Below are 40548 nucleotides of genomic sequence, written 5' to 3'. Positions count from 1 at the left end.
TCGTCCGCGTCGCTCGCGTCATCCACGTCGCTCCCGGCGTCCTCGGCGTCCTCGACGAGCGTCTCCGACTCCGCGACGATGATGTCGTCGTCCGCGTCGTCGTCGCCATCGGTGTCTTCATCGATCCCCCGTTCGACCTCCGCATCCGATCTCCCACCCGAATCCGCTTCCGACTCCGTTTTCGCGTCCGCTTCCGATTCCGCTTCGGTTTCGGGTGCTGCTTCGGTTTCGGTGTCCGCTTCGGTTTCGGGTGCTGCTTCGGTTTCGGTGTCCGCTTCGGTTTCGGGTGCTGCTTCGGTTTCGGAGTCCGCTTCGGTTTCCGATTCCGCTCGCCCCTCCGGCTCCGCGACGTCGACGCCGGCCAGCGTCCGGACCAGTTCGCGGTACGCGCAGCTCGCCGGTGCGTTCGGATCGAACGTCGTCAGCGGCTCTCCGGCCGTGCTCGCTCGGGCGACCGCCGGGTCCTCGGGGATCCGTGCGAGCACCTCCGTCGCGAGGATCTCGTCGACGATGTCGACGGCCGGGTCGTCCTGGTCGGCCATCCCGCTCGCGTCGTCGAGGTCCTCCGCTTCGCCCTCGTCGGCGAGCCCCTCCGACTCGTCCTCGTCGCCGCCGACGCGGGTGATCGCCGCGCCGGCGACGTGGCCGCCGATCCGCTCCGCGAGCTGTCGGGTCTTCTCCGTGTCGCCGAGCGCGCTCCGGTCGGGCGTGGAGACGAGAAGCGTCTCGTCGGCCAACCCGATGGGGAGCGTCGAGTCGTGGGAGAGCCCCGCGCCCCCGTCGAGGAACACGTAGTCGGCGTCCGCGAACGCCTCGACGACGCCGGCGAGCTCGGCGGGATCGGCGGCCGCGTACGCGTCGAGGTCGGGGTCGCCCGGCACGACCCGCAGCCCGGCGGGCCCGTCGTGGACGGCCTCGCTCGGGTCCGCACGCCCGGCGAGCACGTCGTGGACCGTCGTCTCGCCGGGGACCATCCCCAGCGCGTCGGCGAGGTTCGCCATTCCCACGTCGGCGTCGATCGCGACGACGTCCGCGCCCGACTCCGCGAGGACCGTCGCTATCGCCGCGGTCGTGGTGGTCTTCCCGACGCCACCCTTCGCCGACGCGACCGCATACACCGTTGCCATACCGTCAGGGTCCGGCGACTCCTACTTAAATGTAGGCGGCGAGCCGGCGGGTCAGCCGTTCCACCGCGCTCGCCGTTCTCCGCCGGCTCGCCGAGCGGTTCCGCAAACACCTTATACGTCGCTCGTGGACGTTCACGCGATCAGTAGAATGGCGAGACCAGAGGTGCTCGACCGGATCAAGGAGGCTGAAACGGAGGCGGACGAGATCATCGCGGAGGCGGAATCGGACGCCGACGAGCGCCTCGCCGAGGCCAGATCGCGCGCGGACGAGATCCGCGCCGAGGCCGAGGAGGAGGCGGCGGCCGAGGCCGAGGCTCGGCTGGATTCCGCCCGCGAGGAGCTCGAGGAACGCCGCGAGGAGATCCTCGCCGAGGGGCGCGAGGACCGCGAAGCGCTCGAATCGACCGCCCGCGATCGGGTCGACGACGCCGTCGACTACGCGGTCGAGCGGTTCGAGGAGGCGGTCAAGGGCCAGCAGACGGAGGAATGAATGGCGCTTAGACCGGAGCAAATGAGCAAGGTGTCGGTGACGGGCTCGAAGCGCGTCATCGACGACGTCATCGAGGCGGCCTACGACCACCACTCCCTCCACGTCACCGACTACGACGACCGCTACGAGGGCTTCGAACCCGGCACCTCGCTCGAGGGGGCCGAGGAGGTCAACGAGCGGCTCGTCACCGTCCGCTCGCTCGAGAGCATCCTCGACGTCACTGCGGACGACGCCGACGGCCCGGGGAAACTCGGAGACGACGCGCTCACGGCCGAACTCGAGGAGGTCCGCGAGCGCGTCAACGAACTCAACGACCGGCGCGACGACCTCAGAGCGGAGATACGCGACCGACAGGAGGAGATCGACCGGATGGAGCCGTTCGCCGACCTCGGCATCGAGCTCGACCTCCTGGGCGGATACGACTCGCTCGAGGTCGTCGTCGGCGAGGCGAAGCCCGGGGCGATCGAGGAGGCGCTCGGCGCGGCCGACGGCGTCGACGCCTTCGAGGTCTTCTCGGGCGGAAACGTCGTGGCCGCGTTCGCCGCGCCCGCCGACGGGGCCGAGGAGGGCGTCCTCCAGGACGCGCTCGTCGGGGTCGACGTCGCGTTCCTCGAGGTGCCCGACGCGGACGCGAGCCCGGCCGACTACGTCGCCGAGCTCGAGGGCGAGAAGGCGGACCTCGAGGAGGAGCTCGAGGCGGTCGACGCCGAGCTCTCGGAGGTGAGATCCGAGGCCGCGGGATTCCTCCTGCGCGCCGAAGAGCAGCTCACCATCGAGGCACAGAAGAAGCAGGCGCCGCTCTCCTTTGCGACCACCGAGAACGCGTTCATCGCGGAGGGATGGATCCCGACCGCGACGGTCGCCGACTTCGAGGCGGCCGTCGCCGCCGCCGTCGACGACCACGCCGAGGTCGAGGAGCTCGAGCGTGCCTCGTTCACGCCGGACGGCGACCACCACACCGAGGCGGTCGCCGACGGCGGGATGACGGGCGGCGCCTCCGCGGCCGCGACCACCGACTCCGCGACGAGTGCCGGCTCCGCAGACGATGACGCCGAGCGCGAGGCGGCCACCGACGGCGGCCACGCGACCCACGGGAGCGACGACCCGCCGGTCGTCCAGGAGAACGGGAACGCGGCCGGGCCGTTCGAGCTGCTCGTTCAGGGCTTCGGGCGACCGAAGTACACGGAGTTCGACCCGACGATCCTCGTCTTCCTCACGTTCCCGCTCATGTTCGGCTTCATGATCGGCGACGTGGGGTACGGCGTCCTCTACGCCGCGATCGGCTACTTCCTATACAGCAACTACGAGGGGACGTTCCGCGAGCTCGGCGCGGTCGCGCTGTGGGCCGGCGGCTTCACGATCCTGTTCGGTATCTACTTCGGCATCGACGTGTTCGGCTACCACGCCTATCAGCTGCTGCCGGGTGACGTCCACTGGCCCGTCGACGGGAAGGGACTCTCGCCCGCCGACATCGACTGGGCGCTGTCGTTCCTCGTCGCCAGCGTGCTGTTCGGGCTCGCTCACCTGAACGTGGGACACGTCCTCTCGTTCGTGAGCAACTACCAGCAACACGACCTGAAGCACGCGCTGTACGAGGGCGGCTCGTGGCTCCTGATCCTCAACGGCGCGTGGATCTGGATCTTCAGCCAGCACCTCCCCGGTCCGAAGCCGGACTTCCTCTTCGAGTCGTTCTCGATACTCACCTTCGGCGCGGTGTCGTTCGGCGGCTTCCCCGTCGCGGTCGGGTACGCCGCCATCGTGGCCATCGCGCTCGGAGTCGTCCTGCTCGCGATCGGCGAGCCGCCGGAGCTCGCCGAGGTGCTCTCGCCGATCGTCAACGTCATCTCGTACGCCCGGATCATGGCGGTGCTGCTCGCGAAGGGCGGGATGGCGCTCGCCGTGAACCTGCTCGCGTTCGGGGCGTACATCGACGAGAGCGGCGAGGGGAGCTTCCACTTCATCTTCAGCGCCGACTACCTCGAGTACGTGCGGAGCAACCCCGAGGACTACGAGTTGGTCTTCGCGGGAATGACGACCGCGTTCGATCCGGCGTCGATCGGCGCCGTCGGCGTCCTCGCGCTCGTCGGCGGGATCGTCGTGGCGATCGTCGGTCACGTCGTCGTCCTCGCGCTCGGGGTCACGTCCGCCGGCATCCAGGCGGTGCGTCTCGAGTACGTGGAGTTCTTCGGGAACTTCTACGAGGGCGGCGGCGACGCGTACACGCCGTTCGGGTACGACCGGCAGTACACCTCCGAGGAGTAGCCGGAGCACGCGCCGTTTCGGGGTCGAACGGCCCCGTTCGCTCGGTTCCCCAGAGCGCACTCTATCGCCCTTCTGAGTCCCCTCGCGGGGGTTCTCGTCGGTCGTTTTGGGAAGCTTTATGTCCACTGTGGCGGCAACTAGCTACTGTTCGGAGACGAGCAACCGCAACTACTACCAATGCTTGAAGCTACCAACGAACTCGGGAACGCCGTACTGTCCACCGGAGGAACGCTCACTGACCCCAGCGCCGCGGCCGCGCTCGCCGTCGGGCTCGCCGCCCTCGGTGCGGGATACGCGGAGCGAGGTATCGGTTCGGCTGCCGTCGGCGCGATGGCCGAGGACGACGACCTCTTCGTCAACGGGCTCATCCTGACGGTCCTTCCCGAGACGATCGTCATTCTCGCGCTCGTCGTCGTCTTCATCGTCTAAGCGGCACCCCCTTTCACACCAATGAGTTTGGAAACCGTCGTTGAGGACGTTCGAGACGAAGCCCGCGCGCGTGCGGAGGAGATCCGCGAGGACGCCGAGGCCGAGGCGGAGGAGATCGTCGCCGAGGCGGAGGCCGACGCCGAGCGCATCCGCGAGGAGCGGCTCGCCGAGGTCGACCGACAGATCGACCAGGAGCGCGAGCAGACGCTCTCCTCGGCCAAGCTCGAGGCCAAACAGGAGCGGCTCGGCGCGCGTCGTGACGTCCTCCAGGACGTGTACGACGGCGTCGAGGCGGCGATCGCCGGCCTCGAGGACGACCGCCGGCGCGAACTGACGGAGGCGGCCCTCGACGCCAGCCTCGCGGAGTTCGACGACGACGCGGACGTCGCCGTCTACACCCGCGCGGAGGACGTCGAACTCCTCGAGGAGCTCGTCGCGGATAGGAACGCGCAGGTCGACGGCGAGGTCGACTGTCTCGGCGGCGTGGTCGCCGAGAGCGACACCTCCCGCGTCCGCGTGAACAACACGTTCGACTCGGTCCTGGAGACGGTCTGGGACGACGAGTTGAAACACGTCTCGGAGCGACTGTTCGACCAATGAGCGCCGCCGGCAGCTCGAACCCGGAGTTCGTCGTCGCGCGGGTTCGCGCCCGCCGCGGCCAGCTCTACGGGGACGAGGAGTACCGCAAGTTGGTCCGGATGACGCCAGCCGAGATCGCCCGGTTCATGGAGGAATCGAGCTACGAGACGGAGGTCAACGCGCTGGGGAGCCGCCACGGCGGCGTCGACCTCATCGAGTACGCGCTGAACGCGAACCTCGCGAAGCAGTTCGAGGGGATCTTAGACTGGAGCGAGGGTTCCCTGTACGACCTCATCGCCCGGTACCTCCGGAAGTTCGACGCGTGGAACGTGAAGACCGTGATCCGCGGCGTCTACACCGGCGCGAGCCAGGAGGCTATCGAGGTCGACCTCATCCGCGCCGGCGAGTTCGACGACCGTCGGATCCGGCGGCTGCTCGAGGCCGACTCGATCGAGGCCGTCGTCGAGGCGCTCGAGGACACTATCTACGGCGAGCCCTTACGGGCGGCGTACGCGGAGTTCGAGGAGTCGGACGTCCTCGTCCCCCTCGAGAACGCGGTCGACCGCGCGTTCTACGAGCGTCTCCTCGAGAACCTGCCCGGCGGCGAGCCGATCCGGCAGTACGAGGCGTTCCTCAAAGCGGAGGTCGACTTCCGGAACGCGACGAACGCGCTCCGGCTCGCGCGTTCGGGCGCGGAGATCGACCCCGCGGAGTACTTCATCGAGGGGGGCGAGCTGTTCACCCGTGACACGCTCGCCCGGCTCGCGCGGAACGTCGACGAGCTCGTCGAGTACATCGCGGAGAGCCAGTACGCCGACGAGCTCGGTCCGGCGCTGCGCGAACTCGAGGAGGTCGACAGCCTGATCGCGTTCGAGCACGCGACGGACGCCGCGTTGTTGGCGTACGGCGACCGGCTCGGGACGATCCACCCGGTGTCGGTGACGCCGGTGATCTCCTACATCCTCGCGAAGGAGCGGGAGACGGAGAACATCCGCGCCATCGCCCGCGGGAAGGAGGCCGGCCTGTCGGCCGACGAGATCGAATCCGAACTGGTGATAACATGAGCCAGGAGATCGCCGTCGTCGGGAGCCCGGAGTTCACCACCGGATTCCGGCTCGCCGGCGTCCGCAAGTTCGAGAACGTGCCGGACGACGAGAAGGACGAGCGGCTCGACGACGCCGTCGAACGGACGCTCGAGGACGAGACGACCGGTATCATCGTGATGCACGACGCGGACCTCGATCACCTCTCGCGGGGGACTCGCGAGCGGGTCGAGGGGAGCATCGAGCCCGTACTCGTGACGCTCGGCGCAGGCGGCGCCGGCAGCGGCGGGCTCCGCGACCAGATCAAACGAGCCATCGGAATCGACCTGATGGAGGAGGACGACTAACATGAGTAAAGCAGAATCCACGGAGACCACCGGAGACGGTGTCATCCAAAGCGTGAGCGGTCCGGTCGTGAGCGCCCGCGACCTCGACGCCCGCATGAACGACGTCGTCTACGTCGGCGACGAAGGCCTCATGGGGGAAGTGATCGAGATCGAAGGGAACGTCACGACCATTCAGGTGTACGAGGAGACCTCCGGGGTCGGCCCCGGCGAACCCGTCGAGAACACGGGCGAGCCGCTGTCGGTCGACCTTGGTCCGGGGATGTTGGACGCCATCTACGACGGCGTCCAGCGCCCCCTGGACGTGCTGGAGGGCAAGATGGGCAGCCCCTACCTCGACCGCGGGGTCGACGCGCCCGGCATCGACCTCGAGAAGGAGTGGGAGTTCGAACCCACGGTCGAAGTCGGCGACGAGGTCGGTCGCGGCGACGTCGTCGGGATCGTCGAGGAGACGGTCACCATCGACCACAAGGTCATGGTGCCGCCGGACGCCCTCGAGGAGGGCGAGACGACCGAGATCGCTTCGATCGAGTCCGGGTCCTTCGACGTGACCGAGACGGTGGCCGAACTCGACAACGGCGAGTCGGTCTCGATGCACCAGGAGTGGCCGGTGCGCGAGCCCCGACCCTCCGCGAACAAGAAGACGCCCCGGACGCCGCTGGTGTCCGGACAGCGGATCCTCGACGGCCTGTTCCCCATCGCGAAGGGCGGGACGGCCGCGATCCCGGGACCGTTCGGGTCCGGGAAGACGGTCACCCAACACCAGCTCGCGAAGTACGCCGACGCGGACATCATCGTCTACGTCGGCTGCGGCGAGCGCGGAAACGAGATGACCGAGGTCATCGAGGACTTCCCCGAGCTCGAGGACCCGGCCAACGGCAACCCGCTCATGGCCCGGACCTCGCTCATCGCGAACACCTCGAACATGCCCGTCGCGGCGCGTGAATCCTGTATCTACACGGGGATCACGATCGCGGAGTACTACCGTGACATGGGCTACGACGTGGCGCTCATGGCCGACTCCACCTCGCGGTGGGCGGAGGCGATGCGCGAGATCTCCTCGCGGCTCGAGGAGATGCCCGGCGAGGAGGGGTACCCCGCGTACCTCGCCGCCCGCCTGGCGCAGTTCTACGAGCGGGCCGGCTACTTCGAGAACGTCAACGGGACGGAGGGCTCCGTCTCCGCGATCGGCGCGGTGAGCCCGCCCGGCGGCGACTTCTCCGAGCCGGTCACCCAGAACACGCTGCGTATCGTGAAGACGTTCTGGGCGCTCGACGCGGACCTGGCGGAGCGCCGCCACTTCCCGTCGATCAACTGGAACGAGTCGTACTCGCTGTACAAGAACCAGCTCGACCCCTGGTTCCAGGAGAACGTCGAGGAGGACTGGCCGGAGAAGCGCCAGTGGGCCGTCGACGTGCTCGACGAGGAGACCGAGCTCCAGGAGATCGTCCAGCTGGTCGGCAAGGACGCGCTGCCGGACGACCAGCAGCTCACCCTCGAGATCGCCCGCTACCTGCGTGAGGCGTACCTCCAGCAGAACGCCTTCCACCCGGTGGACACCTACTGTCCGCCCGAGAAGACGTACCTCATGTTGACGACGATCGAGACGTTCAACGACGAGGCGTTCGACGCGCTGGAGGCCGGCGTGCCCGTCGAGGAGATCATCGACATCGAGTCGGTCCCGCGGATCAACCGGATCGGCGTCCAGGAGGACTACGAGGAGTACGTCGAGGAGCTGAAAGCGGACATCACCGAGGAGCTTCGGAGCCTCTACTGACCATGAAAGAGTATCAAACCATCACCGAGATCAGCGGCCCCCTCGTGTACGCCGAGGTCGACGAGGCCATCGGCTACGACGAGATCGTCGAGATCGAGACGGCACAGGGGGAGACGCTGCGCGGCCAGGTGCTCGAATCCTCGGAGGGCGTCGTCGCCATCCAGGTGTTCGAGGGCACCTCCGGCATCGACCAGAACGCGTCCGTCCGATTCCTGGGCGAGACGATGAAGATGCCCGTCACCGAGGACCTCCTCGGGCGGGTGCTCGACGGCTCCGGCCGGCCGATCGACGACGGCCCGGAGATCGTCCCGGAGGAGCGACAGGACATCGTCGGCGCGGCGATCAACCCGTACTCCCGGGAATACCCCGAGGAGTTCATCGAGACGGGCGTCTCCGCCATCGACGGCATGAACACCCTCGTTCGCGGGCAGAAGCTCCCGATCTTCTCGAGTTCGGGCCAACCGCACAGCCAGCTCGCGATGCAGATCGCCCGGCAGGCGAGCGTGCCCGAGGAGGAGGGAGACGACGAGGACGGCTCCGAGTTCGCCGTCATCTTCGGCGCGATGGGGATCACGGCCGAGGAGGCCAACGAGTTCATGGAGGACTTCGAGCGCACCGGCGCGTTGGAGCGCTCCGTCGTCTTCATGAACCTCGCGGACGACCCCGCCGTCGAGCGGACGGTCACCCCGCGGATGGTCCTGACGACCGCCGAGTACCTCGCCTTCGAGAAGGACTACCACGTGCTCGTCATCCTCACGGACATGACCAACTACTGCGAGGCGCTCCGTGAGATCGGCGCGGCCCGCGAGGAGGTTCCGGGTCGGCGTGGCTACCCCGGATACATGTACACCGACCTGGCGCAGCTGTACGAGCGCGCCGGCCGGATCCAGGGTCGTGACGGCTCGGTGACGCAGATCCCGATCCTCACGATGCCCGGCGACGACGACACCCACCCGATCCCGGACCTGACCGGGTACATCACGGAGGGGCAGATCTACGTCGACCCCGACCTCAACAGTCAGGGGCTCGAGCCGCCGGTGAACGTGCTTCCCAGCCTCTCACGGCTGATGGACGACGGCATCGGCGAGGGGCTCACCCGCGCGGACCACGGCGGCGTCTCCGACCAGATGTACGCGGCGTACGCGGAGGGCGAGGACCTCCGTGACCTCGTGAACATCGTCGGCCGCGAGGCGCTCTCCGAGCGCGACAACAAGTACCTCGACTTCGCGGACGCCTTCGAGACGGAGTTCGTCGACCAGGGCTTCGACACGAACCGCGAACTCGAGGAGACGCTGGAGATCGGCTGGGACCTCCTTTCGATGCTGCCGAAGGAGGAACTCAACCGCGTCGACGAGGAGTTCATCGAGGAGTACTACCGCGAGGACGACTCCGAGCGCGAAGTCGTCGAAGCCGCGGACTGAGCCGCGAGCGGGTTTTTTCCGGACCAGATCGGCTCGCATCCACACAGTCGCCGTAGTCCGTCCCCCATCCCGTCGAGTCGGCTTCAACTCGGCTTAATCGGGCTGAAATCGCCGTGACGGTCTCGGAGGTATATACACATACCGCTCGTCCCCTTCGGTGAGAGACATTCGGGAACGTTCCCGGCGATCCGACGCGTTCCGTGCGTCACCGCCGGCGTCTTCCCGGTGACCTCTCATCGGGGGCCAGCGGCCCCGACCGACGACCCGCGAGCGATCGGCCGTCAGAGGCACACGCGTCCGACCGTCGGACGCGCGCGATCCCCCGTTTCCCGACGATCCGTCCCTCAACGATCCGGAGCCGCGGGGATCCGCGTCTGAAAAGAATTAACCCCATCGGCACGGAACGTCCGCCCAAGCGATGGCCAAGGACGTCAAACCGACCCGGAAGAACCTGATGGCGATCGAGGACCGGATCGAGCTCTCCGAGCGGGGTCACGACACGCTCGAACAGAAGCGTGACGGCCTCATCATGGAGTTCATGGACATCCTCGACCAGGCACAGGACGTCCGGTCGGACATGGCTGACGACTACGAGACCGCCCAGCGCAAGATCGACATGGCCCGGGCGATGGAGGGCGACGTCGCCGTCCGCGGCGCGGCCGCGGCGCTGAAAGAGCACCCCGAGATCACCACCCAGTCGAAGAACATCATGGGCGTCGTCGTCCCCCAGATCGAGTCCTCGAAGGTCAAAAAGAGCCTCGACGAGCGCGGGTACGGCCTGCTCGGCTCCTCCGCGCGCATCGACGAGGCCGCCGACGCCTACGAGGAGCTGCTCGAGTCGGTCATCCTCGCGGCCGAGGTCGAGACGGCGATGAAGAAGATGTTGGAGGAGATCGAGACGACGAAACGCCGCGTCAACGCTCTCGAGTTCACCCTGCTTCCACAGCTCTACGAGAACCAGGAGTACATCGAACAGAAGCTGGAGGAACAGGAGCGCGAAGAGATCTTCCGGCTGAAGAAGATCAAGGCGAAAAAGGAGGAGGAGGAGGCGAAAGAGGAGGCCGAAGCCGAGGCGGCGGCCGCGGCGGCCGCGGTCGAGGAGCCCGAAGCCGCCGACTGACCGACCTGACGCGTCAGTTCTCGTTCTACCCGTTCTACCCGTTCACTCCGATCGATCAACGACCATGGCCTGTCCACGCTGTTCCGCCCCCGTCGTCGCCTTCGACGTGCCGCCGGAGCTTCGCGAACACGCACCGGCCGAGGAGGCGGCGATCTGTACGCGGTGTCTCCGCGTCGCTTCGGCGGTCGACGCCGAAGCCGAGTCGGTCGCGGGAGAGCCGCCCGACCTCGCCGCGGTCGACCCGGCGTTCCCCGACGGCGACGCGGGGGTCACGCTGGCGCTCCTGTGTGGTCACCTGGAGTCGTTCGCGCTGTCCCGCGCGTCCATCGAGGCGCTCGTCGAGCACGCCGAACGGGCGGGCGTCGACGTCCTCGCCTTCCTCGACCGGCTCGACGCCACGAACGCGGCCTTCGATCTCGAGCGTCGCCGAGCGGCCCTTCTGGACCTGCTTTGAGGGGCCGACCGGTCGACACGTTCCGAGCTCAGAGGTCGACGCCCGGCGGGTCGTTCCACTCGTCGTCGGTCTCGCTCCCGTCGTCCGCGTCGCTCCCGTCACTCGCTTCTCTTCCACTATCGCCGTCGTCTCTCCTTCCGCCGGGGTCGAGCAGTTCCTCGCCGCGTCTGGACTCGTGGACCTCGAAGGTCGCGCCCTGTGCGTAGGGGTCCTCCTCGGGGTCGTAGTCGCGTTCCTCGCGCTCGAAGAGGTACGCGAAGAAGCCGAAGAGCGGGAGGAAAAACGAGATCGCGGCCCACTTCCGCGGGTTCATGCCGTGTTTCGGCGCGTCGAGGTACGCGTACGCCGCGAACGCGACGAGCCACGCGAGGGGGAGCCCGATCAGGACCACGGCGAGGAAGGGTTCCATACGCCCGCTTCGACGCGATCGACATAACTCCCCGGGTCGGACGGGCGATCGGAGCTTCGGGGTCGGGCCGACGACCGGCCTCGTGTCGACCGTGATCTTCCGGCAATCCCGCCGTCGTCCCCGTATACTCATATACCGGAAGCACCTGTGTGCGAGCGTATGACAATGCTGCCGTCCGAGACCGTCGGTGACGCGTACACGGATTCGACCGCCTGGGAGCTGCTCGCGGACCTATCTGACCTCGGTGACCGGATGCCCGGCCACGAGGGGGAGGCCGCGGGGGCGTCGCTCGTGGCCGACGCCTTCGAGGAGGCGGGCCTCTCCGAGGTCTCGACCACGGAGTTCCCGATCCCCGGCTGGTGGCGCGGGGAGGCCTCCCTGACCGTCGACCACGACGGTCGAACGTTGTCCTTCGGCGGGAGCCACGAACTCGTCGAACTGCCGGGGACGCCCTCGGGCGAGGTCACCGGCGAGATCGTCGACATGGGGTACGGCCTCCCGGAGGACTTCGAGGACGTCGACCTCTCGGGCTGTATCGCGATGGCGTCGAGTCTCACCCCCGACGACTACGGCCGGTGGGTCCACCGCAGCGAGAAGTACGACTACGCGGCCGAGTCGGGCGCGGAGGGCTTCCTGTTTTACAACCACATCGAGGGGTCGCTCCCGCCGACCGGCGACATCGGCCACACGAACGGCCCGGGACCGATCCCGGCGGTCGGACTGAGCAAGGAGCTCGGCAGCCAGCTCACGCGTCACTGCGGGGAGATCGAGGGCGACCGCGGCGTCGAGGCGACGCTCTCGGTCGAGGCGCGGAACGAGCCGGCCACCTCCGCGAACGTCGAGGCGGTCGTCGGCCCCGACACCGACGAGGAGGTGTTGTACACCGCCCACGTCGACGCACACGACGTGGGGGTCGGCGCGAACGACAACGGCTTCGGCTCGGCGCTCGTCGTCGGCGTGGGTCGGGTGCTCGCGTCGATCGAGGAGGAGCTCGAGACGCGGGTACGGCTCGTCGTCTTCGGGGCCGAGGAGACCGGGCTCTACGGCTCGTACTACTGGTCGCACACGCACGACCTCGACCGCGTGAAGTGCGTGCTCAACGTCGACGGCGCGGGCTACTCGCGGAACCTCGAGATATACCCGCACGGTGCGTCGGGACTCGGCGAGGCGTTCGAGGAGGTAGAAGAGGAGTTCGACGTGCCGATCGTCGTCGAGGACGGGCTCCGTCCGCACAGCGACCACTGGCCGTTCGTCCAGCGCGGCGTCGCCGCCGGACAGGGTCGCTCGACCGCCGAGGACAGCGGCCGCGGATGGGGCCACACCCACGGCGACACCCTCGACAAGCTCGACGTTCGGGACCTCCGGGAGCTGACGGTGCTGTGTGCGGCCGGGGTCGCGAAGCTGGCCGAGACGGACCGGGAGATCGAGGGTCGGGATCCGGAGTCGGTGAGAGAGGAGACGATCGAGGAGGGCCACGACGTCGGGATGAAGGCGACGGACTCCTGGCCGTGGGGCGAGGACCGACCGTGGCCGTGGGCCGACGAACTTGAGTGAGGGCCGGACTCGGCCGGCGCGCCCGCTCGCCGGAGCACGTACACTCATGTCTCCGGAGCCGTTCGGTCCACCCGTTATGACGGATCGACGCGGCGGAAACCGACGACACGACGGGGAGAATCGATGAAGATCGGCACGGCCGAGGCCGATCCGGGCGAGACGGCGACCGGCCATCGGGCGGTCACGGACCTGCCCGTCGGGGGATCGGAGAAACTCCCGGTGACGGTCCTCAACGGCGTCGATCCCGGCCCGACGGTGTGGGTGACGGGGACGATCCACGGCGACGAGCCGACCGGGATGGCCGTGACACACGAAGTCGCCGAGCGGGTCGACGTCGCCGAGCTCGCGGGCGCGGTCGTCTGTCTCCCGGTGATGAACCCCGCGGGGTTCCGGAGAAACGTCCGGACGTCCTACTACCACGACGACGACCCCAACCGCTATTTCGGCCGCGACGACGCCGGCTCGGAGGCCCCGCCCCGCGTCCAACAGGTCATCTGCGAGCGGATATACGAGGACATGCGGACGGCCGACGCGATCGTCTCGTTACACACGTCGTGGGTCGCCACGCACCCGTACACGATCCAGCCGCGAGTCCCCTACGGCGAGGACCGGAGCGTGTCGGACGCCGCGGTGCTTCGCGACCGGCTCGTCGAGCTGACCGAGGCGTTCGGGCTGCCGGTCGTCAACCAGTATCCGCCCGGCGAGACCGAGACCCGCGACCTCCAGCACTCGCTCACCGGGGCGGCAGTCGCCGACGGGATCCCCGCGTTCACCCCGGAGCTCGGCGGCCGGCTCGTCGTCGAGCGCGACGTCGCCGCGGCGGCCGCGGACGGCACGTGGAACGTCCTTCACGCGCTCGAGATGGTCGAGAAACCCGCCGACCGACACCCCGAGTTCGATCTCGACCCGGACGGCCAGCTCCGCCGGTTCGACGGCCCGCACACCGACGTGGCCGGGATCGTCCGCTATCGAACCACGGAGGGGGAGTTCGTCGAGGCGGGCGAGGTCGTCGCCGAGATCGTCGACCCGCACGGCGAGGTGAAACGCGAGATCGAAGTCGAGCGCGACGGGTACGTCCTCAGCCGCCGCGAGCGCGCGGCGGTCTACGAGAACGACGCGCTCCTCGACATGGCGGTTCCCGACGACGCGCCGCTTCTGATCGAGTCGGCGTAAGGTCGCTTCCCGACCCACCGGGCTATTTACCGGCCGACGACGACGGGATCGGCGTGCGACTCGTCCATCGACCCGACCGGGATTCGGCCGCGACCGACGAGCGAACCCTCGCGAGCGACGTCGACGTCGCCCGCTCCCGGCTCGCGCAGGCGCGCGGGCTGATGTTCCGCCGGTCGGTCCCCGACGACTACGCGCTCGTGTTCCCGTTCGGGGAGGCGGAGACGCGCTGGCTCCACATGCTCTTCGTCCCGTTCGCGATCGACGCCGTCTGGCTCGTCGACGAGGAGGTCACGAGGGTGAAGCGGCTCGCGCCGTTCGTCGGGCTCGCTCGCGGGAAGGCCGACGCCGTGGTCGAACTGCCCGCGGGGGTGGCCGACGGGGTCACGGTCGGCGACGAGCTCCGGCTTCGGGAGTGATCGGTGGCGGAGGACGTGAGCGTCTCCGCGAACCTCACGCCGCCTCGGCCGTCCGGAGGCTGAGTTCGATCCGGCTCCCGCCGTCCTTGCTCTCGGCGATGTCGAGGCGGCCGCCGCCGGCGGTGACGACCCAGTGGACGTACCACAGCCCGAGACCGCTCGTGTGTTTCAACTGCGTCTCCTCGCCGGTGAGCACGGCCCGTTCGGCCGGCGGGATCCCGGGACCGTCGTCGGCGACGACGAGCGAGACCCACGACTCGCTGGGGAGCTCGGCGGCCGAGACCCGAACGCTCGGCCGGTCGGCGTCCCCGTGACGGATCGCGTTGTCGACGAGCTCGGCGATCGCGTCCGGCAGCCGGTCGACCCCGAGGACGGTGATGCCGGGCGGGACGTCGACGTCGACGTCGGCCGACTCGCGGAGCCGCGGGGGAAGCGATTCGAGCGCGGACGTCACGACACGTGACAGCGGGAGCGGTTCCGGCTCCGACCGCTCGGCGAGGAGCCGCTCGACCTTGCGGGCGGTCTCGCCGAGGTGGAGCAGGCGGCCCGCCGTGTCGACCACGCGGTCGAGCTGTTCGGTCAGCTCCGGGTCCTCGACCGCGTTCCGGGCCTGTTCGGAGAACCCGGTCACGACGTTGAGCTCGTTCCGGAAGTTGTGTCTGAGAACCCGGGTCAACACCGCGAGCCGCTCCTCGCGGACCGACTCCTCCGTGCGGTCCTCGCCGAGGACGACGGCCCCGACGACCGATTCACCGTCCGTCACCGGCCCCATCGTCAGCCGGTAGGGAACCTCCTCGCCCGAGCGCGTCAGGAGCGTCGCCTCGCACTCGGCGACCGCCCCGTCCCGATAGACCCGCGTCAACCCGTCGGAGACGGCCGACCGACCGTCGGCGTCGAACAGGTCGGCGAACGCGCGACCGTCGAGGTCGTCCGCGTCGTAGCCGGTGTCCTCGCCGGCTCGTTCGTTCCATCGACTGATCGTTCCGCGCGCGTCACATCGGAACAGCGCCATCGGGAGCGTCGACGCGACCGCGTCGAGGGTCCGAGCGCGCGAGCGGTTCCCCCGTTCGGCGCGAACCCGCGGCGTCACGTCGGTCGCGACCGCGATCAGCCACTCCCGTTCCGCGAGCGTCGTCGCGTGTGCGCGGAGACGGAGCCGTCGCGTGTCGCCGTCGACCTCGACGTCCACCTCCGCAGTGACGGATCCCTCGTTCACGGATCCGTCACGCGTGGAGACCCTCGAGAACACCTCCTCGATCGGGTCCCCCGCGATCGTCGTTCCCGACACGGCCAGGTCCGACAGCCCCGACAGCGTCAGCGTGGACGAGTCCCGCGAGAGGAGCGCCGTCGCCGCGTCGTTGACGGCGCGTATCGCGAGGTTCCCGGGCTCACACGCGAGCGCCGCCGCCGGGATCGCTCCGACGAGCGACCGCACGAGCGCGACGTCGTCCTCGCGGGCCATGAATACCGGAGGGAGTACGTCCGGACGTATATGAATGCGTGTTCGTTCGAACGCTGCCTCGGGGGTAGTCGATCGACCCCCGACCCGTCCGTTCCGTTCAGTCCGCGTTCGCCTGCCAGTCGCGGACGGTGTCGGCCCCCACGCCGTCGACGTCGCCGGCGAGCTCGTCGGGATCGGCTGATTTGAGCTCGTCGATCCCCTCGATCCCCGCGACGTGGAGCTTCTCGGCGGTCTTCTCGCCGATCCCGTCGACGGTCTGTAGCTCCGATCCCTCCTCGCGTGCGCGGAACTCCCGGTAGTTACAGATCGGACAGCCGAGCTCCCACGGCTCGTCGCCCGAGTGGACCCGGAGATGCGGGAGGTCGTGTTCCTCGCAGGTTTCCTCGGTCACCTCGATCTCGCCGCGACGGGGGAGCGGCAGCGAGTAGTCGCAGTCGGGATACCGCGTACACCCGACGAGTCGGGAGCCCGAGCGGAGCCGCTTGATCGCGAGCTCCCCGCCGGCGTCGGCGGTTTCACCGCCTCCGTCCCGCGGCGAAGCCGCGCCCCCCCCGCACTCGGGACACGCCCCGATCACCTCGTCGTCCGCCTCGTCGGCCGCGTCGGCCTTACACCGCGGGCAGCCGTGGACGAACGTCTTCCGGCCGGCGAGCATCTTCACGTGGTGGAGGTCGTGGTCCTCGCAGGCCTCCTCGAGGATGAGCGGCTTCCCGGTGGAGGGAAGCGGGAGGGTGTACTCGCAGTCGGGGTAGCCGTCACAGCCCACGAAGTACGAGCCCGCCCGCGACTGTCTGACGAGGAGGTCCGAGCCGCACTCCGGACACGGCCCGAGCGTCTTGTCCGCCTTCAGCGACTCCTGGAGCTGGTCGCCGATCGCCTCGCGCGACTCGGTGAGGTCATCGAAGACGCGCTCGAGCAGTTCGCGGGAGGCGGCGGTCACCTCGTCGTACCCCTTCTCGCCCGCGGCGATCGCCCGCATGTCGCGTTCGAGCTGGGCGGTCATCTCCTCGCTCACGACGTGTTCGGCGAACCCCTCCGCGGCCTCGACGACCGACTCCGCCAGCCGGGTCGGCCGCGGCGGGTCGCTCTCGACGTACCCGCGGTCGTACAGCTTCTCGAGGGTGCGGTGTCTCGTCGCTTTGGTCCCCACGCCGCGTTTCTCCATCTCCTCGATCAGCCGCGACTGGCCGTACCGGCGGGGCGGCTGGGTCTCCTTGGCCTCCGTCCGGCGGCCCGAAAGCGTCAGGCTCTCGCCGACCTCGACGTCCGGGACGATCCGCTCGTCGCTGGAGCGGTAGGGGTACACCTCGTGGTAGCCGGCCTCGAGCAGGCGCTTGCCGTTCGCCTTCAGGCGGAGCCCGCCGTCGGCGGCCAGCTCGGGGGTCCCCTCGGCGTCCGCCGGGTTCCGGAGCGCGGCGACCGGGTCGGCCCCGCTCGCGATCGCGGTCGCCTCGCCGTTCGCGAGCGCGACGACGCGCAGCCGCTCCCACTCGGCCGCCGGCGCGCAGGTGGCCAGGAAGCGGCGGACGATCAGCTCGTACACCTCCCGTTCGTCGTCGTCGAGGTCGGACGCGCCGGGCAGGTCGCCGGTCGGGTGGATCGGCGGGTGGTCGGTGGTCTCCTCGTCGCCCTCGGTGGGCTCGATCTCGTCGAGTTCGAGCAGCGAGGCGGCGTCCTCGCCGAAGGTCGCGGACGCCTCCAGCGCCTCGAGCAACTCGCGGGGCTCGAGGTCCTCGGGGTACACCGTGTTGTCGGTCCGCGGATAGGTGACGTAGCCGGCGGTGTACAGCTCCTCGGCGATGGACATCGCGCGCTGGGCGGAGTAGCCGAGCGACCCCGCCGCGCGGATGTACGCGGTCGTGTTGAACGGGGTCGGCGGGTCGTCGGTCTGCGTGCGGCGGCGCACGTCGTCGACGACCGCGTCCTCGGCGGCCGCGAGCGCCTCGGTCAGCGTGTCGGCGACCGACCCGTTCCAGACCCGCTCGGCCTCGTTGCCGACGTCGTTCTCGAAGAAGTACTGCGCCTCGAAGGGGTCGCCGCCGGCCTTCGAGAGGTCGCCGTACAGCTCCCAGTACGCCTCCGGGTCGAACGCGCGGATCTCGCGTTCGCGGTCGACGATCAGCTTGAGCGTCGGCCCCTGGACCCGTCCGACCGAGATGAAGTCGTTGCCGAGCTGGCGGGCGGACAGGGAGAGGAAGCGCGTGAGCGCCGCCCCCCACGTCAGGTCGATCACCTGGCGGGCCTCGCCGGCGGCCGCGAGGTCGAAGTCGAGGTCGTCGGGGTCCGCGAAGGCCTCTTTCACCTCGCGCTCGGTGATCGAGGAGAACCGCACGCGGTCGATCGGCGCGTCCTCGTTCACCTCGCGGACCAGCTCGTAGGCCTCCTTGCCGATGAGCTCGCCCTCGCGGTCGTAGTCGGTGGCGATGGTGACCCGCGAGGCGTTTCGCGCGATCGTCCGGAGCGCGCTCACGATCCCCTCCTGGGTCGGCGTCTTGCGGACCGGCGCGTCGATCAACTCGACGGGCTCGACGTCGCGCCAGTCGCTGTACTCCGGCGGGAAGTCGACCCCGACGACGTGTCCCGAGAGCCCGATACACCGCTTGCCGCCCCACTTGTACACGTTGACGTCGTTCTTCCGCTCCGCCGTCGCGGAGCCGCCGCTCAGGATCTCGGCGATCCGCCGGGCGGCGTTGTCCTTCTCCGTGATTATCAGTTCGGGGCCGCGACTCATTGCCCCGGAGTAGTTCGTTCCCGCGTCTAAACCTTTCGCGATGCGGTCTGAGAACCGTCCACACGCGCGTCCGTCTCGGCAACTCCCTCCGCCACGACCACACTTCACCCCTCACCGACCTCGTCGCCGACACGGAGTACCGCGCCGTCGTGCGCGCGTCGAACCGCCCGGAAAACGGGACTCTCGAGAGGGCTTCGCCGTTCTATTCGGCGGTTCGCTCCTCGGAGCCGTCGAGGGTGATCTCGGTCACTTCGACGATCCGGTCGTCGGCGAGCAGCGCTTCGAGCGCCTCGTGGGGGATCGGGTGATCGAGGTTGTACACCGTCAGCGCCTGTCCACCCTGGGTCTCACGCGCGTTGAACATCCCCGCGATGTTGATGTCGTGGTCGCCGAGCACGGTCCCGATGAGTCCGATGACGCCCGGCTCGTCGGTGTTGCGCGCGACGAGCATGTGCCCGTACGGGACGGCGTCGACGCGGAAGCCGTCGATGCGAACGATCCGCGGGTCCTCGCCCGCGAACAGCGTCCCCTCGACCGCGATCTCGTCGTCGCCGTTGTGGACGGCCACCCGCACGATGCTCTGGAAGTCCTCGGTCTGTCGGGTCTTCGACTCGGTCACCTCGATGCCGCGCTCCTCGGCGAGCCGCGGGGCGTTGACCGCGTTCACCTGCCACTCGAGCGGCTCGAAGACGCCCTTCAGCGCCGACGCCGTGACGAGTTCCACGTCCTCGGCGGCGATGTCGCCCTCGTAGGTCACCTCGACGCCCGTGATCCGGCCGTCGAGCAGTTGGGCGGCGACCTTGCCGGCGGTCTCCGCGACGGCGATGTACGGCTCGATCCGCGGGAACGCCGTCTCGTCGACCGAGGGCGCGTTGAGCGCGGTGAGCACCGGCTCGCCGTCGAACGCCGCGATCACGGCCTCGGCCGTGTCGACGGCGACGTTCTCCTGGGCGGCCTCCGTCGACGCGCCCAGGTGCGGGGTGACGACCACGTCCTCGACGTCGAGAAGCGGGGAGTCCGCCGGGAGCGGCTCCTCGGCGAAGGAGTCGAGCGCGGCCCCGGCCACGACGCCGTCGTCGACCGCCTCGGCGAGCGCGTCCTCGTCGACGATGCCGCCGCGGGCGCAGTTGATCAGGTAGCCGCCCTCCAACTGGGCCAGCTCGTCCTCGCCGATCATGCCTTCGGTCTCGGGGAGGAGCGGCGTGTGGACCGTTGCGACGTCGGCGCGGGAGAGCGCCTCGTGGAGGTCGTCGACGAGGTCCGCGCCGAACTGCGCCGCGCGCTCCTCGGAGATGTACGGGTCGTAGACGACCAGGTCCATCCCGAGCGAGTCGAGCCGCTTCGCGACCTCCTGGCCGACGCGGCCGAGCCCGACGATCCCGAGCGTCTTGTTGTTGAGCTCCGTGCCGAGGAACTCGCCTTTCGCCCACTCGCCGCCTTTCAGCCGGCCGTGTGCCTGCGGGATCGAGCGCGCGACCGCGAACGTCATCGCGACGGTGTGCTCGGCGGCGGCCCGGACGTTCCCCTCCGGGGCGTTGGCGACGATGACGCCGTGGTCGGTCGCGGCGTCGATGTCGATGTTGTCGACGCCGATGCCGGCGCGACCGACGATGACGAGCTCGGAGGCGGCCTCGAACACCTCGCGGGACACGTCCGTCCCGGAACGAACGATGAGCGCGTTGGCGTCGCTCACGGCGTCCAAGAGGGCCTCGCCCTCGACGTCGTAGTCCGTCTCCACCTCGTGGCCGGCCTCCCGGAGCCGGTCGAGCCCCGGATCGGCGATCGGGTCCGTGACGAGTACCTTCATGTCCGTACCGACCCTCGGCGCGGTGTTAACGCTTTCTTCATCGCGCCGTTTTGCCCCTCCCGATCCCTCCCCCCTGTGCCACTTTCGATCCGAGATCGTGTACATTCAACCCCTCCGTTTCGGATGGAAACCGCCCATCCGTGCGTACCGCCGCGGACGGTCTTGAGGGAGGAACGCCGGCCGTTTCCGAGCCGCGGCGACGCCGATACACCCTTTCGGGTCGGCACGCATGTGGGCGTATGGACGCCACGCTCACGCTCTCGCTTCTCGGGGCCGTCGCGATCCTCGCACTGACCGGGATCAGCGCCTTCTTCTCGAGTTCGGAACTCGCCGTGTTCTCGGTCGCGAAACACCGCGTCGACGCACTGGTCGCCGAGGGGATCCCCGGAAGCGCGGCGCTCTCGTCGCTCCGGGAGAACCCTCACCGGTTCCTCGTCACCGCGCTCGTGAGCAACAACGTCGCGAACATCGCGGCCGCCTCCGTCGCGACCGCGGTGCTCGTCCAGTACCTCCCGGCCGGGCAGGCCGCGACCGGCTCCACCGTCTTCACCTCCTTTTTCGTCATCGTCTTCGGCGAGATCGCGCCGAAGTCGTACGCGGTCGCGAACGCCGAGCGGCACGCGCTCCGGGTCGCCCGCCCGGTCGTCGCGGTCCAGCGGGCCCTCCGTCCCGTCCTCTACGTCTTCGAGGCCGCGAGCGGGGTCGTCACCCGGGTCGTCGGCGGCGACACTGCCATCGAGTCGTACATGAGCCGCGAGGAGATCCAGACGCTCGTCCTCTCGGGCGAGGAGACGGGCGCGCTCGCCCCCGGCGAGGGGGCGATGATCCGCGGCGTCCTCGACCTCGAGGCGACCCGCGTCACCGCCGTGATGGTCCCCCGAACCGACATGGTCGCGGTCCCCGACACGGCGACGCCCCGCGAGGTCGTCTCGACGGCCGCGGCGGAACACCTCACGCGGCTGCCCGTCTACGGCGAGAACCGCGACGACGTGGTGGGGATCGTCGATGTCCGCGACGCGATCCGCGCCGACGAGGCGGGCGAGGACCTCGCGAGCGTCCTCTCGGAGCCGACGTTCGTCCCGACCGGGAAGCCGGTCGACGAGCTGTTCGCGGAGATGCGCGAGAGCGGCGCGCGGATGGTGGTGGTCGTCGACGAGTTCGGCGCGGTCGTGGGACTTGCGACCCTCGAGGACGTCCTCGAGGAGGTGGTCGGCGAACTGGTCGGCCGCCGCGAGACCGAGCACGTCGACGTCCTCGAGCCGGGGGTCGCCGTCGCGCGCGGTTGGACCACCGTGGCGTACCTCAACGAGGCGCTCGGGCTCTCGCTGCCGGTCGACGGCGGGTTCGAGACCGTCGCCGGGCTGGTCACGGAGCGAGTCGGCCGGCTCCCCGAGGAGGGCGACCGCGTCGCGGTCGGCGACGTCGCCCTCGTCGTCGCCGAGGCGACCCGAACGCGGGTGACGCGGGTCCGCGTCGAACACCCGGTCGCGGACCGCGACGCGGTCGCCGACGCCGGCTCCCCGCCGGAGTGAAGGGCTGAACGCCAGGATCGCCGGCAGAACCGCCGCCGGGCTCAACGGGATCCGAGCGCGAACGTCTCGATCGGGTCGTAGACCGGTCCCGACTCCGTCAGCGTCGACTCGATCAGCCGGACTTCCTCGACCTCGAACCTCCCGAGTTCGGGGTCCCGCTCGCGGACGACCTCCCGAACGAGGTCCTTCTCGCGGCCGTCGTCCATCCGCGCGAGGGTGACGTGCGGCGTGAACGCGTGCTCCTCGGGCTCGAAGCCGAGCGCGGTCGTCTCCGCCTCCAGCGCCTCGTGGAGGTCGGTCAGTTCCTCGCTTCCCCTCCCGATCCCGGCCCAGACGACGGAGACGTACTCGAGCGAGGGGAAGACGCCGAGCCCCTTGACCGTACAGTCGAACGGTTCGACTCCGGCGCGGTCGACCGCGCGCTCTCCGGCGGCACGCACGCCGTCGAGGTCCGCGGCAGCGACGTCGCCGAGGAACTTCAGGGTGAGGTGTGCCTGGCTCGGGTCGGTGGGCCGGATCCCCGGCGCGTCCGCGAGCGACGACTGGAGGTCGGCGATCGGCTCCGCGAGGTCGTCGGGCAGCTCGACGGCGAAGAACGCCCGGACGGACGACGAGGACGACGCTGCCGATGACGAGGTGGACGACGACGATGGCGACGACGACATGGACGGGAGGGGATCGAGTCGCCGGGGACTCATGGCTTCCGCCGAGCCGACGCTACCGGTGCCGTTCGACCGAAAAAATCGATTCTGCCGTGTGGTTCAGCGACGAATCGGACGGCCCTCGTCAGGCCGTCGTGTTGGTCGTGTTCGTCGGCGGCTGTTCGGGCTGCGTCGGCGGTTGCGTGGGCTGTGTCGGCGCGGTCGGGCCGGTCGGTCCCTCCGGCTGCGTCTCCGGCGGCTGCGTCTCCGGGTCCCTGTCGTTCTCCACGAGGAAGTCCGCCAGGTTCCCGATCAGGACATCGTTGTCGGCGCGCGCGGCGTTCTCCGGCGAGAGGAAGTCGCTATCGCCGACCACGACGACGCCGTCGTCGCGGGCGAGAAGCGGCGCGTCGGTCGAAGAGCGCGTCGTCGACAGCTCGCTGCCGTCGATCGGCCGGAACTCGTCGCCGCCCTCGGCGGCCGTCCCGACGGGCGTCACCGTCGAGAACATCGCCCGGTCGACCCCCTCGGTCAGCGCGGAGTCGCCGGTCGGCTCCGCGTACACCCGCTGGTAGTTCAGGTCGTTCTCGGCCATGTTGTACACGTACCCGGGCTCGGTGGTGGTTCCGAGCGTGGCGTCGAGCGACGTCGGTCCGGACTGGCTGAACGTCGCGTCGGGCTCCGTCGCCAGCACCATCCGACCGTCCGCCTCGACGAACGTCTCGATGTCCGCGAGCTCGTCCTCGCCGTAGTCGGTCCGGAACGTGACGAAGGCGTCCGCCTCGGCGAGGTCCTCGCCGAGCGGCGTCGGGCCGGACGCTCCCGGCTGGCTCGGGAACTGCTGTTGGTTCGCCTCCGGCGTGTACACCCGCACGTCGTGGCCGTTCTCGATGAGGGCGTTCGCCAGCGGGCGGATGTCGCGGTCGGCGACGCCGCCGCCGGCCATTCCGATGAGCGACAGCGGGTTGATCGCCACGCCGCCGCTCGCCGCCTGGACGCCGGGATCGATGAGGACCGTCTGTGACTCCGCGTCGCTTGACAGCTCGACGGTCGCCTCGCCCGGGTCGTCGTCCTCGATCACGTCCGTCGACTGGTAGTGCTCGTTCTCGATCTCCGGGGCGGGTGCCGCGCCGTCGGCCGTCGCGTAGCCGGCGACGGCCGCGCCGCCGGCGATCGTCGCGAACGTCACGAGGAACGCGACCGCGAGGGTTCCGATGCGACTCACGCGGAGACACCCCCGGAGAGGGAGGCTGCGGTGTCGTTCGCGGCGGAGGTGGTCGTGCCGGCGCTTCCGTCAGTACCCGCCTCGTCGACGCCGAGGTCGCTTCGGGCGAACCGCTCTACCGTGTCGACGTGCGGGATCGCCTCGAGGTGGATGTACGTGGAGGGCATCGGTTCGACGTCGGCGTAGCCCGGGTCGTTCGCGTACACCGCGACGACCTGCGAGTCGGTCCGGAGCAGGATCGGGAGTCCGGTGTCGAGTCCGGTCTCGCGCGTGTCGACCCGGTAATCCCCGAGGTCCGCGCGGGTCGCGGCCTCGTGGACCGCCTCGTTGAGCGAGCCGATCTCGTCGGCGAAGCCGTTCTGGACGGCCTCGGTGCCGAGGTAGACGTCGGCCTGTGCGACCTGCTCGCGGGGCATCTGGAACTCGTCGCCGCGCTCGGCCATCATCGCGTCGATGAAGGTGTCGGCGAGCGTCTGCTGTTCGGCCCATCCCTGGATCTCGTTGCCGCCGGCCTTGTCGGGGCCGCTCGGTCCGGAGACGGGCGGGGTCGTCTGCGGCGCGGGCGCGTTCAGTCCGATGCTCCCGACCTGCGAGGTGGGAAGCACGTAGATGTCGTCGGCGGGAGCCATCGCGTAGTAGCCGCCGGAGGCGCTCATCGCCTGAACGCTCGCGATGACCGGCATCTGCTGGCTCGTGCGCTGGACCGCCTTGTACATGCGTTCGGACGCGACCGGCGCGCCGCCGGGCGTGTCGATCTTTAAGACGACGGCACCGACGGAGTCGTTGCCGCGGATCGCTGCGAGTTCGCTTTCGACGTCGTCCGCGAGGGCCGAGTTGACGGGGCCTTCGACTTCGACGACGGCCACCGTGTCGCTCGTCTCGTTGGTCGCCGCGTACACGCTCGGGGCGACGGTCGCGCCGAGCAACGCGGCGGCCAACACGACGACCGCGACCTGTCGTCGCGGGGTGATGGCCGTGGAGAGCTTGTTGGTAGACATTACCGAGTAACATCACTCGAGTAAGGTACATAAAGTTCCGGGTGAACGAAACCCGAATTTAACTCTGTGTCGTGGTACCGTGGGACATTGTCCCAGCTCGTCCCCCGACGTAACCCTTACCCGCCGTGACCGACAGATCCGGGTATATGACCGACGAGCGCGACGCGGACCGCCACGAGTTCTCCGCGGGCCAGGGCGTCGACGCCGACTACGAGGAGTTCACCCTCGATCCCGAGGAGCTGGACGCGGACCCGACCACGGTCGACCCGGTCGACTCCCGGGTCCTCACCGACGTGCTCGACCGCCGGAACGTCGAGAGCGACGCCGTCGACGTCGAGCGGCTGATCGACGTGGGCCTGTCGTACATGGGGATCAACCGGTTCGAGGAGGCGACCGAGACGTTCGAGCGCGCCGCCCGGTTCGCCGAGGAGGACTCGCTGGAGGCACAGGAGGCGTGGGTGAACAAGGGCGCGGCCCACGCGGAGCTCGAGGAGTACGACGAGGCGATCGGCGCGTATCAGGAGGCGCTGCGCATCGACGACGACTCCGAACACGCCGCGAGCGCCGAGACGAACCTCGCGTACGCGCTCTGGGAGTTCGGTCGCCACGAGCAGGCGCTCGAACACGCCGAGCGCGCCGTCGAGATCGACCCGCGGTTCGCGCAAGCGTGGTACAATCGGGGCTTCCTGCTCGTCGAACGCGGCCTCCACGAGGACGCCGTCAACTGCTTCGACAACGCGATCCGCCTCGGCTACCGCGACGCGGGCGTGTTGGAGGAGAAGGCCCGCGCGCTGGAGGAGGCTGGCGAACACGAGCAGGCCGAGGAGGTCGCCGACCGCGCCGAGGAGATCCGCCGGGAGGCCGAGGAACGGATGGTCGAGGAACAGGCCGGACAGGGCGGCATGGGCGGCCGCGGCGACGCAGGCGGCGTTGGCGGCCGAGGAGGTCGAGGCGGCCGGGGCGGGCAGCCCGGTCGAGGCGGCCGGCCCGAAGGCTCCGATTCGGGCGAACCGGAGCGCGAGCTTCAGGGGGAGGGTCCAGAGGGCTTCTAGATGCTGCTTCGGGAGCGAGAGACGCCGGAAGGGACGCTCGTCTCGGTCTGTGACGCCGACTGTCTCGGCGAGACCTACGACAACGGACGCGCCAGCCTCTCGGTGACGGAGGAGTTCTACGGCGGCGACGACGCCGTCGAGGCCGACGCCGAGGCGGTCGTCGCCGCGCTTCACCGCGCGCAGGTCGGGAACCTCGTCGGTCGGGAGGCGGTCGGCGTCGCGGTCGACGCGGGGCTCGTCGACGAGGAGGCGGTCCTGGAGTTCGACGGCACCCGGCACGCCCAGTTACTCTGGCTGTGACCGGTTTTCCGTATGCGCAAAACACTTCTTTTAGCCGTCTCTAAATCTCGCCCGTCGACGCTTCGACGAGTCGATACCCGATGACCGAGACCACGTGGCTGACCGTCGTCCTCATCGCCGCCGGCGCACAGCTCGCGGTCCTCCCCGGCGAGAAGGTCCAACTCCTGATCGCCGGACTCTCGACGCGCTACCGGCCCGCCGTGGTCGTGAGCGCGGCCGCGGCGGCGTTCGCCGGCTGGACGGTCCTCGAGATCCGGTTCGGGCAGGCGATCACCGAGGCGCTGCCGGGGATCTATCTGGACGCGATGACGGCGGTGCTGTTCTCGGTCTTCGCGTACCTGCTCTACCGGAGCGCGCCCGATCCCGACGCCGACGACCCCGAGGCGGCCACCGGTTCGCTGACCGACGGCGGCGAACTCGACGTGCGGGTCCCGCTCGTCGGCTGGCGGGTTCCGAATCGGTTCGGCGGATTCCTCCCGATCTTCGCGATGATGGCGTTCGGCGAGTTCGGCGACAAGACCCAGCTCGTCACGATCTCGCTGGCCACCCAGTACGGCGCGTTCCCGACCGCGATCTGGACCGGGGAGATGCTCGCCATCATCCCGATCAGCCTCGCGAACGCGTACTTCTTCCACCGCTTCTCCCACCGGTTCGACCTCCGGAAGGCGCACTTCGCCGGGGCGGCGCTGTTCTGCTTCTTCGCGCTCGATTTCGCCGCGAGCGTCCTTCTCGGGTTCTCGCTGTGGGAGACCGGCATCGACGCGCTCGCCGGGGCGGTCTGACCGCCGCTCGCGTCTCCGAACCGTCGTTTCCCGTCTCGCCTTCGCGCTCAGCCGATCCGCGCGAGCACCGCCCGTCGGCCGCGCTCGGCACCGAGCCCCGCGGCGAGCAGGACCGTCCCGGCGGCGACGAGCGCCAGCGAGCCCGAGATCGCGTCGCCGATCGGACCGACGAGGAAGGCGAGCACGCCGAGCACGAACCCCAGCGCGGCCACGTTCGCCGGTGCGGCCTCCCGGAGCCCCACCGCTCCGACGACGAGCGCCAACACGAGCGCGAGCAGGCAGGCGAGCGCGACGAGCGAGCCCGCGAAGTCGCCGACGCGCCCGGTGAGGGTCCACACGAGCACGGCCGCCGCGGGAGCGGCGACCGCGGGCGCGGCCGCGTATCGCGCGAGCCGGTCGCCGCCGGCGCGGCCGACCGCGACCGCGGCGGCGACGGCGCTCGCCGCGACGAGGAGGACGGTTCCGGCGGAGGTCCCCTGCGGCGGCGACCCGACGGCGACGATCGGCACGAGCGCGGCCACCGCGAATCCCCCGCCGACCCAGCGGAGCGTCGCGGTGAATCGCGGGATATCGTGGTCGGCATCGGCGGCGAGTGGAGGGTCGCCAGCGGCGGTGAGTCCGGCGGCGTAGACGAGCCCGCCGTACGCGCCGAACAGGAGCACGAACTCCGACGGATCGGTCGCCGACACGAGCGTCGCGGCTCCGAGGACGGCTCCCGCACCCCCGATCGGTCGCGAGTCGAGCCCGGCCGCGATCGCGATCGCGACCCCGGTCCACGCCGCCAGCAGCCACGGCTCCGCGGCATCGACGTCGACGACCGCGGCCAGCTCCGCCAGCCGAAAGAGGGTCACGCCGGTGAAGAGCGCCGCGAGCAGCCACAGGCCGTGGGCGGTCCGGGGAGAGCCCTCCCGGAGGCGCGCGCCGCTTCCCCCGGCGGCGACGGGTATCCCGACGAGGATCGCGACTCGAACGACGACCGGGATCGACTCCCAGCGCTCGTAGAGGAACACGCCGACGCCGACGGCGACGAGGACGCCGCCCATCAGCGCCAGCGCGACGACGACCCGGTTCTCCTCGAGGAGCCCGCCGTCGCCGTCGCCGTCGGTCGGCTCGACGGTGGCGTCTCCCGTTTCGGCGCCGTCGTCCGCCCGCTCGAACTCGCGGATCCGCGCCGCGGTCTCCTCGTCGATCACGCCCGCGTCGGTCCAGCGCTCGAGCGCCGCGCGGAGGGAATCGCGGTCCATGTCCTCCGAGACCAAGGGGCGGGCCAAATATCTTGTCGGTGGGTCGAGAGGCCCGTTTTCACCCCGTGAGACGAGTATCGGCCGCTACAGTCCGGCGACGTCCTCGATGGCGTCGGTGAGTTCCTTGACGCTCTCGACGGTGTGTTCGCCCATGTGACCGATCCGGAACGTCTCCTCGCCGAGTCGCGAGCCGTAGCCGTTCGAGAAGGCCATGTCGTACTCCTCGCTCACCGTCTCGATGGTTCCGGCCACGTCGATCCCCTGCGTGTTCTCGATACAGGCGACCGTCTGGGACTCGTACCCCTCCTCGGGGAAGACGTCGAAGTGCTCGCGCGCCCACTCGCGGGTGTACTCGGCCATCTCGCGGTGGCGCTCGCTGCGTGCCTCGTGGCCCTCCTCGAGCATGTGTTTCATCTGCTTGCGGTAGGCGAGCATGATCGGGATGGCGGGCGTCGAGTGGGTCTGGCCCTTCCGGTCGTAGTAGTCGATGGTTCGGCGGAAGCCGCCGTACCACGAGGAGTCGCCCTTCTCGACCTCGCGCTCGTAGGCGTCGTCGCTGACGACGCAGACCGCGAGCCCCGGCGGCATCGCGAACGCCTTCTGGGTGGACGCGAAGATCGTGTCGATGCCGTGTTCGTCGATGTCGACGTAGTCGCCGCCGAGCGCGGAGACCGCGTCGACGACGAAGTGGGTGTCCGGGTACTCGGCGATCACGTCGCCGATCTCCTCGATCGGGTTCCGGACGCCCGTCGAGGACTCGTTCATCACGGTCGCGACCACGTCGTAGTGTTCGTCCGTCGATTCGAGGTGATCGCGGACGTCCTCGGGTTTCACCGCCTCGCCCCACTCGTACTCCAGCCGGTCGACGTCCTTGCCGAGTCGCTCGGCGACGTTGGCGTGGCGCTCGCTGAAGCTCCCGCAGGTCGGTACGAGAATGTTCTCATCGACGAGGTTGAGCGTCGACGCCTCCCAGAACTCGGTGCCGGAAGCCGTCAGGATCACGACCTCGTTGTCGGTGCCGAGGAACTCCTTGGTGTCCTCGACGATGGTGGTGTAGAGGTCCGTCATCCGGTCCATGCGGTGGCCGAACATCGGCTCGGCCATCGCCTCGATGACGTCCTCGCGGACCTCCGTCGGCCCCGGGATGTACAGCGTCTTGTCCTGGTAGTCGTCGCGGTATTCGCGTTTCTTCGTCACTGGGGTCACCCGATACCGTACACCGGGTCGGGAGACGGTATGGTACTTTTGATGCCGGTTCGGGCGTGGTCGTGGTGCTCGAGACGAGTACGCGGTTCGACCGATCGGCCTTCGCGGCGGCGCGATCCCGTGAGCGCCCGGCAGGGCGAGAGCAAAGCTCTCGCTTGCAACCGGCGCGTAGCGCCGGTGACAGCGTGGCGCTGCGCGCCACTGGCAGCCGGCCGTAGCCCGGCGACGAGGCCGAAGGGGTGTGAGGTGCGGGGCCCTGCGGGACCGTACGGAGCGGAGCGGGGCGGGATGGAATGAGAGAAAGTGGGATGGAATGAGAGAAGACGGAATGGGGCGGGGTGGAACTCCGGAGCGTTCACCGCGACGACGACGATCCGGCACCTCGCCGCCCGCCTTCGATCCCGTCTTCGGAACATGATCGATCAGTATAGTTCTAATTCCTGATGAATACGAAACGACTACCATGGTACTCGTTACACGGCGTATATTCGCGTTTCAGGCCCACTATATACCTGACAAATGGTACCAATTGTCAAAACATATTTGGAATATGAAAGGTTTATCCCTACACAGAGCCAAGGGAGAGATATGTCACAGACTGACCGAACATCGACCCGACAGCCCAGCTTCCAAAGCGACCCGCCGTCGGTCGCCAGCTCGCTCGGCACGATCCTCGCGATCTTCCTGCTCGTGACGGGCGCGCTGATCGCCGTGGAGTACCCCGCCGCCATGCTCGCCCTGCTGGCCGGCGGAGTCGTCGTCCTCACGGCCGTCCGCTTCCTCGCGGACTTCTCCGTGCCGCAGAGCGCGTCGCGACCCTTCGGCCGGATCATCCGGTTCGGTCCGCGCCGCCGCTACCGGCTCTAGAGCGTTTTCGACCGCTTCTCAACGCTTTTCAACGCTTTTCAGAACGGTTTCAGAACACGTCCGTATTCGGCGGGTCCGTCGTTTTCAGCCGTCAGCGACCGCTACGGATCCGGGGTTCCGTCCGGCTGCCCGTCTCTCGCGTCGCCGACTACCCCCAGTGCCAGAAGGAGTTACCGTCCTCCTCGACCGGCTCGGTCCGTTCCCGGAGGGCGGCGACGTCCTCGGCGGTCGGCTCGGTGTCCTCCGGCAGCGACTCCATACACTCGAAACAGAGGAAGAACTCCGAGCCGTCGGCGAGCTCCAGGGTCAGCCCCTGGGTCGACTCGAACGCGAAGTTCCAGAGGTCGCCGATCCCGCCGGCGATCCTGACGGACCGCTCACAGACGTCACACGGCTCCGAGGCCATACCACGGTTTGGAGGCCGGGCCGTTAAGGCGTATCGGCCGCGCGGTTCGGTGCCGTTCACTCGCCGGGATCCGCCCCGATCACGTGCGCGTCGGCCGGGTCGAACCCCACCGCGACCGTTCCCGACAGGGGGTCCTCGGTCCGCACGACGAGTTCCCGCCCGCCCCATCCGAGGTGGACCCGCGTCGTCTCGCCGAGGAACTCCGCGCTCTCGGCCTCGGCCCGGACCCCGTTCTCGGTCCGGCCCACCCGCAGGTGTTGCGGGCGGACGCAGAACGTCAGCGAGTCGCCGGGACGCGGGACGTCGTCCTCGGCGTCCGCCTCGCCACCGACCGCGACGCGGAGGGTCTCGCCGCCGACGTCGACGGGGACGGTTCGGGCCGTCGAGTCCGCTCCGACCCCCGCCTCGACGCCACCGTTCCCCTCCGCGACGACCCCCTCGAACACGTTGTTGTCGCCGACGAACTCGGCGACGAATCGCGAGGCGGGCCGGCGGTACACCGTCCGCGGCGGCGCGACCTGCTCTGGAGTCCCGCCCCGCATCACCGCGACGCGGTCGGAGACGGAGAGCGCCTCCTCCTGGTCGTGGGTGACGTAGACGGTGGTGATCCCGAGCTCCCGCTGGATCGAACGCACCTGAAGACGGAGCCGCTCGCGCAGGCGCGCGTCGAGCGCGCTCATCGGCTCGTCGAGAAGCAGGAGGTCGGGACCGGGCGCGAGCGCCCGCGCCATCGCCACTCGCTGTCGTTGCCCGCCCGAGAGGCTCTCGGGGTCGCGGTCGGCGGTCCCCGGCAGGTCGACGAGTTCGAGCAGTTCGCGGACGCGCTCCTCGCGACTCGCGCCGCCCGGCGGCTCCGAGAAGCGCAGCCCGTAGCCCACGTTCTCGCCGACGGTCATGTGCGGGAACAGCGCGTAGTTCTGGAACACCACGCCCACGTTCCGGGCCTCCGGCGGGACGCCCGACACGTCGCGGTCCCCGAAGCGGATCCGTCCCTCGGTGGGCTCCTCGAAGCCCGCGATCAGCCGGAGGGTCGTCGTCTTCCCGCAGCCGGACGGTCCCACGAGCGTGAAGAACTCCCCCTCCCGGATCCGCAGGTCCACGTCCTGGACGGCGACCGTCCCGTCGTAGCGCTTTCCCACGCCCTCGAGTTCGACCGCGACGGGGGCGTTCGCGTCGGGACCCGTTTTTCGATGGTTCCCCTCAGATCCCATCGTACTCACCCCCGAGCCGCTCGATCACGACGAAGCTGACCCCGGTCACGACGAGGAGGACGACGCCCATCGCGGTCGCGGGTCCGAGCCGCCGGCCGATGAACCGTTCGATCGCGATCGGCATCGTGTAGGCGTCCGCGCCGGTCGCGAGCACGACCGTCGCCGTGAACTCGCCCATCGAGATGGCGACCGCGAACGCCGCACCCGCGACGACGCCCGGCCAGACCAAGGGGAGTTCGACGTCCCGGAGCACCCGCGCCCGCGACGCGCCGAGCGCGCGCGCCGACTCGATCAGCGACCGGTCGAGCGACTCCAGGCCGGGCGCGACCGTCCGGACGACGAACGGGTAGCCCGCCACGGCGTGGGCGGCGACGATCGCCGCCGAGCCGGCCACCGCGATCCGCCACCCCGCGACCTCGACGCCGAAGACCAGCCCGCGGAGCAGCCCGAGCCCCACGAGGATCCCCGAGACGGCGAAGGGTGCCATCGCGACCGCGTCGACGAGCTTCCGGCCGCGGTACTCGCGGGTCGTGATCACCGCGACGACGACCCCCATCGGCAGCGCGACGAGCGCCGACGCCGCCGCGAAGACGAGCGAGTTGCGGACGGCGGGCCACGGTCGCACCTGAAACGCCGCGCCCGTGCGCTGGCGCTCCAGCAGGAACCGGTAGTGCTCGAGCGTGAGTCCGCCGTCCCCGCCGGTGACGCTCGCGAGGACCATGGAGGCGAGAGGTGCGAGAAAGACCAGCGCCGCGACGACGCCGTAGACGCCGAGCCCGAGCCGGGGGAGCACCTCGCGGGCCGTCGGTGCGGACGGGAGGAGGGGTCGCCGGGGGAGCGGCCTGACGCCCCGCGAGGTCACCGTGTGTCTCGCCTCGTACCGGAGGTACGCGCCGAGCACGGACAGCGAGATGACGAGTTCGACGACCGCGAGCGCCGCCGCCTCCGCGTAGTTCAGGTCGCGCGCGAGCCGGTAGACGAACACCTCGACGGTCGCCAGCTCGAACCCGCCGAGCGCCAACACGATGGGGAACGTCCCGAAGGTGAACACGAAGGTGAGCGCCGCCCCCATCAGGACCGCGGGGTACACTTGCGGCGCGACGACGTGGAGAAACGCCCGGGCCGGGCTCGCCCCGAGGCTCCGGGCCGTCTCGACCGCGCCGGCGTCGACGGACTCCCAGGCGGCCGTCGTTACCCGCGCGACGAGCGGCGCGTTGTAGAAGGCGTGGGCGATCACGATCGCCTCCAGCGTGAACATGAGGTCGACGGGGCCGAGCCCGACCGCGCCGAGGACGGCGTTGAGCGTCCCGTTTCGGCCGAAGGTGGCGACGTACCCCACCGCGACCATGATCGACGGGAGCACGAACGGGACGATGGTGAGAGAGCGCAGCGTCCGCCGACCGGGGAACTCGAAGCGCGCGAGCAGGTAGGCCGCGGGGAGCCCGAGCGCGACGCTGGCGATCGTCGACAGCGCGGCCTGGTAGGCGGTGAATCCGACGATCCCGAGCCGGCGATCCGCGCCGAGCAGTCCCCGAACGACCGCGAGCGGGCTCTCGCCCGCGAACAGCCGCGCGAGCTCGCCGAAGTAGAAGGGGTCGCGCAGGAGGTCGGCGAAGACGCCGAGCGTGACCGCGCCGTCGACGACGACCGACTCGACGAGGACGGTCCCGACCGGGTAGTAGAAGACGAGCGCCAACACCGCGACCGTCGCGGCCGCGAGTCCGGTCAGCGCGCGTCGCTCGATGCGATCGCCGAGCCGGGTCGTCCGGTTCCCGTCGCGGAGCCGAACCGGACGGTCCCGCCGGTTGTCGGTCCCGTCCGATTCGTCAGACCCGTCAGACCCGTCACGACCGCGCGATCCGTCGCTCACGGGCCGGGACTCAGTTGCCCCTGTACTGGCGTTCCCACGCGGTGATCCATGCGTCGAGCGACCCTTGGAGCTGGTCGTACGTGAACGTGACCGGATCGGCGGGCTCCTGGGCGAGTTCGGCGTAGTCCTCCGGGAGCTCCGCGGTGTCGGTCGCGGGGAACGCGACGTTGCGCTGGGCGATCTCCCCCTGGACCTCGGGTTCCAGCATGAACGACATGAACTCGCGGGCGAGGTCGGGCTCGTCGGCGTCGGCGAAGACCGCCATCCCCTCCGGAGTCGCGTACGCCTGGTCGTTCAGGAAACGGATCCGGTGTTCCTGGAGGTCCGCGCCCTCCATGTCCGCGAACACCTGGTCGGTGGAGTACGAGACCACGATCGGCGCTTCCCCCTCCGACCACGAGGTGTAGGCGTCGTCCCAGGAGCCGAGCACGCGCACGTCGTTGTCCTGGAGCTCCGCCCAGTAGTCGAGGTAGTCGTAGTCGGGGTCGCCGTCGTCGCCCTCGACGGCCTCCTCGTCCCCGTCGGCGGCGACGCCGCCGTCGCCGAACCGGGAGATCGTGTGTAACAGGAACGCGCGGCCGGTCGAGGAGCCGCCCGGGTTCTGCGCGATGAGGTCGCCGCGGTGCTCCTCCGCCAACAGCCCCTCGAAGGTCTCCGGTGCCTCCGTCTCGGTGCCGTCGTACACGAGGCTGACGTAGCCCGTGTCGAAGGGGACGGCCCGCTCGAAGGGGTCGAAGCGCAGGCCGTCGCGGACCGCGTCGGCCCCGTCGACGTCGCCGGCGGCGGAGAAGAGGTCGTCGTCGAGCTCCTCGTCGATCCGAACCAGGTCCTCGGTGGTGAGCCCGACGTAGAGGTCGGCGTCGATCGGCGCGCCCGAGGCCGCGCGCTCGACGTAGTGGTTCACCTCGTTGTCGGGGGTCGCCCACTCCAGCGTGGCGTCGACGCGCGACTCGAACTCCCCTTTGAGCCACTCGCCGGGGCTCACCGAGGGCGCGTCGATGAACGCGCCGTAGGTCGCGACCGTCAGAGTCGGCGTCTCGCTCTCCCCGTCCTCGCCCGCGTCCTCCGCGTCGCCGTCGCTCCCGTCGCCGTTCGTTTCGTTGCCGTCGGAGTCGCCGGAGCCGCCGGAACCGTCGTCTCCCGTCCGCTCCGCGCTACAGCCGGCGAGTCCCGCCACCCCCGCCGCGCCGCCGAGCGCGATGAATCGTCGCCGCGTGTGTCGACCCGTCGACCCGTCCGCCTCCGTCGTCTCGTCGATCATTACTTGGTTGTTGTACTCGGTGGTTACATAAGGGATCCGTGTCGTCGTCGACTCCGCCGGTTCCGTCTCCGGTCGTGACCGAGACCGACCCGTTTAATCGATCCCGCGAGTGTGTCCCGGTATGAGCGGCTTCTCCGAGTTCGAGGTGATCCCCGCGGTCGACGTCCAGGACGGCTCCGTCGTCCAACTCGTCGGCGGCGAGCGCGGCACGGGCAAACGCTACGGCGACCCGGTCGAGGCGGCGGCGCGGTGGACCGAGGCGGGCGCGCGAACGCTCCACCTCGTCGACCTCGACGGGGCCTTCGAGGGCGAGCGCGCCAACGCCGACGCGATCGAGGCGGTCGTCGACGCCACGGACGACGCGGTCGGCCTCCAGCTCGGCGGCGGGATCCGGACCGCCGAGGACGCCCGGGGGCTGGTGGACGCCGGCATCGACCGCGTGATCCTCGGTACCGCGGCGGTGGAGAACCCGGAGATCGTCGCCGAGATCGACGGGACGCACCCGGGAAGCGTCGTCGTCAGCCTCGACGCGAGGGACGGCGAGGTCGTCGTCGCCGGCTGGACCGAGGGGACCGGCCTCGACCCCGCCGAGGCCGCCGCGCGCTACGAGGAACTCGGTGCGGGCGCGGTCCTCTTCACGAACGTGGACGTCGAGGGACGGTTGGAGGGGATCGACCGCGAGGCGGTCGCGAGCGTGGTCGAGGCGGTCGAGATCCCGGTGATCGCCTCGGGCGGCGTCGCGACCGTCGACGACGTGGTGGCGTTGAAGGAGGCCGGCGCGGCCGCCGTGGTCGTCGGCACCGCCCTCTACGAGGGCCGGTTCACGCTGCGGGAGGCACAGGCGGCCGCCGACGAGGTCTGAACGGAGGACGTGGGGGCCGGCGGGACCCGCCCGGTCGGTCACTCCTCGGCTTCGCCTTCGGGTCGCTCCCGCTGAACGACCAGCACCGGACCGAGAAAGCGCTCCGCCACCTGTTCGGAGGGCATCCCGAAGACGAACGTGGTGACCGACGGGTCCGTCTCGCCCATGATCACCGCGTCGTGGGCCTCGCCGTGGCGGGCGATCGCGTCGACCGCCGCCGCCGCGTCCTCGACGACGACCTCGATCCCGTCGGGATCCATTCCGCGATCGACGAGTTCGGCTTTCACCCCGTTCAGCAGGGTCTCGCCGTCGTCCGTGGTCTCGTCGTCGTCGAGGACGTGATAGAGCGTCACCGCGACGTCGGTGCCGGCGAACAGGCCGGCGACGAGCCGCGCGTTTCGGTCGATCCCGACGGTTCCGCGCACGGCGACGAGGACCTCCTCGACGCGTTCGGTGCTGTTCGGAACGAGCACGGCGAGGCAGTCGTGTTCGTAGATGAGCCGGTCGATCGTCGTTCGCTCGTCGTGAGTGAACACGAGTCGCACCTCGACGGTCGCGCCCGCCTCCGCCAGCGTGCCGGCGAACCCCTCGAGCTTCGCCATCGCGGTCTCGCCGAACTGCTCTCTCGCCTGTTCCGTGGCCGTCTGTTCGGGGATCACGTGGTACCCCAACAGGACGACGTGGGCGTTCGCGAGCAGGTCCGGCGTGCCCGTCGGAGGTGACTCGCCCTCCAGCACCTCCAGCGGGACGAGCACCGCGGGTCGGTCGGTCTCGGTTCGTGTCGGGTCGTCCGGTGGTGTCGTGTCGGTCATCTCAGAACCTCCCTTTCAGTTCGACGTCCGTCGAGTAGTATCGGTACCAGCCGTAGGCCGCGACCATGACGGCGATCCCGATCCCGATCGACGCCGGTTGCATGAACGCGATCAGCGCGAAGCTCGCGAGCGCCCCGACGCCGGCGACCGCGAAGCCGGCCGGACAGCGGAACGACGGCGCGTACCAGTCGGGGCCCTCGCGCCGGAGCCGGATCAGCGCGACGCAGATCAGTCCGTACATCACGAGGTGGAGGAAGGAGGCGACCTCCGCGAGCAGCTCCACCTGCCCGGTCGCGGCGAGGACGACGATCGGCCCGCCGGCGAGCCCCAGGGCGACGTGTGGCGTCCCGTACCGGAGGTTGATCCGGCTCGCGCTCGCGGGGATGAGGTCGTCGCGGCTCACGGCGTACACCGCGCGCGAGGCGCTGAGTATCGACGCGTTCGCGCTCGAGAAGGTCGCCAACAGGCCGGCGACGACGATGGCGATCGCCCCCGGGAACCCGACGAACTCGCGGGCGACCTCGACCATGGCGGTCTCGCCGAACTCGCCGAGGCGGGCGCTGCCGAACGCGCTCGTCGCGACGAAGACCGTGACGACGTAGAACACGCCCACGACGAGGACGGACGCGACCATCGCCAGCGGGAGGTTCCGCGAGGGGTCCTTGATGTCGCCCGCGACGGTCGCCACCTGCGCGAAGCCGAGATACGAGGTGAACACGAGCGCCGCCGTCTGGAGCACCGGCAACAGCCCGCCGGGAGGGAAGAAGCGCTCGGGGGTGCTCTCCGTTCCGAACACGCCGAGCGCGTCGAGGCTCCCGTAGCTCAAGAAGAGCGTGAGGATGACGAGCAGGACCGCCACGATCCCGTTCTGGAGCGAGGCGGTGTTCTCGGTCCCGAAGAGGCTGAGGGCCGTGAGCCCGACCCCGAACGCGACCCCGAGCGGGACCGCCGGGTCGACGGGCAGCGCGATCCCCGCCTCCAGGAACACCTGTCCGGCGTAGCTGCCGAGCCCGACGAGGTAGAACGCCGAGGCGAAGACGAGCCCGAGCCAGAGCCCGAGCCCGACGACCGCGCCGGGAGCAGTGCCGAGCCCCCGCGAGATGAAGAAGTAGCCGCCGCCGCTGCGCGGCATCGCCGTCGCGAGTTCGGAGGCCGGCAGGGCCACGAGCAGCGCGACGACCGCGCCGATGGCGAACGAAAGCGAGGCGGCCGGACCGGCGTTCTCGGCCGCGAGCCCGGGGAACACGAAGATCCCCGCGCCGATCATCGTCCCGATCCCGATCGCGAGCCCGCCGGTGAGCCCGATCGTCCGTTCGAGCTCCCCCTCCCCGGTGTCGGCGTCGACGACCTCGGCGAGGACGTCCGGGACGTCGACCCCGCCGGGATCGTTCGGGGCGTCGATCTCCCTCCTCGGGTCGCTCGGACCGCCCGACTCCGGCACGTCCGGACCGTCTGGAGCGTCCATTCCGCGAGAAACCACTCCCGCGCGGGTGAAATAGCCACCGCCGCGTTACCCGCGTTCCTCGTCCCTGCCGTCCCACCCGCAATCGCCTTAAGAGCCCCCGCCGACGGTCCGGTATGGGCGAGCACGACCGGACCGCGGCCGTCTCCCGCGAGACGGCGGAGACGACGATCGATCTGACCCTCGCGATCGACGGCGACGGTGAGAGCGAGGTCGACACCGGGATCGGGTTTTACGACCACATGCTCGAGTCGTTCGCGAAACACGGCCTCTTCGATCTCACCGTCCGCTGTGACGGCGACGTCCACATCGACGACCACCACACCGTCGAGGACGTGGCGATCTGTCTCGGCGAGGCGTTCGACGAGGCGCTCGGCGACAAGCGCGGGATCCGGCGGTACGCCGACCGCCGGGTCCCCCTCGACGAGGCGGTCGCGAGCGTCGTCGTCGACGTGGCGGGACGGCCGTACTACGAGTTCTCCGGCGAGTTCTCCCAGGAGTCGATCGGCGGGTTCACGAGCGTCATGGCCGACCACTTCGCGCTCTCTTTAGCCCACAACGCCGGGCTCACGCTCCACGCCGCGGTCGAGACGGGCGAGAACGCCCACCACGAGGTGGAGGCACTGTTCAAGGCGCTCTCGCGCGCGCTCGACGACGCGACGCGGATCGACGAGCGTCGGAGCGACACGCCGAGCACGAAGGGCGAACTCTAGCCGCCTCACGCCCCGATCACGGCGCGTCGCTCGCCGCCGATCGGCTTCGAGCGGTCGGTCGCCGCCGATCGGTCCCTCAAACGCGCGTTTTACCCTCCGAGGTACTCATGTTTCCGTCGGCCGAAACGACGCGTATGGTCCCCCCGTCAGACCCCCTCCACGCACCGGAGACGACCGACGACAGCACCCGCTGGCGACTCGAGAGCGAGGACCTCCACGTCCGCAACCACGACCGCCGGACCGAACACGACGTCCGACTGGAGATCCGTCGCGACGACGAACTGCGCCACCGCGGGGAGTACCACCTGCTCTCCGACCAGTCGGGGAGCTCGGTGAACCTCCTCGAAGCCGGCGAGTACACCGTGAGCGCCACCGTCGACGACGCGGCGTCGGAGACGGCCACGGTTCGCGTCTCCGACGACCCGAACGAGACGATCGTCGTCGAGATCATCAACGGCGCGGTACGGATCACCGAAGGGGTCAACTGACCCGCGTTCCGGTCGCCGGCGCGGCTCCGGCGTCCGCCGACTCGCACCCGGCCGATCCGTTTTAAGTACGTCAACCGCTAGCACGACGCACATGGAGCTCCGCTGTGAGGGCTGTGCCGGCTGCTGTGTCGACTGGCGGCCGCTCGCGCCCGAGGCCGCCGGCTCCGACCGAGCCGGTCCCCGGCCCCCGCTCGACGACGTCTACGACCTCGTGCCGCTCACCCGCGACGAGGCGGTCGGCTTCCTCGACCGCGGGCTCGGCGACGTGATGACGCCCCGGCTCTTCGAGCCCGCCGAGAGCGACGACCGCGTCCGGATCGACGGCGTCGACCTCGCGGCCGCCGGCGACCGTCCGGTCTTCGTGGTCGGCCTCCGGAAGCCGCCGAAGCCGGTCGCGCCGATCGGCACCGAGGAGGCGCGCTGGCTCGACGCCTGCGTCTTCCTCGACCCGCTCACCCTCCAGTGTCGGATCCACGACGACGACGCGTACCCGCGGACCTGCTCGACGTATCCCGGTCACAACCTCGCGCTCGACGCCGAGACCGGGTGCGAGCGCGTCGAGGCCGCCGGCGGCGGCGAGCGCCTGCTCGACGACGAGCCGCCCGCGGACCTCCCCGCGCCGGCGTTCGGCCCGCAGGCGCTCGGCTCGACCGTCTTCGCGTACCCGGATCCGGACGACCTCGGTGGCACGGTCGCGCGGCTCCGCGACGGCGACGCGACCGCCGACGACCGCGCCCGCTTCGTCGGGGCCGCCGCCGGCTCCCGGCCGGGGTCGCTCTCCGTCGACCGCGACCGCATGGCCGACGCGCGCACTCGGGCCCGCGAGGCCGACTCGTGGGCGGGGCGGGCGATCCGGGAGTGGCGCGAGCGGACCGAAGCCGACGGTGTCGCCGTCGATCTCGACGCCGACGCCCGCGAGCGACTGGTCCGCGAACTGGAGGACGACGCCGGCGCGCCGGGGACGCCGGGCTGGGAGTGACGGTGCCGTCGCCTCGGTTCCTACCCCCGACCGGCCGGC

Annotated in this window: 39 protein-coding genes (1 of these 39 running past the window's edge); 22 read left to right on the top strand and 17 right to left on the bottom strand. The window is 69.9% G+C overall.

Annotation, left to right across the window (positions count from 1 at the left end):
- On the bottom strand, positions 1-1127 hold a 1127-nt coding region (locus F3H10_RS08385), incomplete at its 3' end, for a nucleotide-binding protein (protein ID WP_149784323.1).
- Between the two features lie 148 nt (positions 1128-1275).
- Here F3H10_RS08385 and ahaH point away from each other — a divergent pair.
- The 10 genes from ahaH to F3H10_RS08335 all read left to right on the top strand — a co-directional run bounded on the left by ahaH (position 1276) and on the right by F3H10_RS08335 (position 11046).
- Positions 1276-1617: an ATP synthase archaeal subunit H gene (gene ahaH, locus F3H10_RS08380; protein WP_149784322.1), complete on the top strand. Its 342-nt coding sequence runs from the start codon at positions 1276-1278 to the stop codon at positions 1615-1617.
- 21 nt (positions 1618-1638) lie between these two features.
- Complete coding sequence (locus tag F3H10_RS08375) at positions 1639-3879, top strand: V-type ATP synthase subunit I (RefSeq protein WP_149784332.1); 2241 nt, start codon at positions 1639-1641, stop codon at positions 3877-3879.
- A gap of 177 nt (positions 3880-4056) precedes the next feature.
- Positions 4057-4308: a hypothetical protein gene (locus tag F3H10_RS08370; protein WP_127116581.1), complete on the top strand. Its 252-nt coding sequence runs from the start codon at positions 4057-4059 to the stop codon at positions 4306-4308.
- Between the two features lie 21 nt (positions 4309-4329).
- Positions 4330-4908 (top strand): V-type ATP synthase subunit E, encoded by a 579-nt coding sequence (locus F3H10_RS08365; protein WP_149784321.1) that lies wholly within the window; start codon positions 4330-4332, stop codon positions 4906-4908.
- The gene (locus F3H10_RS08360; protein ID WP_149784320.1) at positions 4905-5951 is read left to right on the top strand and encodes a V-type ATP synthase subunit C; all 1047 of its coding nucleotides are present in this window, start codon (positions 4905-4907) and stop codon (positions 5949-5951) included. The genes F3H10_RS08365 and F3H10_RS08360 overlap by 4 nt, the downstream gene beginning before the upstream one ends.
- On the top strand, positions 5948-6277 hold the full coding sequence (locus F3H10_RS08355; RefSeq protein ID WP_149784319.1) for a V-type ATP synthase subunit F: 330 nt from the start codon (positions 5948-5950) through the stop codon (positions 6275-6277). Before F3H10_RS08360 ends, F3H10_RS08355 begins: the two co-directional genes overlap by 4 nt.
- A 1-nt stretch (position 6278) precedes the next feature.
- Positions 6279-8051 carry an ATP synthase subunit A gene (locus tag F3H10_RS08350; RefSeq protein ID WP_149784318.1) on the top strand — a complete coding sequence of 591 codons (1773 nt, stop codon included), beginning with the start codon at positions 6279-6281 and terminating at the stop codon, positions 8049-8051.
- Positions 8052-8053: 2 nt separating this feature from the next.
- Positions 8054-9472 carry a V-type ATP synthase subunit B gene (locus F3H10_RS08345; RefSeq protein ID WP_149784317.1) on the top strand — a complete coding sequence of 473 codons (1419 nt, stop codon included), beginning with the start codon at positions 8054-8056 and terminating at the stop codon, positions 9470-9472.
- A 418-nt stretch (positions 9473-9890) separates the two neighbouring features.
- Complete coding sequence (locus tag F3H10_RS08340; protein ID WP_149784316.1) at positions 9891-10592, top strand: V-type ATP synthase subunit D; 702 nt, start codon at positions 9891-9893, stop codon at positions 10590-10592.
- A gap of 64 nt (positions 10593-10656) precedes the next feature.
- A complete protein-coding gene (locus tag F3H10_RS08335; RefSeq protein WP_149784315.1) occupies positions 10657-11046 on the top strand; it encodes a DUF6276 family protein in 390 nt (129 codons plus the stop codon).
- Positions 11047-11074: 28 nt separating this feature from the next.
- On the opposite strand, the gene F3H10_RS08330 is transcribed toward F3H10_RS08335, so the two are convergent.
- Positions 11075-11455, bottom strand: a complete 381-nt coding sequence (locus tag F3H10_RS08330) for a PLD nuclease N-terminal domain-containing protein (protein ID WP_149784314.1) — start codon at positions 11453-11455, stop codon at positions 11075-11077.
- Between the two features lie 159 nt (positions 11456-11614).
- Here F3H10_RS08330 and F3H10_RS08325 point away from each other — a divergent pair, with 159 nt between their 5' ends.
- The 3 genes from F3H10_RS08325 to F3H10_RS08315 all read left to right on the top strand — a co-directional run bounded on the left by F3H10_RS08325 (position 11615) and on the right by F3H10_RS08315 (position 14598).
- A complete protein-coding gene (locus F3H10_RS08325) occupies positions 11615-13009 on the top strand; it encodes a M28 family peptidase (RefSeq protein ID WP_149784313.1) in 1395 nt (464 codons plus the stop codon).
- 123 nt (positions 13010-13132) lie between these two features.
- Positions 13133-14182 (top strand): succinylglutamate desuccinylase/aspartoacylase family protein, encoded by a 1050-nt coding sequence (locus F3H10_RS08320; RefSeq protein WP_149784312.1) that lies wholly within the window; start codon positions 13133-13135, stop codon positions 14180-14182.
- A 53-nt stretch (positions 14183-14235) separates the two neighbouring features.
- A complete protein-coding gene (locus tag F3H10_RS08315) occupies positions 14236-14598 on the top strand; it encodes a DUF192 domain-containing protein (RefSeq protein ID WP_149784311.1) in 363 nt (120 codons plus the stop codon).
- Positions 14599-14632: 34 nt separating this feature from the next.
- On the opposite strand, the gene F3H10_RS08310 is transcribed toward F3H10_RS08315, so the two are convergent.
- The 3 genes from F3H10_RS08310 to serA all read right to left on the bottom strand — a co-directional run bounded on the left by F3H10_RS08310 (position 14633) and on the right by serA (position 20598).
- Positions 14633-16060 (bottom strand): PAS domain-containing protein, encoded by a 1428-nt coding sequence (locus F3H10_RS08310; protein WP_149784310.1) that lies wholly within the window; start codon positions 16058-16060, stop codon positions 14633-14635.
- Between the two features lie 97 nt (positions 16061-16157).
- A complete protein-coding gene (locus tag F3H10_RS08305; RefSeq protein WP_149784309.1) occupies positions 16158-18791 on the bottom strand; it encodes a DNA topoisomerase I in 2634 nt (877 codons plus the stop codon).
- Between the two features lie 202 nt (positions 18792-18993).
- Positions 18994-20598 (bottom strand): phosphoglycerate dehydrogenase, encoded by a 1605-nt coding sequence (gene serA, locus F3H10_RS08300; RefSeq protein WP_149784308.1) that lies wholly within the window; start codon positions 20596-20598, stop codon positions 18994-18996.
- Positions 20599-20837: 239 nt separating this feature from the next.
- On the opposite strand from serA, the gene F3H10_RS08295 reads away from it, so the two are divergent.
- Positions 20838-22130, top strand: a complete 1293-nt coding sequence (locus tag F3H10_RS08295) for a hemolysin family protein (protein ID WP_149784307.1) — start codon at positions 20838-20840, stop codon at positions 22128-22130.
- A gap of 41 nt (positions 22131-22171) precedes the next feature.
- On the opposite strand, the gene thpR is transcribed toward F3H10_RS08295, so the two are convergent.
- The 3 genes from thpR to F3H10_RS08280 all read right to left on the bottom strand — a co-directional run bounded on the left by thpR (position 22172) and on the right by F3H10_RS08280 (position 24994).
- A complete protein-coding gene (gene thpR / locus F3H10_RS08290) occupies positions 22172-22795 on the bottom strand; it encodes an RNA 2',3'-cyclic phosphodiesterase (RefSeq protein WP_149784306.1) in 624 nt (207 codons plus the stop codon).
- A 121-nt stretch (positions 22796-22916) separates the two neighbouring features.
- The gene (locus tag F3H10_RS16060; protein WP_188127905.1) at positions 22917-23996 is read right to left on the bottom strand and encodes a glycosyltransferase family protein; all 1080 of its coding nucleotides are present in this window, start codon (positions 23994-23996) and stop codon (positions 22917-22919) included.
- On the bottom strand, positions 23993-24994 hold the full coding sequence (locus tag F3H10_RS08280) for a S49 family peptidase (RefSeq protein ID WP_149784305.1): 1002 nt from the start codon (positions 24992-24994) through the stop codon (positions 23993-23995). The genes F3H10_RS16060 and F3H10_RS08280 overlap by 4 nt, the downstream gene beginning before the upstream one ends.
- Before the next feature lie 146 nt (positions 24995-25140).
- On the opposite strand from F3H10_RS08280, the gene F3H10_RS08275 reads away from it, so the two are divergent.
- From F3H10_RS08275 to F3H10_RS08265, 3 genes are all read left to right on the top strand, one after another.
- On the top strand, positions 25141-26046 hold the full coding sequence (locus tag F3H10_RS08275; protein WP_149784304.1) for a tetratricopeptide repeat protein: 906 nt from the start codon (positions 25141-25143) through the stop codon (positions 26044-26046).
- On the top strand, positions 26047-26346 hold the full coding sequence (locus F3H10_RS08270; protein ID WP_149784303.1) for a DUF424 domain-containing protein: 300 nt from the start codon (positions 26047-26049) through the stop codon (positions 26344-26346).
- Positions 26347-26426: 80 nt separating this feature from the next.
- A complete protein-coding gene (locus F3H10_RS08265; RefSeq protein WP_149784302.1) occupies positions 26427-27128 on the top strand; it encodes a TMEM165/GDT1 family protein in 702 nt (233 codons plus the stop codon).
- 47 nt (positions 27129-27175) lie between these two features.
- On the opposite strand, the gene F3H10_RS08260 is transcribed toward F3H10_RS08265, so the two are convergent.
- Positions 27176-28372, bottom strand: coding sequence for a DUF2157 domain-containing protein (locus F3H10_RS08260; RefSeq protein ID WP_149784301.1), 1197 nt, complete (start codon positions 28370-28372; stop codon positions 27176-27178).
- A gap of 84 nt (positions 28373-28456) precedes the next feature.
- Positions 28457-29569 carry a pyridoxal-phosphate-dependent aminotransferase family protein gene (locus F3H10_RS08255; protein ID WP_149784300.1) on the bottom strand — a complete coding sequence of 371 codons (1113 nt, stop codon included), beginning with the start codon at positions 29567-29569 and terminating at the stop codon, positions 28457-28459.
- A 597-nt stretch (positions 29570-30166) separates the two neighbouring features.
- On the opposite strand from F3H10_RS08255, the gene F3H10_RS08250 reads away from it, so the two are divergent.
- Complete coding sequence (locus F3H10_RS08250; RefSeq protein ID WP_149784299.1) at positions 30167-30445, top strand: hypothetical protein; 279 nt, start codon at positions 30167-30169, stop codon at positions 30443-30445.
- A gap of 148 nt (positions 30446-30593) precedes the next feature.
- Here the strand turns inward: F3H10_RS08250 and F3H10_RS08245 are convergent, their stop codons facing one another.
- Genes F3H10_RS08245 through F3H10_RS08230 form a run of 4 tightly spaced genes read right to left on the bottom strand, consistent with a single transcriptional unit; the run spans position 30594 to position 35193 of the window.
- Positions 30594-30851: a DUF7561 family protein gene (locus F3H10_RS08245; protein ID WP_149784298.1), complete on the bottom strand. Its 258-nt coding sequence runs from the start codon at positions 30849-30851 to the stop codon at positions 30594-30596.
- A 56-nt stretch (positions 30852-30907) separates the two neighbouring features.
- On the bottom strand, positions 30908-32062 hold the full coding sequence (locus tag F3H10_RS08240; RefSeq protein ID WP_149784297.1) for an ABC transporter ATP-binding protein: 1155 nt from the start codon (positions 32060-32062) through the stop codon (positions 30908-30910).
- Positions 32052-33932, bottom strand: coding sequence for an ABC transporter permease (locus F3H10_RS08235; RefSeq protein WP_149784296.1), 1881 nt, complete (start codon positions 33930-33932; stop codon positions 32052-32054). The genes F3H10_RS08240 and F3H10_RS08235 overlap by 11 nt, the downstream gene beginning before the upstream one ends.
- A 10-nt stretch (positions 33933-33942) precedes the next feature.
- Positions 33943-35193, bottom strand: a complete 1251-nt coding sequence (locus tag F3H10_RS08230; protein WP_149784295.1) for a thiamine ABC transporter substrate-binding protein — start codon at positions 35191-35193, stop codon at positions 33943-33945.
- Positions 35194-35314: 121 nt separating this feature from the next.
- Between F3H10_RS08230 and hisA the strand changes: the two genes are divergently transcribed.
- Complete coding sequence (hisA, locus tag F3H10_RS08225; protein WP_149784294.1) at positions 35315-36055, top strand: 1-(5-phosphoribosyl)-5-[(5-phosphoribosylamino)methylideneamino]imidazole-4-carboxamide isomerase; 741 nt, start codon at positions 35315-35317, stop codon at positions 36053-36055.
- A 38-nt stretch (positions 36056-36093) separates the two neighbouring features.
- On the opposite strand, the gene F3H10_RS08220 is transcribed toward hisA, so the two are convergent.
- Positions 36094-36867 (bottom strand): universal stress protein, encoded by a 774-nt coding sequence (locus tag F3H10_RS08220; protein ID WP_149784293.1) that lies wholly within the window; start codon positions 36865-36867, stop codon positions 36094-36096.
- A 1-nt stretch (position 36868) separates the two neighbouring features.
- Complete coding sequence (locus tag F3H10_RS08215; RefSeq protein WP_223174271.1) at positions 36869-38332, bottom strand: APC family permease; 1464 nt, start codon at positions 38330-38332, stop codon at positions 36869-36871.
- Between the two features lie 113 nt (positions 38333-38445).
- Between F3H10_RS08215 and hisB the strand changes: the two genes are divergently transcribed.
- The 3 genes from hisB (at position 38446) to F3H10_RS08200 (ending at position 40509) form a co-directional block, all read left to right on the top strand.
- Positions 38446-39042 (top strand): imidazoleglycerol-phosphate dehydratase HisB, encoded by a 597-nt coding sequence (hisB, locus tag F3H10_RS08210; protein WP_149784292.1) that lies wholly within the window; start codon positions 38446-38448, stop codon positions 39040-39042.
- 134 nt (positions 39043-39176) lie between these two features.
- Positions 39177-39530 carry a hypothetical protein gene (locus F3H10_RS08205; RefSeq protein ID WP_149784291.1) on the top strand — a complete coding sequence of 118 codons (354 nt, stop codon included), beginning with the start codon at positions 39177-39179 and terminating at the stop codon, positions 39528-39530.
- Between the two features lie 91 nt (positions 39531-39621).
- On the top strand, positions 39622-40509 hold the full coding sequence (locus F3H10_RS08200; RefSeq protein ID WP_149784290.1) for a YkgJ family cysteine cluster protein: 888 nt from the start codon (positions 39622-39624) through the stop codon (positions 40507-40509).
- A 20-nt stretch (positions 40510-40529) separates the two neighbouring features.
- On the opposite strand, the gene F3H10_RS08195 is transcribed toward F3H10_RS08200, so the two are convergent.
- On the bottom strand, positions 40530-40548 hold the final stretch of the coding sequence (locus F3H10_RS08195; RefSeq protein ID WP_149784289.1) for a Brp/Blh family beta-carotene 15,15'-dioxygenase. The gene runs 1085 nt beyond the window's last position; only the last 19 of its 1104 coding nucleotides appear in the window; the start codon falls outside the window, past its right edge — the gene reads right to left on this strand; it ends in the stop codon at positions 40530-40532.

Origin of the sequence: Halorubrum aquaticum (assembly GCF_900113615.1) — an archaeon.
Classification (GTDB): domain Archaea; phylum Halobacteriota; class Halobacteria; order Halobacteriales; family Haloferacaceae; genus Halorubrum; species Halorubrum aquaticum.
The sequence above is the reverse complement of the archived record's forward strand: the minus strand, read 5'-3'. Positions and strand labels throughout refer to the sequence as shown.

Bases quoted from the DNA above. Each gene is read 5' to 3' on its own strand.
- F3H10_RS08325 (WP_149784313.1), top strand. From the start codon at position 11,615: ATGACAATGCTGCCGTCCGAGACCGTCGGTGACGCGTACACGGATTCG.
- F3H10_RS08305 (WP_149784309.1), bottom strand. From the start codon at position 18,791: ATGAGTCGCGGCCCCGAACTGATAATCACGGAGAAGGACAACGCCGCC.
- F3H10_RS08240 (WP_149784297.1), bottom strand. From the start codon at position 32,062: ATGGGATCTGAGGGGAACCATCGAAAAACGGGTCCCGACGCGAACGCC.
- F3H10_RS08275 (WP_149784304.1), top strand. From the start codon at position 25,141: ATGACCGACGAGCGCGACGCGGACCGCCACGAGTTCTCCGCGGGCCAG.
- F3H10_RS08320 (WP_149784312.1), top strand. From the start codon at position 13,133: ATGAAGATCGGCACGGCCGAGGCCGATCCGGGCGAGACGGCGACCGGC.
- F3H10_RS08350 (WP_149784318.1), top strand. From the start codon at position 6,279: ATGAGTAAAGCAGAATCCACGGAGACCACCGGAGACGGTGTCATCCAA.
- F3H10_RS08330 (WP_149784314.1), bottom strand. From the start codon at position 11,455: ATGGAACCCTTCCTCGCCGTGGTCCTGATCGGGCTCCCCCTCGCGTGG.
- F3H10_RS08355 (WP_149784319.1), top strand. From the start codon at position 5,948: ATGAGCCAGGAGATCGCCGTCGTCGGGAGCCCGGAGTTCACCACCGGA.
- F3H10_RS08340 (WP_149784316.1), top strand. From the start codon at position 9,891: ATGGCCAAGGACGTCAAACCGACCCGGAAGAACCTGATGGCGATCGAG.
- serA (WP_149784308.1), bottom strand. From the start codon at position 20,598: ATGAAGGTACTCGTCACGGACCCGATCGCCGATCCGGGGCTCGACCGG.
- F3H10_RS08265 (WP_149784302.1), top strand. From the start codon at position 26,427: ATGACCGAGACCACGTGGCTGACCGTCGTCCTCATCGCCGCCGGCGCA.
- F3H10_RS08230 (WP_149784295.1), bottom strand. From the start codon at position 35,193: ATGATCGACGAGACGACGGAGGCGGACGGGTCGACGGGTCGACACACG.
- hisA (WP_149784294.1), top strand. From the start codon at position 35,315: ATGAGCGGCTTCTCCGAGTTCGAGGTGATCCCCGCGGTCGACGTCCAG.
- F3H10_RS08215 (WP_223174271.1), bottom strand. From the start codon at position 38,332: ATGGACGCTCCAGACGGTCCGGACGTGCCGGAGTCGGGCGGTCCGAGC.
- F3H10_RS08250 (WP_149784299.1), top strand. From the start codon at position 30,167: ATGTCACAGACTGACCGAACATCGACCCGACAGCCCAGCTTCCAAAGC.
- F3H10_RS08270 (WP_149784303.1), top strand. From the start codon at position 26,047: ATGCTGCTTCGGGAGCGAGAGACGCCGGAAGGGACGCTCGTCTCGGTC.
- F3H10_RS08245 (WP_149784298.1), bottom strand. From the start codon at position 30,851: ATGGCCTCGGAGCCGTGTGACGTCTGTGAGCGGTCCGTCAGGATCGCC.
- F3H10_RS08360 (WP_149784320.1), top strand. From the start codon at position 4,905: ATGAGCGCCGCCGGCAGCTCGAACCCGGAGTTCGTCGTCGCGCGGGTT.
- F3H10_RS08205 (WP_149784291.1), top strand. From the start codon at position 39,177: ATGGTCCCCCCGTCAGACCCCCTCCACGCACCGGAGACGACCGACGAC.
- F3H10_RS08310 (WP_149784310.1), bottom strand. From the start codon at position 16,060: ATGGCCCGCGAGGACGACGTCGCGCTCGTGCGGTCGCTCGTCGGAGCG.
- F3H10_RS08220 (WP_149784293.1), bottom strand. From the start codon at position 36,867: ATGACCGACACGACACCACCGGACGACCCGACACGAACCGAGACCGAC.
- F3H10_RS08375 (WP_149784332.1), top strand. From the start codon at position 1,639: ATGAGCAAGGTGTCGGTGACGGGCTCGAAGCGCGTCATCGACGACGTC.
- F3H10_RS08295 (WP_149784307.1), top strand. From the start codon at position 20,838: ATGGACGCCACGCTCACGCTCTCGCTTCTCGGGGCCGTCGCGATCCTC.
- thpR (WP_149784306.1), bottom strand. From the start codon at position 22,795: ATGTCGTCGTCGCCATCGTCGTCGTCCACCTCGTCATCGGCAGCGTCG.
- F3H10_RS08280 (WP_149784305.1), bottom strand. From the start codon at position 24,994: ATGTCTACCAACAAGCTCTCCACGGCCATCACCCCGCGACGACAGGTC.
- ahaH (WP_149784322.1), top strand. From the start codon at position 1,276: ATGGCGAGACCAGAGGTGCTCGACCGGATCAAGGAGGCTGAAACGGAG.
- F3H10_RS08365 (WP_149784321.1), top strand. From the start codon at position 4,330: ATGAGTTTGGAAACCGTCGTTGAGGACGTTCGAGACGAAGCCCGCGCG.
- hisB (WP_149784292.1), top strand. From the start codon at position 38,446: ATGGGCGAGCACGACCGGACCGCGGCCGTCTCCCGCGAGACGGCGGAG.
- F3H10_RS08370 (WP_127116581.1), top strand. From the start codon at position 4,057: ATGCTTGAAGCTACCAACGAACTCGGGAACGCCGTACTGTCCACCGGA.
- F3H10_RS08200 (WP_149784290.1), top strand. From the start codon at position 39,622: ATGGAGCTCCGCTGTGAGGGCTGTGCCGGCTGCTGTGTCGACTGGCGG.
- F3H10_RS08335 (WP_149784315.1), top strand. From the start codon at position 10,657: ATGGCCTGTCCACGCTGTTCCGCCCCCGTCGTCGCCTTCGACGTGCCG.
- F3H10_RS08345 (WP_149784317.1), top strand. From the start codon at position 8,054: ATGAAAGAGTATCAAACCATCACCGAGATCAGCGGCCCCCTCGTGTAC.
- F3H10_RS08260 (WP_149784301.1), bottom strand. From the start codon at position 28,372: ATGGACCGCGATTCCCTCCGCGCGGCGCTCGAGCGCTGGACCGACGCG.